The sequence below is a fragment of the Alistipes sp. cv1 genome (genome assembly GCF_900240235.1).
GTDB lineage: Bacteria > Bacteroidota > Bacteroidia > Bacteroidales > Rikenellaceae > Alistipes_A > Alistipes_A hominis.
In genome coordinates, this window is sequence record NZ_OEPW01000007.1 from 173,014 (window position 1) to 215,913 (window position 42,900).

At 51.1% G+C, this 42,900-nt stretch carries 33 protein-coding genes and 1 pseudogene; 19 read left to right on the forward strand and 15 right to left on the reverse strand.

Going from position 1 to position 42,900, the window contains the following annotated elements; translation table 11 throughout:
• Positions 1-49: 49 nt before the first annotated feature.
• Positions 50-394 (reverse strand): annotated as a pseudogene (locus tag C1A08_RS13450) (riboflavin kinase); the annotation flags it as partial.
• 203 nt (positions 395-597) lie between these two features.
• Here C1A08_RS13450 and C1A08_RS11585 point away from each other — a divergent pair.
• From C1A08_RS11585 to C1A08_RS13295, 5 genes are all read left to right on the forward strand, one after another.
• Entirely contained in the window at positions 598-1,266 is a 669-nt protein-coding gene (locus tag C1A08_RS11585) for a MerR family transcriptional regulator (RefSeq protein ID WP_306345983.1), read from the forward strand.
• A 21-nt stretch (positions 1,267-1,287) separates the two neighbouring features.
• Positions 1,288-2,079, forward strand: a complete 792-nt coding sequence (locus C1A08_RS11590; protein ID WP_101573621.1) for a Nif3-like dinuclear metal center hexameric protein — start codon at positions 1,288-1,290, stop codon at positions 2,077-2,079.
• A gap of 16 nt (positions 2,080-2,095) precedes the next feature.
• On the forward strand, positions 2,096-2,872 hold the full coding sequence (locus C1A08_RS11595) for a zinc ribbon domain-containing protein (protein WP_055202976.1): 777 nt from the start codon (positions 2,096-2,098) through the stop codon (positions 2,870-2,872).
• Positions 2,873-3,142: 270 nt separating this feature from the next.
• Entirely contained in the window at positions 3,143-3,727 is a 585-nt protein-coding gene (locus tag C1A08_RS11600) for an RNA polymerase sigma factor (RefSeq protein WP_055202974.1), read from the forward strand.
• Between the two features lie 62 nt (positions 3,728-3,789).
• Entirely contained in the window at positions 3,790-3,930 is a 141-nt protein-coding gene (locus tag C1A08_RS13295; protein WP_153497722.1) for a hypothetical protein, read from the forward strand.
• Between the two features lie 71 nt (positions 3,931-4,001).
• Here the strand turns inward: C1A08_RS13295 and C1A08_RS11605 are convergent, their stop codons facing one another.
• The 4 genes from C1A08_RS11605 to C1A08_RS11620 form a co-directional block, all read right to left on the reverse strand.
• Positions 4,002-5,132, reverse strand: a complete 1,131-nt coding sequence (locus tag C1A08_RS11605) for an enolase C-terminal domain-like protein (RefSeq protein ID WP_101573623.1) — start codon at positions 5,130-5,132, stop codon at positions 4,002-4,004.
• 19 nt (positions 5,133-5,151) lie between these two features.
• A complete protein-coding gene (locus tag C1A08_RS11610; protein ID WP_101573625.1) occupies positions 5,152-6,324 on the reverse strand; it encodes a C40 family peptidase in 1,173 nt (390 codons plus the stop codon).
• Position 6,325: 1 nt separating this feature from the next.
• Complete coding sequence (locus tag C1A08_RS11615; RefSeq protein ID WP_101573626.1) at positions 6,326-7,741, reverse strand: transglutaminase domain-containing protein; 1,416 nt, start codon at positions 7,739-7,741, stop codon at positions 6,326-6,328.
• A gap of 118 nt (positions 7,742-7,859) precedes the next feature.
• Complete coding sequence (locus C1A08_RS11620; RefSeq protein WP_180951577.1) at positions 7,860-8,783, reverse strand: ketopantoate reductase family protein; 924 nt, start codon at positions 8,781-8,783, stop codon at positions 7,860-7,862.
• 145 nt (positions 8,784-8,928) lie between these two features.
• On the opposite strand from C1A08_RS11620, the gene fabD reads away from it, so the two are divergent.
• The 3 genes from fabD (at position 8,929) to C1A08_RS11635 (ending at position 11,905) form a co-directional block, all read left to right on the forward strand.
• Complete coding sequence (fabD, locus tag C1A08_RS11625; RefSeq protein ID WP_101573631.1) at positions 8,929-9,813, forward strand: ACP S-malonyltransferase; 885 nt, start codon at positions 8,929-8,931, stop codon at positions 9,811-9,813.
• A gap of 310 nt (positions 9,814-10,123) precedes the next feature.
• Positions 10,124-11,353, forward strand: a complete 1,230-nt coding sequence (locus tag C1A08_RS11630; protein ID WP_055202962.1) for an ROK family transcriptional regulator — start codon at positions 10,124-10,126, stop codon at positions 11,351-11,353.
• Between the two features lie 12 nt (positions 11,354-11,365).
• A complete protein-coding gene (locus C1A08_RS11635; RefSeq protein WP_228385734.1) occupies positions 11,366-11,905 on the forward strand; it encodes a GNAT family N-acetyltransferase in 540 nt (179 codons plus the stop codon).
• Here the strand turns inward: C1A08_RS11635 and C1A08_RS11640 are convergent.
• The gene (locus tag C1A08_RS11640; protein ID WP_055202960.1) at positions 11,885-12,352 is read right to left on the reverse strand and encodes a type I restriction enzyme HsdR N-terminal domain-containing protein; all 468 of its coding nucleotides are present in this window, start codon (positions 12,350-12,352) and stop codon (positions 11,885-11,887) included. The two genes, C1A08_RS11635 and C1A08_RS11640, sit on opposite strands and share 21 nt — an antisense overlap.
• Positions 12,353-12,482: 130 nt before the next feature.
• On the opposite strand from C1A08_RS11640, the gene C1A08_RS11645 reads away from it, so the two are divergent.
• The 3 genes from C1A08_RS11645 to C1A08_RS11655 all read left to right on the forward strand — a co-directional run bounded on the left by C1A08_RS11645 (position 12,483) and on the right by C1A08_RS11655 (position 18,699).
• Positions 12,483-14,762 (forward strand): NADP-dependent malic enzyme, encoded by a 2,280-nt coding sequence (locus C1A08_RS11645; RefSeq protein WP_101573633.1) that lies wholly within the window; start codon positions 12,483-12,485, stop codon positions 14,760-14,762.
• A gap of 115 nt (positions 14,763-14,877) precedes the next feature.
• Entirely contained in the window at positions 14,878-16,734 is a 1,857-nt protein-coding gene (locus C1A08_RS11650; RefSeq protein ID WP_101573635.1) for a glycoside hydrolase family 2 protein, read from the forward strand.
• Positions 16,735-16,836: 102 nt separating this feature from the next.
• Positions 16,837-18,699 carry an SLC13 family permease gene (locus tag C1A08_RS11655; RefSeq protein ID WP_055202955.1) on the forward strand — a complete coding sequence of 621 codons (1,863 nt, stop codon included), beginning with the start codon at positions 16,837-16,839 and terminating at the stop codon, positions 18,697-18,699.
• A gap of 28 nt (positions 18,700-18,727) precedes the next feature.
• Here the strand turns inward: C1A08_RS11655 and C1A08_RS13145 are convergent, their stop codons facing one another.
• The gene (locus C1A08_RS13145; RefSeq protein ID WP_145996573.1) at positions 18,728-19,264 is read right to left on the reverse strand and encodes a hypothetical protein; all 537 of its coding nucleotides are present in this window, start codon (positions 19,262-19,264) and stop codon (positions 18,728-18,730) included.
• Positions 19,265-19,623: 359 nt separating this feature from the next.
• On the opposite strand from C1A08_RS13145, the gene C1A08_RS11665 reads away from it, so the two are divergent.
• The 6 genes from C1A08_RS11665 to C1A08_RS11690 are packed head-to-tail and all read left to right on the forward strand — an operon-like array spanning position 19,624 to position 26,580.
• On the forward strand, positions 19,624-20,298 hold the full coding sequence (locus C1A08_RS11665) for a MarC family protein (protein WP_055202951.1): 675 nt from the start codon (positions 19,624-19,626) through the stop codon (positions 20,296-20,298).
• A 38-nt stretch (positions 20,299-20,336) separates the two neighbouring features.
• Positions 20,337-21,626: a metal-dependent hydrolase family protein gene (locus tag C1A08_RS11670; RefSeq protein ID WP_101573639.1), complete on the forward strand. Its 1,290-nt coding sequence runs from the start codon at positions 20,337-20,339 to the stop codon at positions 21,624-21,626.
• Positions 21,627-21,636: 10 nt separating this feature from the next.
• Positions 21,637-23,112, forward strand: a complete 1,476-nt coding sequence (locus tag C1A08_RS11675) for a TolC family protein (protein ID WP_101573641.1) — start codon at positions 21,637-21,639, stop codon at positions 23,110-23,112.
• Between the two features lie 10 nt (positions 23,113-23,122).
• Positions 23,123-24,115 (forward strand): HlyD family secretion protein, encoded by a 993-nt coding sequence (locus C1A08_RS11680; protein WP_101573687.1) that lies wholly within the window; start codon positions 23,123-23,125, stop codon positions 24,113-24,115.
• 7 nt (positions 24,116-24,122) lie between these two features.
• Positions 24,123-25,301 (forward strand): ABC transporter permease, encoded by a 1,179-nt coding sequence (locus C1A08_RS11685; RefSeq protein ID WP_055202945.1) that lies wholly within the window; start codon positions 24,123-24,125, stop codon positions 25,299-25,301.
• Positions 25,285-26,580, forward strand: coding sequence for an ABC transporter permease (locus C1A08_RS11690; protein ID WP_101573643.1), 1,296 nt, complete (start codon positions 25,285-25,287; stop codon positions 26,578-26,580). Before C1A08_RS11685 ends, C1A08_RS11690 begins: the two co-directional genes overlap by 17 nt.
• A 12-nt stretch (positions 26,581-26,592) precedes the next feature.
• Here C1A08_RS11690 and C1A08_RS11695 read toward each other — a convergent pair whose 3' ends face one another.
• The 4 genes from C1A08_RS11695 to C1A08_RS11710 all read right to left on the reverse strand — a co-directional run bounded on the left by C1A08_RS11695 (position 26,593) and on the right by C1A08_RS11710 (position 33,688).
• The gene (locus C1A08_RS11695) at positions 26,593-27,732 is read right to left on the reverse strand and encodes an acyltransferase family protein (protein WP_101573689.1); all 1,140 of its coding nucleotides are present in this window, start codon (positions 27,730-27,732) and stop codon (positions 26,593-26,595) included.
• A 1,491-nt stretch (positions 27,733-29,223) separates the two neighbouring features.
• Complete coding sequence (locus tag C1A08_RS11700) at positions 29,224-30,015, reverse strand: DUF2290 domain-containing protein (RefSeq protein WP_101573645.1); 792 nt, start codon at positions 30,013-30,015, stop codon at positions 29,224-29,226.
• Entirely contained in the window at positions 30,008-32,242 is a 2,235-nt protein-coding gene (locus C1A08_RS11705) for a DEAD/DEAH box helicase (RefSeq protein WP_101573647.1), read from the reverse strand. Before C1A08_RS11705 ends, C1A08_RS11700 begins: the two co-directional genes overlap by 8 nt.
• 327 nt (positions 32,243-32,569) lie before the next feature.
• Positions 32,570-33,688, reverse strand: a complete 1,119-nt coding sequence (locus tag C1A08_RS11710; protein WP_101573649.1) for a Fic family protein — start codon at positions 33,686-33,688, stop codon at positions 32,570-32,572.
• 659 nt (positions 33,689-34,347) lie between these two features.
• Here C1A08_RS11710 and C1A08_RS11715 point away from each other — a divergent pair.
• Both C1A08_RS11715 and C1A08_RS11720 read left to right on the forward strand, forming a co-directional pair.
• Positions 34,348-34,653, forward strand: coding sequence for a helix-turn-helix domain-containing protein (locus C1A08_RS11715; protein ID WP_009133522.1), 306 nt, complete (start codon positions 34,348-34,350; stop codon positions 34,651-34,653).
• A gap of 3 nt (positions 34,654-34,656) precedes the next feature.
• Entirely contained in the window at positions 34,657-35,916 is a 1,260-nt protein-coding gene (locus C1A08_RS11720; protein WP_101573650.1) for a type II toxin-antitoxin system HipA family toxin, read from the forward strand.
• 192 nt (positions 35,917-36,108) lie between these two features.
• Here C1A08_RS11720 and C1A08_RS11725 read toward each other — a convergent pair whose 3' ends face one another.
• The 4 genes from C1A08_RS11725 to C1A08_RS11740 all read right to left on the reverse strand — a co-directional run.
• Complete coding sequence (locus C1A08_RS11725; RefSeq protein WP_101573652.1) at positions 36,109-37,761, reverse strand: type I restriction-modification system subunit M; 1,653 nt, start codon at positions 37,759-37,761, stop codon at positions 36,109-36,111.
• Complete coding sequence (locus C1A08_RS11730) at positions 37,758-38,921, reverse strand: AAA family ATPase (protein WP_101573654.1); 1,164 nt, start codon at positions 38,919-38,921, stop codon at positions 37,758-37,760. Before C1A08_RS11730 ends, C1A08_RS11725 begins: the two co-directional genes overlap by 4 nt.
• Entirely contained in the window at positions 38,918-40,120 is a 1,203-nt protein-coding gene (locus C1A08_RS11735) for a restriction endonuclease subunit S (protein WP_101573656.1), read from the reverse strand. Before C1A08_RS11735 ends, C1A08_RS11730 begins: the two co-directional genes overlap by 4 nt.
• Positions 40,110-42,900: type I restriction endonuclease subunit R (locus tag C1A08_RS11740; protein ID WP_101573691.1), on the reverse strand; the 2,791-nt coding region annotated here is incomplete at its 5' end. The genes C1A08_RS11735 and C1A08_RS11740, both read right to left, overlap by 11 nt.

Consider the following 42,900-nt stretch of genomic DNA (forward strand, 5'->3'; position numbering starts at 1 on the left):
TATGATTATCGTTCTTCTTCCCGTTCTTTTCGAAAAACCGGACGATCTGCGCCCGGTCGGCTTCGATCTGCCGCCGAAGCTCTTCGACAGACCCGAATTTCCGTTCGCTGCGAACAAATTCCAACAGGTCGACCGTAACGGTGCGACCGTACAGATCGCCGTCGAACCCGAGCACATGCGCTTCGAGCACCCGATCCAAACCGCTGCCCACCGTCGGCTTACGCCCGAGATTCACCATCGCGGGCCACACCTTCCCGTCCACCGTGAAATGCGCGGCATACACGCCGTTACGCGCCGGCACCGACTCGCCTACGGCAAGATTGGCCGTCGGGAAACCGAGCCGGCGGCCGAGCCGGTTTCCGCCGACCACTTCGCCCGTAATCTGAAAATCCATCCTGAAAAATAAACTCCGCACGCCGCGCACCCCGGACGAAAGCTCCGCCGGAAACGGCAAACAGGCTGCGGATTCTGTTTTATTGCTTACATTTGTGCCTGCAAATGTAAAAAGAATAATCAAGATTTGCGAACGGAATGTCACGCATCCGCTTTCCGCCGGACGGGAAATTCGGAAAAGGCATTGACAAAAAGGTTTGTTTTTTGTACCTTGCTTGGGCTACGAAAGGGTACGCATATTTTGACACGATGGAGCGCAAAAACCGCAAAATATACTACACGATGGGGGAGGTGTCGGAGATGTTCGACGTCAATCCGTCGCTGATCCGTTTCTGGGAACAGAAATTCGACATCCTCAAACCCGACAAGAACAAAAAGGGCAACCGATTGTTCACGCCGAAAGACGTCGAAAACCTGAAACTGATCTATCACCTGGTCAAAGAGAACGGGATGACGCTCGCCGGAGCGGCCAAACGGTTGCGGGACAACCGCGAAGGCGTGGAGCGCAACCTTGAGATCATCGAAAAACTACAGGGTATGCGCGCCTTGCTGCTGGAAGTCCGCGAAGAGTTGAAATCGGGCGGCGACGAAATCTTCATCGACACCTCGGTACCGGAAACCGCGACGGCTGCGCCGTCGCTGCAAACCGATGCCGCAGCCGTGCCGGACGCGCCGCCCGCCGCCGAGGAATCCGTCGAAGGACCGGCCGTACCGCGGTTTTTGCAGCGCGAGATCCCGATCCCGCCGCAGCCGGCGACCGCCGCGCCGCGTTTCGGCCTGCCGGAAGAGGCCGCACGCACGGAAGAACCGACCGCAACGCCCGAACCGGAACAGCCCCGGCGTCCGGTAATCGTCGAACAATCGCTGTTTTAACCATCCGATAAAACGAACGACATGAAAATACGCGACGTAGCAACCGTCATCGAAGAGTTCGCTCCGCTGCAACTGCAGGAAACCTACGACAACAGCGGGCTGAACATCGGATTCCCGGATGCCGAACTGACGGGCGTTCTGATCTGCGTGGACGTCACCGAAGCGGTCGTCGACGAAGCGATCGGGCACAGGGCCAACCTGATCGTGTCGCATCACCCGCTGCTATTCCACCCGTTACGCCGGATCGTCGGGGCCGACGCTTCGCAACGGATCGCCGCGCGCTGCCTGATCGCCGGCATCTCGCTCTATGCCGCGCACACCAATCTGGACAGCGCCGACGGGGGTATGAGTTTCCGGCTCGGGCAATTGCTCGGACTGCAAAATATGCGGACGCTGAAACCGAATCCGGAAACAGTTCCCGAATCGGGGTTCGGCATCGTCGGGGAACTGCCCGGCAGAGCGCGCCCGACGCTGGAGTTTCTGCGAGAGACCAAACGACTGTTGAACTGCGACGCGATCCGTTACAGCGCCCTGTGCCGCGAAACCGTCTCACGCATAGCGCTGTGCACCGGAGCCGGAGCTTCGATGATCGAAGACGCCGTCGCTGCGGGCGCGGATCTCTACCTGTCGTCGGACTTCAAATACAACGATTTCTACACTCCGGACGGACGGATCGTCGCGGCAGACGTAGGACATTTCGAAAGCGAATATTGCGCAATAGCACTTTTGCATGATATTATTACAAAAAAAATAGCTACTTTTGCAGTTCGCAAGAGTGAACATTCGATAAACCCGGTAAATTATTTAGTTTAAGAAATTTCTTACAGATATGGCGACATCCAGCAGAAAAAACAACGAATCGAACGACTATTCCGTAGAGGAAAAGATCATCGCGTTGTACGAGCTCCAGAAAATCGACTCGAAAATCGACGAAATCAACAAGATCAAGGGTGAGTTGCCGCTTGAAGTGCAGGATCTCGAAGACGAAATAGCCGGTCTCGAAACCCGCATTGCCAACATCACGTCCGAGATCGACGGACTGACGGCTTCGACCAAACAGCGCAAGGAAGAGATCGAGCAGGCCAAAACGCTGATCGCCAAATACGAACACCAGCAGGACAACGTCCGCAACAATAGGGAGTTCGATTCCCTGTCCAAGGAGATCGAATACCAGAAGCTGGAGATCGAACTGTGTGAGAAAAAAATCAAGGAATACAGTGCGGACAGCAAGGTCAAGAAAAAAATGATCGAAGACGCTCAGGCGATCGTAGCAGACCGCAAAATCGACCTCGCCGCCAAGAAAGCGGAGCTGGAAAGCATCGACCAGGAGACGGCCAAAGAGATCGAAAGCCTCGCCGTGCAGTCGGAAACCGCCGCCGTGAAAATCGACAGCCGGCTGCTGGCCGCTTACAAACGCATCCGCGAAAACGTGCACAACGGACTGGCAGTCGTTACCGTGAAACGCGACGCTTGCGGCGGCTGTTACAACCGCATCCCGCCCCAGCGCCAGTTGGACATCCGGATGAATAAGAAAATCATCGTTTGCGAATATTGCGGCCGGATTCTGGTATCCAACTTGTTGGACGAAAACAACGCCGAAGAATAGGCCAAAACGCTCCGGGATTTTCCCGATCCGTCTTATCCCGAATCTGCAAATTCCGTATTTCCGGAAATTTTGCAGATTTTTTGATTCCCGCAAATTTCCAGCAGGCTGTTTATCAAATTATGGCACAGCTTTTGTAAAAAGGATCGAAATCATGTTGAGTAGAAAAATTTGCGAATTCAAAAAATTTATGTATATTGCGACGCTAAAGTCTAATTCTTTAAAAGAATTGCCTATCGAGAATATCTACTCTAAACTAATAACGAGTAGTATATGAATCTGAAGAAGTTAAGTGACAACGATTTGCTTAATGTCTATCTGTCAGGCAATGAGAATGCTGTAACTGTACTTGTCAACCGGCACCGGCGACGGGTCTTCGATTACATCAACATGATGGTCAAGGACCGGGACCTGGCCGACGATATTTTCCAGGAAACTCTTATCAAAGTAATCCGTTTCGTGAACGACGGACGATACACCGAAAACGGAAAATTTCTTTCGTGGGTACTGCGTATCGCGCACAATCAGGTGATCGACCATTTCCGACAGAAAAAACAGCAAAACCACATCTCCGAAGGCGAAGCCGGATACGACCTGCTGAACAACCGGAAACTCTCCGATTCGACGGTCGAAGACCGGATGATCTCCGATCAGATCGCCGAGGACGTTCGCAAACTGGTGGATTTCCTGCCGGCCGAACAAAAGGAAGTCGTCCTGATGCGCTACTACATGGGACTTAGTTTCAAGGAGATAGCCGACGAAACCAACGTCAGCATCAACACGGCGCTCGGACGGATGCGTTATGCGCTGATCAACATGCGCAAAATGATCGACGAAAAGCAGTTAATCTTGAGTTAAAGGCAATAATCGCCGGAGTCGGGCGTTATATAGGTACAAACGATCAAAATCAAATTGTGCCTATGGACGAAAGTTACAATGAGTACGGTTTTAATGCCGAAAGGCTGGCTGATGAAGAACTTTTCTCCAAAGAAGTAGTGGGGGAAGACAATGATCTGATTTTAGTCGACTGCCTGCTGAGAGAGGCGTTAAACAAAAAGTAAAAACCAAGGGCGCTCAATTCGGCGCCCTTTATTTTATTTATTATATTCCTTACTCGTACTCTTCAAAAAATCTAAACCGGAACGACCCCGATTCCAGGACGGTCGGGCAGCGTCACCTGCCCATCGACGATCCGGGCCCCGTCGAATCGATCGTTCGAAATCAGCAGATTGCCGTCCAGGTCGGCCCAGTCCATCATCGGCGCCAGTTGGGCCGCCGCCGTTATAGCGCAGGAAGTCTCGGTCATACATCCGATCATCAGTTTCATTCCCAACGCCTTGGCCAACACCGCCATTTTATAGGCTTCACGCAGGCCGGTACTCTTCATCAGCTTGATGTTGATCCCGTCGTACACCCCCTCGGCACGCCGGACGTCCGGCAGCCGTTGTAAAAACTCGTCGGCCATAATCGGCAGCGGGCTTCGCTCCCGAATCCATGCCGTCTCGTCGATCATCTCTTTCGGCAGCGGCTGTTCGACGAACAGCGTATTGCGTTCGCTGAGCCACTCGATCATCTCCAACGCCTTCTCCTTATCCTTCCAACCCTGGTTGGCATCGACGCACAGCGGCTTATCGGTCACCGAACGGATGATTTCGACCAGCTCCTTGTCGTTGTCGAGCCCCATCTTCACCTTAATGACGTTATAGGGCGACGTCTCCTCCACTTTCTTGCGTACGACGTCCGCCGTATCGATCCCGATCGTGAACGACGTGTCGGGAGCTTTCTCCGGCGAGAGTCCCCATATCTTATACCACGGCTGACCGAGCAGCTTTCCGGTCAGATCGTGCAGCGCGATATCGACCGACGCTTTCGCCGCCCGGTTGTCGGGAGCCGCCGAATCGACGTATTCGAGAATTTCGTCCATTCGGAACGGATCGGCGAACTGGCCGAGATCGAGCGATCCGAGGAATTTGCAGACCGATTCCTGCGTCTCGCCGAGGTAAGGCGGCATCGACGCTTCGCCGTAGCCGATCACGCCGTCGTACTCGAGCTGCACCTGTACGTCGGGCGTATGCGTACGCGTATTGACCGCCACGGTAAACGGGTGGATCAACTTCAGATCGTACGGCTCGAACGTCAAATTCAGCTTCCCGCTACGCCCTTTTTTCGGTTTCCCCGCACAAGCGCCCAGCAGCGGCGAAGCGGCCACCCCGGCCGTAACGAGCCCCATCGCCGTGGTCTTCAAAAAGTCTCTTCTGTTCATGGTTATCGGATTGATAGGATTATCGGTTGAAATACCACGGATGGCCGGCCACCCGCGCGATACCGGGCGTTCCGATCCGGCCGACGATCCGGCTGATCGACAGGCACGGATACCCGACGAAGTCCTCCGCTTGCGGGTCGATGCTGTTGACCTTGACGCGCCCCGAAGCATGGATGAATTTTCCGTCGCCGAGATACATCGCCACATGCGTCACGCGGCCGGTCTGCGCGTTGCCGAAAAACAGCAAGTCGCCCTTGCGGCAATCCCGCCACGCTTCGGGCGCGATCTTCTCCCCGGTCAGGGCTTGCTGCGAAGCGTCCCGCGCCAGGATTACGCCATTGGCGAAATAGGCCGTCTTGACCATTCCGGAACAGTCGACCCCTTTGACCGAAGTTCCTCCCCACAGATAAGGCACTCCCATCATGCTGCGCGCCGTGCGTTCCAGGCCGTCCGGCCGCAACTCCCGGGCCGCCCATTCGGTAAAATCCTGCGTTTCGCTGCGTTTCACATAACCGGAGCGTCCGTCCGGCAGCCGGACGGCAATGAACTTCCGGTTCGTCTTACCCGCCGGATCGACCTCCAGCACCGTTCCGAGCACGAGATCGGAAACCCGGGAACCCTCCTCGTCCGGCCCAGCGTAGACGAATCCGATGTATCCGGTGTAGATAAACCGCTGTGACATCCGCCAGGACTCCATCTCACCGGGTGTTTTCAGTGCGATCGCATCGTCGTCCACCCACGAAATATAACCGTCCGGAGTCTGCACCCGATACCAGCCGCCCTGCACGTCGAGCACCCGCAACGGCGTTCCGAGGATCGCCTGGGTCGCAAACTCGGCGGCATGAGCCGGAGCGGTGCGCAGGTTGACCGACGACAGCGTGACGAGCGCCTGCGTCCGGTCGCCGAGCGCACGGGACGGCAGCAGCGTCGTATAATCCTCAAAGGCGACCCCGCCCCGCCTCAACCGCTCGCGGAGCGCACGAACGGCTTCCGGATCGTCGCACTTGCCCTTTAATATATACAGCGTATCGTTGACCTGTTCGGCCTCGATCTCGAAGACCGCCACCCGTTTGTCCGGAGCGTACCGCGCGCGCACCTGTTCCACCAGATCGCCGGCGGATTGCGCTTTCGCGCCCCAAACGGCCAGTGTCAGCGCCGCCGTCCATAAAACCTTTTTCGTTATCCTCTTCATTCTATTCGTATGTAACGTCCATGTGATAATCCCACTCGTCGAAATAGAGATTGCGCTCCGAAGTTTCCGCTTCGCCGCGTTGAAAATCCACCGGCTCGCTACGCATATGCCGTTTCGGAGGATCGAACGGATACCCGTAATCGCTGTTCACGACCAGCCGGTAGCTGTCCATGCCCGTTTTATAGAAATCGCGGACGGCCGGATCGGCGCTCGCAGCCAGTTTGCCGAACGATATATCGAGGGGCACCCACCCGACGCCTTCGTAATAAACCGATCCCCAGTCGTGCAGACCGACATGTCCCGGATGCAGCATCCAACCGCTTTCCCACCGCGCCGGAATCCCGACGCTGCGCAACATCGCGATCAGAAGCAGGCTCACCTGTCCGCAGTCGCCGTGTCCGGCATCGAGCACGTACTCGGGAATATTCGGGATCACGCCGTACTCGATCGCCCCCGCCCACGGAATGTCGTCGATCCAATCGTAAATCCGCGAAACGATCCGCACCGGATCGGTCTCGCCGCCGGCCAACTCGCGGGCCTTCCGTTCGATCCGTTCGCTGAAAACGAGGTGCGGCGGACGCTGGGCCGTATATTTGCGATAAACTTCCGAAAGGGTATCGTACGGTTCGACCCGCTTCGACAGCTCCTCCGGATCGAAATACTGCGCACGCGTCGTCACCCGGAACGCGAGCCTGAAAACGGTCGCGCTGTCGCGACGGGCCGGCTGTTCGAAACAAATGCTACGCTGCGGAGTTCCCTTCGGAGCCACGACATACCGCTCAGGCCATGCCGAAATCAGTTCGACACCGGTCTGGCGCGGCAAACCTTCCTGCGGATAGGGCAGCCAGCAACGGATCGTATCGCCCTCCGGCACGGCATCCGGTTCCACGACAAGCGTATAGCGAATCGTCATCGTCACCGGATTCGTACACATTCCCAGCGAATCGGTCGCCGCAATCACCCGCGCGGCGTGCCTTTCCCGAAAACCGATCTCCGACGAGTCGATCCGCCGCAATCCTTCCAGTTCCGGGGCCAGCAGAATCAGGTTGCCTACCGAACGGCTGAAGTAACGCTTCCGGCTGTCGATCCGCCGCATCTCCAACTTCCCGGACTTTTCCCATCGACGGATCTGCTCCGGAGATACCGTATCGGACACCCGCTGCCGGATCCGGGAGAGAATCTGTCCTTCGTTATAACAAAATTCGATACGCAAACGCCGCATGACCTCCCGCAGCGAGTCGATCGCGCGCAGCTCCTGTTCCGACGCGCCGGGTTCCGCCTCTTCCAGCAACGAGTCCAGCTGCGAAAACCGACCTTCTCCGATCAGATTCGACGCATCTTTCCGCCAATCGGATCGTCCGGCGCAGGAAACCAACGCTCCCAACAGTACCGGGCAAAAAAATTTGAACAGATTCATTCCGAAACAGTCTATATTTTCACAAAACTACGCATTTTACCGGCCAATGGCAACAAAAAACCGCCCGGAAATCGCAACCGGGCGGCCGGAGAGGTATGCGGATCACGATCAAAATACGTTAACGTTGCAGCAATCCGGCATACATCCGGTCGTAAGTCGGCGTCGGAACGCCGAGCCGTTTCCCTTCGCGCACGATGTAGCCGGTCAACGACTCCAGTTCGGTGCTGCGGTGCGCCCGGAAATCGCGCTGCATCGAGGTCGTCGTATCGGCCGGAATCCGTTCCATCTGATCGACCACCTGGGCGGCGATCCCGTCGGACAGGACGATTCCTTTGGCCTTCGCCACCGCCTGAAATTCATCGAGCAGCGCCGTGAACTGCGCCCGGTAGTCCGGGTTGCCAAGCACGCCGCCGTAAGGCTCGTCGGTATAGGAAGTCGCCGTGGCCACGGTCGAGATGAACGCAAACTTGTCCCAGACTCGCCGGGTAATATCCGGAACCAACCGGGCGCGGACTTCCGCGCCGGTAAAAATCCGCTCCAGTTCTTCGAGTCGTTCGTCCGGCCCCTGCGCGGAACCGAACAGGTAACGGTAACCGTTGGTATGTTCGGCGATACGGCCCGGCTCGACGATAAACGCAACCACATACACGCACCCGTCCCACACGGCATGTCCGGGCAGCATTCGTTTGATCTTCTCGGCGCTATCCACGCCGTTCAGAAACGGCAGGATCACCGTCCGCGGCCCGATGGCCGGGCGGATCTGCCCGACGGCCCCTTCGATATCATAGGCCTTCGTGCACAGCAGGATGTAATCCATTTCGCCAATCTCGGCGGCCGAATCGGTCGCCGCTTTCGGGCGGGCCGTAAAATTTCCCTGCTGCGACTCGACGATCAATCCCCTGCTTCGGATATTTTCGAGGGCTTGTCCGCGCGAAATAAAATAGATGTCCACTTCCGGGTCGTCCCGGTAACGGCGGGCGAGCAGACCGCCGAGAAATCCGCCGACGCCGCCCGTCCCTACGATGGCTATTTTCGTTTTCATAATCAGTCCGAACGATTTGATTTTCCGCAAAGGTAGCAAAAACCGGAGCATTTCGTTGCGAAATACGCCCCCCGTCGAGAACAGTTGCCGGGTTTCGGCAAAATTACTTATCTTTGTTCTCTGTTAACCAACTAAACGAAAAAATATGCACGCATACGTATTCCCGGGTCAAGGCGCCCAATTCGTCGGAATGGGCAAAGACCTGTACGACAACGTTCCCCTTGCAAAAGAACTGTTCGAAAAAGCCAACGAAATTCTCGGCTTCCCGATCACCGATATCATGTTCGCCGGAACCGACGAACAGCTCAAGCAGACGAAAGTAACCCAGCCGGCGATCTTCCTGCACTCGGTCATCCTGGCCAAATCGCTCGGCGCGGACTTCAAACCCGAAATGACGGCCGGACACTCGCTGGGCGAATTCAGCGCGCTGGTAGCCGCCGGAGCCCTGAGTTTCGAAGACGGCCTGAGCCTGGTTTCGAAACGTGCGATGGCGATGCAGAAAGCCTGCGAACAGAATCCGTCGACGATGGCCGCCATCATCGGCCTGCCCGACGCCACGGTCGAAGAGATATGCAGCGCGATCGACGGCGTAGTCGTTCCGGCCAACTACAACTGTCCGGGACAGTTGGTAATATCGGGCAGCAACGAAGCGATCGACGCCGCCTGCGCCAAACTGACCGAGGCGGGCGCCAAACGCGCGCTGAAGCTGAACGTCGGCGGAGCATTCCACTCGCCGCTGATGGAACCGGCCCGCGTGGAGCTCGAAGCCGCCATCAAAGCCGCTCCATTCGCCGAACCGGTCTGCCCGGTCTACCAGAACGTCGACGCCAAACCGTACACCGATCCGGCTAAAATCCAAGCCAACCTGATCGCCCAACTGACCTCTCCGGTGCGCTGGACGCAGATCGTGCAAAACATGATCGCCGACGGAGCCACGCAGTTCACCGAACTCGGCCCCGGCAGCGTATTGCAGGGCCTGATCAAGAAAGTGGACCGCGCCGCCGTTTGCGAATCGAAGCAAACATTGTAATATCGACCGAAAAAAACGGCTGATACTCATACGATTTTCCCGAACCGCACGTTTTACTAGTGCGGTTTTTTTATGAAATAAGAGGGCGTAAGATTTTAATATTTCGGCTAATTCGGTCGGATATATGAAAAATTTTGCGTTATTTTGCACTCAAAGAAAACCAACGCCACCATTCTAAATTTAGGAAACCGCCGTTTCCCAATTAGATAAGAATGAGTGGCTATCAGCGGACTTCGAGGCCGGCGGACCGGAACTTTCGGAATCCCGACAAAGAAAAACCTAACATCAAACCATAACAGAATTTAACCCCATGAGTTCATTACAGGAATTTTTCAATCAGCCGGAAAACGGCAAGGCCAAAGGAATCGTTCAAAAAAACAACATTCTCAAACGCAATATCATCGCCCGCATGGCGATCGAAGGAGAATGTACGCTGGCGGATCTGGCCAGGGAGCTGCATGTCAGCATCCCGACAGTCACCAAACTGGTCGAGGAACTCCTTTCCGAAAACATCATCGCCGACCGCGGCAAGATCGAAACCAGCGGCGGACGCCGGCCGAACATTTTCGGTCTGACTCATTCGGCCATCTATTTCGCCGGCATCGAAGTGAGTCGCGATCAGATCGTCATGGTGATTACCGACCTGCACAACAACATCATCCAACTGGAACACGAGCAAGATTTTATCCTCGACGACACGGAAGAATGCCTCGACAAAATCGGATCTTCGATCGACCGGTTCATAAACGACAGCAAAATAGACCGTTCGAAGTTGCTCGGCATCGGAATCTGCATTGCCGGGCGCGTGAATCCGAAAACCGGACGCAGCTACAAATATTTCACCTCGCGCGAAGAGTCGCTGAGCGAGATCATGGAAAAACGGCTCGGACACCGGGTGCTGATCGAAAACGACACCCGCGCCCGCTGCTACGGCGAATATACGAAAGGATGCACGGGTTCCGAAAAGAACATCGTTTACCTGAACCTCGCCCGTGGCGTCGCCATCGGAGTCATCATCGACGGCAACCTGTACTACGGGAAATCGGGCTTTGCCGGCGAATTCGGCCATACGCCCTATTTCGATAACGAGATCATCTGCGACTGCGGTAAAAAAGGGTGTTTGGAGACGGAAGTTTCCGGAATCGCCATCGAAAACAAGATGATCCAGCAGATCAAGAACGGACGCACCACGATCCTGATGGATAAATACCAGAAACAACATAAGATCCACATCAACGACATCATTCAGGCAGCCAAAAACGACGACACGCTGTCAATCGAACTGATCGAGGAAGCCGGCGAAAAAATCGGCAAAAGCATCGCTTTTCTGATCAATATTTTCAACCCGGAACAGGTGATCATCGGAGGCAACCTGGCCAACGCCGGCGACTACCTGATGCTGCCGCTGAAATCGGCCGTCAACAAATATTCGCTGCGGCTGGTTTACAACGACACGCTGTTCCGCACGACCAACCTCGACGACAATATCGGTTCGCTCGGCGCGGCAATGCTGATCCGCAACAAGGTGATTTCACTGTAAACGCGGCGTGCCATGACCAATCCGATGGAGAGCGAACTGATCCGCCTGCGGGCGCTCGAGCCGGAAGATGTCAACATCCTGTACAAATGGGAGAACGACACCGAAATCTGGAAAGTGAGCAACACGGTCGCCCCGTTTTCGAAACACATGCTGCGACAGTTTATCGAAAACCAGCAACGCGATATCTACGAAACCCGCCAGTTGCGGCTGATCATCGAATCGAAAGCCGACGGGAAACCCGTCGGCGCCATCGACCTGTTCGACCTCGACCCGTACAACTGCCGGGCGGGGGTCGGCATTCTGATCTACGACCAGCGCGACCAGAGGCAGGGTTACGCCTCTCATGCGGTGTCGATCGTGATCCGATACGGCTTTCAAGTGCTGAACCTCAACCAACTGTACTGCGACATTCCGTCGCAGAACATCCAAAGCCTCGCGCTATTCAAAAGCAAGGGATTTTCGGTGATCGGACTTAAAAAAGAGTGGACGAAAACCACGTCGGACTGGCAGGACGAGTACATGCTACAACTGCTAAACCCGAAAAAATGGTGACAAGTCGGGGAATTCGGCAGTAGGGCAGTAGCGCCCCGATTCCGCATCGCGCCGGCAGCAAACATGCCGCAGCCCGTTCGTAACCAATATGAAAGGAGCCTCCAGCACGCTGTTGTAACGTACCGCCTGGGCGAGCACCCGCTCGTCGAGCGGGACGTGCGGAGCTTTGCATTCCGCGACCAGACAGATCCGGCCGTCCCGACCGGTCACCGTCACATCGGCCCGTTGCCGCGTACCCGCGAGTTCCACCGGACGTTCCTGAGATACGCACGCCGCAAACGCCCCCTTCTCCTCCACCAAAAAACGAATCAAGTGCTGCCGCACCCACTCCTCGGGAGTCAGCACGAGCCACCGTTTGCGGACGCCGTCCCATATCTGCGGCGGCGCGGCATCCATCCGGAGCCTGAAAACGTAACGAGGAAAATTAAGTTGAAAAAGTCGCTCCATCTATCGATAAAAATTCGTACCTTGTACTCGATTTTTTCGAAAAAAAGTCGTCCGGCTCATATTTTCCGGCTTACAAATATAAACAAAGATTTTTCAGAGCACCGAAATCATCTGAATAAACACTTGCGATATGGGAAACAATGCTAAAAGTAAAAAGGAAGAGGCGCTTCTCTACCACTCGGAGGGGCGTCCGGGGAAGATCGAGGTAATCCCAACGAAACCTTACAGCACACAGAAAGACTTGTCGCTGGCCTACTCCCCGGGAGTGGCGGAGCCTTGCCTGGCGATCGAGGACAATCCGGACGACGCGTACAAATATACAGCGAAAGGCAACTTGGTAGCGGTAATCTCGAACGGCACCGCCGTGCTCGGGCTGGGCGATATCGGGGCGATGGCCGGCAAACCGGTCATGGAAGGCAAAGGGCTGCTCTTTAAAACCTTTGCGGATATCGACGTATTCGACATCGAAGTCGATACGAAAGACACCGACCAGTTCATCGAAACCGTCAAAAACATTTCGGTCACGTTCGGCGGGATCAACCTGGAAGACATCAAGGCGCCCGAATGTTTCGAGATCGAAGAACGCCTGAAAGAGGAGCTGTCGATCCCGGTGATGCACGACGACCAGCACGGCACCGCGATCATTTCGTCGGCGGCGCTGCTCAACGCGCTCGAAATCGCAGGCAAGAAGATCGAAAAAGTACAGGTAGTGGTCAACGGGGCCGGCGCGGCCGCCGTATCCTGCGCGAAACTCTACATCGCGCTGGGCGTAAAGCCCGAGAATGTGATCATGTGCGACAGCAAAGGGGTCATTTCGGTACGCCGCCAGAACCTGAACGCGGCGAAAGCCAAATTCGCCACTACGCGCGAGGTCGATACGCTCGAAGAAGCCCTTGTCGGAGCCGACGTATTCCTCGGCTTATCGGTAGCCGACGTGCTGACGCAAGAAATGGTACGCAGCATGGCCGACAACCCGATCGTATTCGCGCTGGCCAATCCGAATCCGGAAATCTCATATGACAACGCGATGGCCGCCCGCGAAGACATCATCTTCGCAACCGGACGCTCGGACTATCCGAACCAGGTCAATAACGTACTCGGATTCCCGTACATTTTCCGCGGAGCGCTCGACGTGCGCGCCACCAAGATCAACGAGGAGATGAAGATCGCCGCCGTGCGGGCGCTGGCCGCATTGACCAAGGAGCCGGTGCCCGACATCGTAGCGGCCGCCTACAACGACAACAATATTTCGTTCGGACGCGAATACCTGATCCCCAAGGCCCTCGACCCGCGGCTGATCTCCACCATCTCGGTCGCCGTGGCCAAAGCGGCTATCGAATCGGGCGTCGCGCGCAAAACGATCACCGACTGGAAAGCGTACGCTACCGAACTGGACAGCCGTATGGGGCGCGACGACAAGCTGATGCGCGCCATCCGCTCGAAAGTAGGCACCGCCGCGCCGCGCCGGATCGTCTTCAGCGAAGGCGACCGCCTGACTACGATCAAGGCCGCCGTTCACCTGGCCAACGAAAACCTCGCTATCCCGCTGCTGGTCGGCGACCGTGCGAAGATCAATACGCTGCTGAAGGACAACCACCTGACGCTCGACCCGAAATGCATCGTCGACTTCCGCAGCGACCGCGAAGAAGCGCGCCGCAGCCGCTACGCAGCGCTGCTGTATAACAAGGTAAGCCGCAAGGGCGTCCGGATGCACGAGGCGATCGAATACATGATGCGCCGCGACTGGTTCACGCTGATGATGGTCGCTTCGGGCGACGCCGATACGTCGATCCTCGGCTATACGCACCGCTACACCGAAGCGCTGAACCCGGTACGCCAGATCTTTACGACGAACAGCAACACGACGCTCGCGGCGATGGAGATCGTTACGACCAAGCGCGGACCGATGTTCTTCGCCGACACGGCCGTCAACCCGAGTCCGACCGTCGAAGACCTGGTCAACATCGTACTGATGGCTGCCCAGACCGTCCGCAATTTCGGTATCGAACCGGTGATGGCAATGCTGTCGCACTCGAATTTCGGAACCGACACCGAACCGCTCGCGGCCAAAATCTCGAAAGCCGTGGAAATCCTGCACTTCCAGTATCCGGAATTGCTGGTCGACGGCGAGATGAAAGCCGACATCGCGTTGAACAAGAAAGCCCGCAACGAAATCTACCCGTTCAACAAGCTGGGCGACCGCGAGATCAACGTGTTGATCTTCCCGAACCTGTCGTCCGCGAACATTTCGTACAAGATGATGGAGATCCTCGGCGGCGCCGAAATCAACGGTCCGATCCTGATGGGACTGAACCAGTCGTGCGTACACCTGATCCCGGAAGTGGCCAGCACCCGATCAATCCGCAACCTGAGCGTCATCGCCGCTGCGGAAACGATCCAGCCGAAATAGCCGGAAAACGCTCGTTTTTAAAAATAGCCGCCGATCATTTTTACCCGGCGGCTATTTTTGTATATTTGCATGTCGGGGTGGCTGCATCTCGATCTTGATTTTATCCGGAAATATTATGAAATACAGCCTCATTATCTCCTTCTCGCTGCTGTGCCTGCTTCGCGCCGGCGGACTGCAGGCGCAAACCGAACTGCAGGACCCGACCCGCACCTCTTCCCGCAGCGAAATGCCGGGCATTCAAATCGGCAGTTACAACAGCCGCGAACTGGCGCTGACCGAAAACGATAAGGAATCGCTCTACATGCAGCGGCTGAACGGAAAATGGCAGGTAAAAACCTATCGTTCGGAAACGGAAATAGACACGACGCTCACCGCGCCGGCGGCGGACGTTTCGGCATGGGAAAGCGTCACGATTCCCGAAAAAGAGGGCAACGGAGCATGGGCGGCCGTCTACCGTACCGAGTTCACGATGCCTTTCAAATGGATCGACCGTGAAATATTCGCCCGGCTCGACGCCGTCAGCCGCGCTTATTACGTCTATGCGAACGGGCATCTGGCCGGTTATCACGCGGATTCGAAAACGCCGGCCTATTTCGATATTACGCCTTACGTCGCGGACGGGAAAAACACGCTGGCCGTGATCGCCTACGCCCATCCGGTTTCGACGACGCTTGAGAATCAGATCAAAACGCCGGGCACCTGCATCGAAGGCGACGTCTCGGTCATCGCGCAGCCCAAAGTCCGCATCCGCGACTTCGTGGCCGACACCCGTTTCGCAACGGACGGCAACGGACTGTTCAGTTTCGGGGCGATCGTAAAATCGCACCTGCTGAATCCCAAAGAGGTGATCGTTTATTACGAACTGATCGCGCCGGACGACAGCACGGTGATCGCGCACGGCAAGCGGGACGCCCGTTTCCACCTGCGGGCCGAAGACACCGTCCGCTTTTTCGCCAACCTACCGGACATCCAGTCGTGGAGCCACGAAAGTCCGAAGCTCTATACCGTCGCACTGAAATTGCAGCACGAAGGCCGCTTTACCGAATATACGAAGGTAAAACTCGGATTCCGCGACGTTTCGTTCGACGAAAAAGGGCTGAAGATCAACGGACGTCCGGTCGAGCTCCGCGCCGTCGATTACGATTGTCCCCCCGATGCGAATGCCTGGCGCAGGGACTTCGCCGCATTCAAAAAGAGGGGCATCAACTGCGTCCGGGTCAAAAATTACCCGCAAAACGACCGGTTTTACGAACTGGCCGACAGCTACGGCCTGTATATCTGCAACCGGGCGAACATCGACGCCCGTCTGAGCGGCAGCTCGCTCGAAACGGGCGGCACGCCGGCCAACGATCCGCTGTGGGAAAACGCCTATGCCGACCGCGTAATGAATATGTACTACACATCGCAGAACCATCCGTCGGTGCTGCTGTTCTCGCTCGGCGAACAGGGAGGGCGCGGTTACAACATGTACGAAGCCTACCGCCGGCTGAAAGCGGTCGAAAAGAAACGCCCGGTGATTTACGAAGGAGCCGGCGCGGAGTGGAACAGCGACCTGGTGGTCGGCAAACCCGGCGGACGCAACGCGTCGGACGACCGTTACACGGTCTTTTTCGCTTCGCCCGAGTCTTTCAACGAAAAACAGTCGCCGCTGGGCGCGACCGCGATCGCGGCCGGAACGGCTCCGGGCAAAGTGGAGATCCGCAACGGCTGTACGATCGCCGACCTGAAAAACTTCCGGGTCGGCTATACGATCGTCGCCGGCACGAAACGAATCGTCAAAGAAGGCGTCTGCAAAGCCGACATCCCGGCCGGGGAAACCGCCCTGGTGGATATTCCGCTCGACGGCGTCAAACCGGGCAAATATACGCTGACCGTCTACGTCGCACATAAAGACAATACGCCACTGGCGCCGGACGGAGAGCGCATCCTCGAACAAACCCTGCCGTTGGAAATTCCGAAAACGGCAAAATGACAAGCAATTCCATCCTGCGGTAAAACGGCAGCGGCATGGTAGTTGAACGGTGGATTCCGTTCCTTCACGTCGGGAGTCATCCTGCATGAAACAACTGAAATTATGTATATCACGCTCGCAATCCTGGTACTGTCGGCCGTCTTTTTTATGAACGGCCGGGTACGTTCCGACCTGGTGGCGCTGTGCGCGCTGCTGGGCCTGCTCGTTTTCCAAATACTGACCCCCGAAGAGGCGCTGGCCGGATTCGCCAACCCGATCGTCATCATGATGATCGGGCTGTTCGTCGTAGGCGGCGCGATTTTCCAGACCGGACTGGCCAAAATGGTCAGCAGCCGCATCCTGGGATTGGCCGGCAACAGCGAACTGAAACTGTTCATCCTTGTCATGCTGGTCACTGCGGCCATCGGCGCCTTTATAAGCAATACGGGAACCGTCGCGCTGATGCTCCCGATCGTGGTGAGTCTCGCAGCCAATGCGAACATGAACGTCAGCCGCGTACTGATGCCGCTGGCATTCGCAAGCAGCATGGGCGGTATGCTGACGCTGATCGGGACCGCCCCGAACCTCGTTATCCAGAACGTACTGACCGACGCGGGCTACCAGCCGCTGACCTTCTTTTCGTTCACTCCGGTCGGCCTGGTATGTATCCTGACCGGAATCATCGTGCTGATCCCGCTGAGCAGGTGGTTCCTCGGCCCGAAAAAAGAGAAAAAACAGCAACGGCAGACCGGAAAATCGCTCGGCGAACTGGTCCGCGAATACCAACTCGCCGACAGCTTGTTCCGGGTCAGGGTATCCGCCGGCTCTCCGGCCGGAGGACAAACGGTGCGGGAACTGGGCATCCAACAGCAATACGACCTCAACCTGGTCGAAATCCGCCGAATCCAATCGCCCCAATCGCATTTCCTGAAATCGGTCAGCCAGCAGTTGGCCGACCCCGATACGACGCTCCGCGACGGGGATATCCTCTACTTGATGGGGCTTTTTGAAAACGTGCAACGATTCGCCGCCGACTGCCGGCTCGAACTGATGGACACCCATACGACCGAACAACGCACCGAAGGCAAACCAGGCACGCTCGATTTCTACGACATCGGGATCGCCGAGATCCTGCTGCCGCCGACCTCCCGGCTGGTCAATACGCCGGTCGGCGAATCCGGATTGCGCGAACAGTACGACGTCAACGTACTGGGCATCCGCCGCAAGAACGAATACCTGCTCTCCGGCCTGAAAGACACGAAAATGCACTCCGGGGATATCCTGCTCGTACAGGGCGCATGGCACGACATTTCGCGTCTGGACGGCGAACCGTCGGAATGGGTCGTCCTGGGGCAGCCGCTGGCCGAAGCGTCCCGGGTAACGCTGGATTACAAAGCGCCGCTGGCCGCGGCGATCATGGTGCTGATGATCGCCTGCATGATGTTCGACTTCATCCCGATCGCCCCGGTCACGGCCGTGATGATCGCCGCCGTGCTGATGGTGCTGACCGGCTGCCTGCGCAACGTGGAAGCCGCTTACAAAACGATCAACTGGGAAAGCATCGTACTGATCGCGGCGATGCTGCCGATGTCCGTCGCGCTGGAAAAAACGGGAGCGTCGGAGCTGCTCTCGCGACAGCTCGCCCAGGGATTAGGCAGCTACGGGCCGGTCGTTCTGCTCGCAGGCGTCTATTTCACCACCTCGTTGATGACGATGTTCATCAGCAACACGGCCACGGCCGTGCTGCTCGCGCCGGTCGCTCTCCACGCCGCCGTAGAGATCGGGGCGAGCCCCTATCCGTTCCTGTTCGCGGTCGCGGTGGGAGCGAGCATGTGTTTCGCCTCGCCGTTCTCTACGCCGCCCAATGCGCTGGTCATGCAGGCCGGACAATATGCGTTCAAAGATTACATCAAAGTCGGCCTGCCGTTGCAGGTCATTATGGGGATCATAATGATCCTAATACTCCCGCTGCTGTTCCCGTTCTGACCGAAATCATAAAAAGCGACCGTCCCTTTTACCGGGACGGTCGCTCGATTTTCCACTCTGACAAAAAAGCACGATTCCGCATAAATCCGGTCGGCCCGTTTCGCGCTGCCGGGCGGCAGTCCGTTAGATCGGTCCCATAGCGATCGTTTCGCCGCTTTCGTGCCATTTGTCGACTTCGAATCCGTTGCCGCCGGAAGGCGGCGACAGGATCCCGCCGATATTCACGTGCAGCGTCAACATATTGCCGGCAGTCAGCGGCCCGGACAGTCGCGACGTATAAAGTCTTTTCCTCCCCGTTGTCGAGAATCATGCGGATCACGATTTGAGGCGCATCGCCAGACGGAAACACCTCTACGGAATTATAAGCGCTCATGCGGTCCGGCGCAAAGCGCAGCGGAATCAGCACCGTCTTCGTCGAATTGGAAGGTTCGACGGTATACAGGTCGAGGCTTTCGGCGATGGAACCCATCAGCGCGCTCATCGTATCGATAGCGGCGGCAAACGGAACATTATCCTTCGGACGCAGCATAATGCCGATTCCGGCAACCTCGCGCTCCTGCTCCACATCGATGCTGCCGGTTCCGATCTCCTCCTCGGTTGCAAAAACGAAATTGTTAACGCGGTGGTAAACCGTATCGCCGGAGTATTGCCTGAGCGAAAAAAACTGCCGCGACAGATCGGCGCTCAGCGACAGCCGGGAAACACGGACGACCGGACAACCGACCGCCGTATCGACCGGATTTTGGAATAGTTATTGATAACGGATAACAAACGAAATAGCAGGCGCTCCGGGCCGCGCCGTTCCGAACGCGGCCCGGAACCGCCTGCCGGCATCGGAATGTAAAATGGCTCGACGCCCGGAAAAACTTTGCAGCCAACCGGGCGGACACGATCGTCAAACACAATAAAACACGGCATATCAAGATGTTAAAAGAAAGCTTCGTCTTCATGTTCATCTCCTCGTTCATGGCGTTGTTTCCGGTGGCGAATCCCGTGGGCACCGGATTCATCATCAACGGGTTCTTGTCGGGACTGGACCGTTCGGAGAGAAGATCCATCGTCCGGAGGATTGCCGTCAACTACCTGCTGATCGGGATCGGCAGCCTGGCGATCGGGCACTTCGTACTGTCCCTGTTCGGACTGTCGCTGCCTATCGTTCAACTGGGAGGAGGTCTTTTGATCTGTAAAACGGCCCTGCAATGGCTCGGCGATTCGGATGCTTCGACAGGCAGCGCACCGGACAAGCCCGTCGACCCGATCAGCGTACGCAACCTGGAATCCCGGGTATTTTACCCGATCACCTTTCCGATCAGCATCGGACCCGGCAGCATATCCGTCATTTTCACCCTGATGGCGTCGGTCAATATCAAGGACGGCCTGGGAAAGATCATCATAAACTATGCGGTCATCGCGTTCGTCATCTTCCTGATGTGTCTGATCCTGTACGTCATCCTGTCGCAGGGACAGAAAATCACGAAGAAAGTAGGGGTCACGGGCACGATGATAATCAATAAAATGGTCGCATTCTTCACGTTCTGCGTCGGCATCCAGATCATCGCGGAAGGCGTCGAGAAAATATTCCACCTCAGCCTGTCGTAAACCAACCGGAAAACAACAAACGCTTAAACATAAAAACCATGAATTCGAGCATCCTGATAAACAACGTCGAGATCTTCGACGGAACGAACGAGGCCACCGTCCGAGGAAATGTTCTGGTCAAGAACGGCCTGATCGAAAAAATAACGCAGGAGTCCGTCCCGGTCGACCCGGGCGGCGACACCATCGTGCTGGACGGAAAAGGACGGTTTCTGATGCCCGGGCTGATCGACGCGCACTGGCACGCCTACCTGTGCTGCAACACGATGATGGGACTGCTGACCGAAGACGTCTCCTTTTCGCACCTGACGGCAGGACAGGAGGCCGGGGCGACCCTGCTACGGGGTTTCACGACCATCCGGGATGCGGGAGGCCCCGTTTTCGGACTCAAACGGGCCATCGACACCGGCGTCCTGCAGGGCCCGAGAATCTATCCCAGCGGCGCCATGATCTCCCAGACGTCGGGACACGGCGACTTCCGGATGATCTACGAACACGGTCATACGGGCTGCGGCTGCGAAATGGCCCACGTCGAGGAGATCGGGGCCTCGCGCATTGTCGACGGTCCCGATGCCGTCACGGCGGCGACGCGCGAAAACCTGAGGCAAGGAGCCTCTCAGATCAAACTGATGACCGGCGGCGGCGCGGCATCGCTCTACGATCCGCTGGACGTAACCGAATTTTTCGAAGAGGAGATCCGCGCGGCGGTGAGGGCGGCCGAAGACTGGGGCACGTACGTAATGGTGCACGTTTACAATCCCCGGGGCATAGCGAGGGCCATCAAAGCCGGGGTCAGAAGCATCGAGCACGGCCACCTGATCGACGAACCTACGATGAAACTGCTGGCCGACAGCGGCGCTTGGCTCAGTATGCAGGCCTTCACCGTCGAAGACAATACGTATCCTTCGCCCGTTCAACAAGCCAAACACCTGCAGATCTGCAACGGGACGGACCGCGCATACGAACTCGCCAAAAAGTACAATGTGAAACTGGCCTGGGGAACGGATCTGCTGTTCAATCCGGCCCATACGAAAAACCAGAATCACGGGATCGTAAAATTACAAAAATGGTTTTCCAACTTCGAAATCCTGAAAATGGTCACTTCCGACAACGCCCGCCTGCTGGCGATGTCCGGAGCCCGAAACCCGTATCCGGGCAAACTCGGCGTCGTCGAAGAGGGCGCGCTGGCCGACCTGCTGCTGGTCGAAGGAAATCCTCTACAGAACGTCGACCTGCTCGGAGATCCCGGGAACAACTTCAGCGTCATCATCAAAAACGGCGTCGTCTATAAAAACAAACTACAAGACGGCCCGGCATCCGGCAACCGTTAAAACTCGATATATGATCAGACAACCTGTACTATACGCCATCCTACTCGTTTTTCCCCTTTTCGGCGCATCCGCTCAGGAACCGGGTCTTCCGGTCAGCTTCGAGCAGGCCGTCGAAATGGTGAACCGGGACAACAAGAGCATCCGGATCGCCGAGCAGGGACTGGACTGGGCCAAAAGCGAACGCCAGCGGCTGAACTCTTTCTGGTATCCGAGAATTTCGGCCAGCGGAGCCTACGTGCACATGGCGAACGACATCGAAGTCAAGGAATCGCTGTCGGCGTTCACCGATCCGGTCAAGGATTTCATCCACTCGATCGACCCCGGCGAACAGATCATCACTTCGCTGCTGAACAACCTCGGCAGCCACTCGTTCAGCGTCCCGCTGGCCCCCCGGAACGTCTCTACGATCGACGCGACAGTCGCGCTTCCGATCTTTACGGGCGGCAAGCGCATCTACGCCGGCAGAATCGGGAAATCCATGGTCGGCGCAGCCGAGGTGAACCGGAAGCAAGTAAGCGCCGATCAACAAGTACTGCTGGTCGAAACTTATTTCGGCGTGCGGCTGGGACAAAAAATCGTCGAAGTCCGCCAGCAGACCTACGACGCCCTCGAACAGCATTTCCAAAATGCCCTGAAGCTCGAGGCCACCGGTATGCTGACCAAAACCGAACGCCTGCTTTTCCAGGTAAACAGGGATGAAGCCAAACGCGAACTGGAAACGGCGGTAAAGGATCTGAGCGTAGCGCAGAACGCGTTCAAAACGCTCGTCCAGATCGAAACGGACGAAAACATCCTGCCGGTTTCGCCGCTGTTCATCAACGAATCCCTGCCTGCGCTCGACTATTTCAAAAGCCTGGTAGGTCGGGACAACTACATCGTCCAGGGCCTGGGCATCCAGCAGGATATCCAGCAAAACCAGATAAAAATAGCGAACTCGGCCTACATGCCCGCGATCGAACTGTTCGGAAAACAGACCCTCTATTCGTCCGGCATCCGGAAAAACCTGGTGCCCCGGTCGCTGATCGGGGTGGGGTTTACCTGGAACCTTTTCGACGGCCTGGGTCGCGAAAAGCAGATCCGCCAGGCGAAGATCAACCACCGCATTCTGACCGTCGAGAAAGAGAAAGCCGCCGACGACCTGACACTGGCGGTCGATAAATTCTACAACCAGACGCAAACCGCACTGGACAACGTTACCGCCCTGCAAACTACCGTCGAGATGAGCCGGGAGATCGTCCGGGCCCGGCACAAGTCTTTCCAAGAAGGCATGGCCACCCCCACCGAAGTCATCGACGCGGAACTGCTGCTGTCGAAAGTGAGGGTCGCGATCCTGATGGCCTACTACCAGTTCGACACGGGGCTCATCAACCTGCTGGCCGTCTGCGGGATGCCGGAGTCGTTCGATCAGTACAGCAGGAACGGAAAAGACGAAACGTCCCTGACGGACCGGCGAACCGACGCTGTAAACGGAACGATAAACAATTAACCATATCATGATGAACAAGAGTAAAAAATACATAGCGATCGCCTTCGTCGTCGTTTTAATCGTCGTCGTGATCGTATCCACGGTCGGCATTCTGTCGCTGAAGAACAAACCCGAGATCCTGCAAGGGCAGGCGGAAGCTACGGAGATCCGGATCTCCGGCAAACTCCCCGGACGCATCGACAAGTTCCTGGTCGAAGAGGGACAGGACGTCCTCAAAGGGGATACCCTGGTGGTAATCAACAGTCCGGAAATCGTGGCGAAATACGACCAGGTCGATGCGATCAAGAACGCGGCGGTCTACGAAAATCAGAAAATCGAAGAAGGCACCCGCAAGCAGATCGTCGAATCGGCCTACCAGCTCTGGATGAAGAGCAAATCCGACCTCGAACTGGCGACGACCACCTACAACCGCATTTCGTCCCTCTACCGGGACAGCGTGGTCACTTCCCAGCGGAAAGACGAAACGGAAGCGATCTACAAAGCGGCCTTGGCCGGCGAACGCGCCGCCTTCCAGCAATACCAGATGGCTCTGGACGGCGCCCGCAAGCAGGATCGGGAGAGTTCCCAGTCCATGGTCGACGCCGCCCGGAGCACGGTGCAGGAAGTGGCCGCGCTGCTACAGGACGCCCGGCTCACGGCCCCCGAATCCGGCCAGATCGCCGTGATCTACCCCAAGCGGGGCGAACTCGTCGGCCCCGGCACGCCCATCATGTCGCTGGTCGTCCTCGAAGACGCCCACGTGGTGCTGAACGTACGGGAAGACCTGATGCCGCATTTCCGGATGAAAGGAAAATTCAAGGGAGACGTGCCCGCGCTGGCCCGGAAAGGGATCGAATTCGAGATATACTACATCAGCCCGCTGGGCAGCTATTCGACCTGGAAATCGACCAAACAGGTCGGCAGCTACGACATGAGGACGTTCGAGATCAAAGCCCGGCCGACCGCGCCGCTGACGGATCTCCGGCCCGGAATGTCGGTTCTGGTAAACCTCAACGCACAGTAAACGTACAATGAACCGCACTCAGGGAGCATTTTACCGGGTCGTCCGACGCGAGTTGGACCGGATGGTATCCCGAAGGCTTTACTTCGGGGTCTGCATCGCGCTGCCCCTGTTCTGCATCTTGTTTATGACCACGATCTTCGGCAGCGGACAAATGGAAAACATCCCGATCGGTATCGTCGACCTCGACCAGACAGCCACCTCGCGGCAAATTTCGCGTACCATCGCGACAGTTCCGACTTCCCGCGTAACGGCCCGCTACGCAGACGCCAAGGCGGCGCGCGACGCCGTGCAAAAAAAGGAGATATACGCCTACGTAGTGATCCCGCACAACTTCGAATCGGATCTGCTGGGAGGTCGAAACGTCGCGCTGCCCTATTACTACCATTTCGCCTTGCTGAGCGTGGGGATCGAACTCCACAGCGCCTTCGAAACGGTACTGGCGAACCTATCCGTCGCGCCGGTCGCCGCGGCGGGAATCGGGCAGGGCGCGTCGGAACGCCGGATCGAAAGCTTTATCCTGCCCGTCAACCTGCAGGCCCATCCGCTTTTCAATCCGTCGCTGGACTACTCGATCTACCTGACGAACCCTTTTTTCTTCGTTTTGTTCCAGATCGTCATCCTACTGGTGACCATGTACGTTCTGGGCAGCGAAATAAAATTCAAAACGGCCGCCGACTGGCTCGAAACGGCGGATGCGAATATCTTCACCGCCGTCACGGGCAAACTGCTGCCCTACACGGCGATCTTTATCGCGATGGGCATACTGGGCAACTTCGTCATGTTCGGCATCGCGGGCCTCCCGTTGGGCACGGGTTTTCTGCCCGTCAATCTGGCGACCGCCCTGTTCATCGTGGCGACGCAGGCGTTCGGCGTCTTCATATTCTCGCTTTTCCCGGCGCTGAGCATCATCATCAGCATAGCCTCGATGGTCGGATCGCTCGGCGCGACGCTGTCCGGAGTAACGTTCCCGGTACCGTACATGTACGCCCCCATCTACTACCTGTCGTTCCTGTTTCCCGTCAGGCATTTCGTCGAAATCAACCAGAACATCCTGTACGGGGATTACGGTTTCGCCTATACCTGGCAGAACGCGAGCTGCCTGTTCGTCTTCATGTTGGCGGCGCTGCTGATGCTGCCGCACCTGAAAAGAGCCATACTGAGTCGTAAATATGAAAACATCGAATAAAATAAAAGGGGGCCTGACGACCGTCGCGACCTACGTGACCAGGGAGTTCAAAACCATCGCGACAAGCTATTCGATCCTGCTGGTCATGATCGGGGGGATATTCATTTACGGCCTGCTTTACAACTACATGTACGCGCCCAACCTGATCCGCGACGCGCCGGTCGCCGTCGTCGACCGTTCGGGAACCCCGTTGAGCCGGGAGTACGCGCGCCTGCTGAACGCCTCTCCGCAAGTCGAAATATACAGCTACGCGCCGGACATGCCGAGCGCGAAAATCATGATGGAGACGAACCGGGTCGTCGGGATCATCTTCATTCCGGAAGACTTCGAAAGCAGGGTAGGCCGCGGCGAGCAGGCCGTTTTCCTGGCCTACGGCAACACCAGCGCATTCCTGAACTTCGCCTCCGTCGAAGAAGCGGCCGCAGGCGCGATGGAAGAACTGGACTCCAGGCACCGTCCCGACATGGTCGTATTCGTGCCGCCCGCAGCCCTCTACGCGATGTCGCAGACCCAGTCGATCGACATCGTCGGAACGCCGCTCTACAACCCGACCGAAGGTTACGGCAGCTACCTGATCCCGGCCGTACTGATCGTCATCCTCTTCCAGACCCTGATGATGGTCATCGGAATGATCTCGGGTAAGGAGCGCTACACCGGTTCCATCCTGTACTATTCGCGGCACGGACTCGGCTTCGGCCGGATGGCCGGCGTCGTGCTGAGCAAGACCTTTACATACTGCATCCTCTACGCCGTATTCGCCTACTTTTTAATCGGCCTGCTGCCGGAGATATACAGCATTCCCGATATCGGGAACCGCCGGGATATCGTCATGCTGCTGATCCCGTTCTTGCTGGCGACCTGTTTTTTCGGGCTGACCGGATCGCTTTTCTTTGCAGACTCCGAGAGTCCGATCCTGATGATTACCTTCTTCTCGGTCGGCCTGATCTTTCTGTCCGGCATGTCGTACCCGCTGGAACTGATGCCGTGGTACTGGCAGGCCGCCCATTTCGTGATTCCGGCCTCCCCCGGCGTTCTGGCGTTCATCAAACTGAACTCCATGGGAGCGGGTATGGCCGATATCGAACGCGAATACGTGACGCTGTGGATTCAGTGCATCGTGTATTTCATTTCGGCCTGCCTGGCGTTCCGGTACAACATCCGCAAAGCGATACGCAACCGGCCGGCCGGCGCGCGCGCTGCTTCTCGGAACGACGTCCCTACGCCGGCTCCGGCAAAAGGCATCGCGGAACCGGCGTCCGTCGAAAATACGGTCGAATAAAATTCGGACGGTTTACCGTTTCTTCGACTTCAAAAAACGGTTGGCCAAATACCTACGGACAGGCTCATCGTACAATTTCAAACAAATATATGCCAGCAGGATGCTTCCGACGACTACGGCCAGGGCTCCGGGCAGCGACTCGCCGAACGTAAGCTCTTCGTTCTTGACCCATCCGTAATAAAGGTAAATAAACGGATAATGCACCATATACAAAGGATAGGATATATCTCCCAGGAACTTACAAACCCGGTTCGTATATCGGTCGGTAATTTTGCCGGAGGCTCCCCAGTAAACGATCAGCGGGAAAAACAGGGCGAAACAAACCGTATCGTACAAACCGTTCATCCACAGGCGATCGGCTCCGCCCAGGCGCGGAACGGCCAGCAGAATAATCACGAGCAGGCTGCACTTCCAAAAGGCCCCCCTGACACGGGCCGGCCTGAAAACGCGGGACAGAAGCAACCCGGCGGAAAAAGCGTACAGCAAACGAAAAAATCCTCCCGTAAACTCCGTCCCGGTCAACGAAAACCCGGCGCAAATATCGCCGTAAGGCCCGAAGATGCTAAAAGCGGCCAGGCCGCATCCGGCCGCGACGACCAATACCGCAAGGGCCTTCGTAGAAAATTTACGGATAATCAAAGCATACAAAATATTGCCGATATATTCGAAAAACAGCGACCAGCTCGGCCCGTTCAGCGGATACATCTCCCCCAGGCCCCGGATTTCGGTGCCGGGCGTAGCCGGGATCAACAGCGCATTGACGAACGTGGCCAGCAACAGGGCCGCGACCGTCACCTTCGTAACGTCCCACACCGGACATCCCTGGAAATAAAACATGACCGCCCCAATCACAGCCCCCATGACGACCATCGGGTGAAGGCGTATGACCCTGCGTTTGATGAAATCCTTCACGGTCATCGTTTTCCAGCGGTCGTCGTAAGCATAGCCAATGACAAAACCGGACAGAATAAAGAAGAAATCGACAGCCAGATAACCGTGGTTGATCTTTTGATCCAGATGACTCGTCGCATAGGCTTCGAATATATGAAACCATACGACCATAATGGCGGCCACGCCGCGCAATCCGTCGAGGATCATGTAATGCGGTTTCGTGTCTCCGAAAGCCGCGGAAGATATCGGTGTTTTCGACATGAATGAATTGTATTCGGATTTCGTATTTATTTCTTTTGTAAATCTCGATGCTTTCCGGTTTTCGCGTCCGTTTACCTTCCGGCCGCACGGGGCTTTCTTTTTCCCGGGCACTCCCCATGTATGCTTCAAATATACAACAAAATAGCCTTACACATAGCTCCGACCGTCTTTTTTTGTTAAAATAGCTTTGGCCGGTCCAATCCGGCTCTTTTCCCGAAAGAAAACTTCGCATCGGCCCGGCAGTCGTTTTAACGGCGTTCTTTCCCTTCCTCCGGATGTTCCCGGCGACAAGCTTACGGGCAATAAAAAACCTACGAATCAATGACTCGTAGGTTTACTTTCATACAACAAATTCAGCGGAGAGGACGGGAAATGAACCTAACTCTCCGAAATGTCCTGTAATCAGATACTTGCTATATCCTTTCTCGTGTCAGGTAACGATTTGGATACTAATCTTATGATCTACTGTCCGGAATCGTCTTTTAAGAACCTGCTAACAGTACAAATATACGTATTTTGCTGTGGATATGCAAGTTCAGAAAACTTCTCTTCTCAAAGGTTGTGCTTTCTTGTCGTGTAATCGGTTGTATTTGGCCTGTAAAACCTTTTTATTCGTTAAGTAAAGAGAGTAACTAAGAATATGATATCAGATATATTTATATACTTATATGACCCTTGTTACAACTTAAAATTTTATTGTATTGATCTATAAACAAAGGAAATAGATGCTCTGGTACTCAATAAAGACTATGCGGATATCAAGAATTTTTTCGATGTATTTCATTGTCGGCACAGAGCCTGCCAGAAATAGCCAAGACAAGATATATGGACTGCGCCTGACCTACGACGGCCATTCCTTCAAAGCGTCGGAGATCAGATGTGAGTTTGTTTCCCATTAGCTGTTGGTCCAGTTCAGATTGATAGTACCGAGCCAGCAAGGGTGCACCGACGGTATTGTTATATCCGGTTCAGTAACAAATATATAGCCATGAACTGCAAATAATGAACCCTAGCACAACATGGATCGGTAATACAACAGAGACAATAATCACGATAATGACGCTCTCAGGCAACGACTACGACCTCGACTTGTAAGCCGAATAAATACTTACGTCGTAAAAGAAGAAATGGAATTTGGTCGCAACATGTCCCGTAAATCCTGCTCCAAAGAGCGAGTAATGCAGATATCTATGTCCAGATGCTTGCTGATCGCCGAAATCGACCAACTTGGACACGCTAAGCAGGTGTAAAGTGGAACGAATTTTATGACAAACTGTATGAAAAGATCAAGTGTACAGTTATCGCGGTCAACAGCCTAGCTTAAACCTTAGGATCCCAGGTAGAAAAAGCGATCGTCGATTGTATCTGCCTGATCTCTAAAAAATACATCACCATAATATTTGCTTTTAGCGTTATATCGAGACATCAACATATGACAATGAAAAGCAAGTATCTCGGAATGGATAATATTATGATTGACGCTATAAATATCTAAACATGCGTTAAATATATATTATTTTCTTTAAAAGTAGGAATGTTTCCACTATGCTGTTGGGCAACAGAGAAAGCAGACTTGTATCCTGCTTTACGGCGATTAGCCTGGTATTCTTGAGGAAATTCGTAGCGTACAATAAAATCAAAAAATAGAAACGGAGATATGACTTTATTTAATGGAAGTCTGATATTATTGATTCCACTATATTGTATTTCAGTATTATGGTGAGACAAAACAGTCGAGTCATAATCGATCCTGATATGCGAACTATTAGTCATAGTATACTTTTTATCGAAAAATGCTGCTAATATTTCAGCTTCATCCATCTCCCCCCCGATAGTTTTATATATTTTGTGTATTTGATCTACTTGATCGGCTGTTATTTTTTTTCCCAAAGAAGCTTCAATAAGCTGGTAAAGATCATAATAGTATTCGCCTATCACTTTATCGTCAGTAGTGTCAAAGTAACCTTCTAATTCCATAGAGCCATCCTGTAGAGCTACGGGATAAGGATAATATGCCAATTTTGCTTTTCTTAATACTTTTTTTTCAAAATTATAGTAACATTGAATGAATCCATTATTGGATAATAGAAAACTATACTGTCTTTTCCTTTTGAGTGACTCATATTCATATGCATATAATCTTTTGGTAATGCCAGCTTGATAATTTGGCCATGATATTGTATCTTCCGAAATATCAATCGTGGTATCTATGATAATGCGTTTAAAAAATATCTTGATTTGTTCTATGTCAGATAACATGTTTGTCATATTAATATCAGTCATTTCCCATCATTTTTTTAATTTTGTTAAATATGTCGGGATCTTCTTTTGCTTTTTCAATTAATAATGCTAAAGCAGCCTCTTCCTTTAGAATTGCGTCAACACTTTTCTCTTTTTTACTTAAGCTTTTATCTGACTCACTTATAAGCCGCATTCTACGTGAGTAATCAGATTCTGAAGGGAATACGAATTTGAATTGTGGATAATCTTTCTCGATTTGATCGATCTCAGATTTTAAACTAATACTTTCTAAACCATTACCCGACATGAAACACCATCCCCGAGCTCTTGTAATAGATACAAATAATGCATTGCGCTCTCTTAATGTTGCATCTGAAATTGCCTTTTGGCTATTTATGACAAAAACAATATTTGCTTCGTTTCCTTTGGCTCTAAATGGTGTCGTAAGGGTAACTCGTCCTTTTTCTTTAAAAAGATCCGCATTCTCAATAAATCCTGGAGTAATACACTGAATATTTGAAGCATTTAATTCACTTCTGATAAATGCAAAATGCCCTTTAGCATTATGTTTATCCAAAGAAATCACAATAATTTCTTCTGGTTCAATCTTGTCTTTAGCAATTAACTTTTTGATGCCATTAATAACATATCTTAATTCTGCATCTAATGTTTCATGATGCCTATATGAAATAATTTTTTCACTCGTAAAGCGTGAACTAGCGGCAATAAGACGTTCCAGGATATTTTTACTTGCCGTTTCTGGTCTTTCAACAATTATTTCGTCATTGTGTTTGAATGTCGTTTTTTTAGGAGGTTGAATTATTTTATAACCACGCGCTTCCCACGAATAACGATCCTGCATAGGCACTTTAGCATTCTTCGAATAAAGTCCCAAGCCTAATCCATGCGCATACATTAATACCTTTCGAGGATTCCTGTATGAGTTTGGTAGCATATAATCTTTCTCAATACCTCCTTCATATTCTCCTTCAATACAAGTATTGGCGAGATTTACTTGTCCATTGTCATCAACGCCAAACAATTTCTCAGGTTCTGCAATTTTTAATTCATTTAATGATTGAAACTCATCGTATGCCCAAATAATTCTTTTTGGGGGTTTTGTTATGTGATATATTGTTTCGAAAAATGCAGGAGGAAAGTCTTGTGCCTCATCAATCAGAACCATATCGAAAATAGGTTTAATTTGATTTTTTCTTTTATGCAAAAAATCAGAATAAATATATTGATAAGGATCTGACTGATTTTTGGTTTCGTATAAAACCTTGGGAATCTCGCTATATTCAGCACATAGATAAGAATATAATCCTTCTCTTTTTTTGCCACCCCATGCATGCATAACCTTTAATGAATCCCAATTAGGAGTTGAACTTGATTCTTCAATAGTGTATTTCTCGATATTATCGATGATTTGGTTATACATACTTTGAGTATTGAAGACAAAAAGTATTTTGAACTCCTTGTTATAAATATGAGTTAGGGCTGCTTTCATACTAAGTATGATGGTTTTTCCTGTTCCTGCTAATCCGCGAATTCTTTGTGGACCATTGGGGACTTGCAGTGCTATACTTCTTTGTGTCGAATCTAATTTAAATGTTTCTAATAACGATTTTCTTATTAAATCATTTCTCGTTTCCTCATTAGTTGAAATACGTCCTCTTTTTTTATTGAAAACAGCAGTGCCCTCAAGTCTAGAGTCGATTTCATCTATTTGGTCATTGGTTATTTTATTATCCTTACATGAGTTAAAGAAAGATTGTAATGTGTTCACATAATTACTTCCAATATACTTGTTTACGATAGTTTCATTTATATCTATATTCAGTATTTCTTGAGGCGTATTATTTGGAAATATCAACAATGGATGGACAAAAGCTCCTTCTATTGTGAACTTGTTATCTTTATTATTAAATAATGTTGTTGATTTACTGAGTTTGTTATTAATATCCTTACAATAATTGGATACAATAATATCTCTAGAATAAATATCATCTCCACCTGGGTTAATCCAATATTCAGACGTTTCGTCAATCTGTGATATTTTATTAGGAACAACATCTATTACTACGATACCATACCTTTTTGATCGGATAATAAACGATGGAATATCTTCCACATTTTTGGTCCCGAGAGAGGGTATTTTATATCCTAATACACCTTCTTCGTCTTTTAGTAAGGATTTAAGATGAATCCAAATGGGTTTTTCAAAAGGATTATTGCTCAATTCAATATTACCAGGGAGTAGTTGCATGATTAATTAATTTATTATTTGTTCAAAAATAATAATGATTTTTAAATCATGTAGAAAAAGATTCAAAATAAGAGAGAGGCATTTTGAGCAATAGGTAAATTATGTTGCTCAAGTGATTTTCAGAAGTGATTTTTCGTTTTGCAGATCAATCTATGTCTTAATGTATATATATTTAAGTATCATCGGTAGACCTATGTTATATAAAGAATTCGTATAACTTGTATGCAATATGGAGTCAATTATACTATCTGCATTTGAGCAGAGGTGCATTCTCCATGGTTTGTCGTCTCGCATATTGTACCAGTCGGCAGGCAATATATTTTCCTGCTAATTACGTCTTATTTCATTATACAATGCTAATCCCTTGGTCGTAAGCAAATATTTTTGCCTCGGATGATTGGGCTTATCTGGGTAGAGTACTCTGATATAGCCTCTTTGAAAAGCTGGATTGATATAATTCTCTATGAATGTCGGACGGTGCTTCAGACCGACTTTCTCCATCAATACTTTTAACGATAATTGTTCGTTTGACAAAGCTAATAACAAAGCGCGAACTTGTTCGGTTACTTGTACGGCAGGTTGTTTGGTACTTGTACGGTCGATTTGCCGGACTTGTTTTGCAGTCAGCTCTTCCGGAGCATTAACCACCATATACCTATTCCGCAACTCATTGTTTTCACCCAATAACAGATTGCGAAAGAACCGCTCCAAATATTCGGAATTACGCATGATGCCTTTTTGCACGTTTTGGTAGTTGGCACGTACCAGCGCATTACGGAAATACCACGAATGATTGGCGAATAGGTCGTTTGTTACGTCAAAGCCCATAGAACGTAGATAGAGAATCGTGAACACGGCAGTTGTTCTGGTATTTCCCTCGCCGAATGGATGGATTTGCCATAGTCCCGATACGAATTTGGCGATGTGTTTCACGAGCCCGTTTTGATCTACTTTAGAATAGTCGAACTGACGTTCTTGTTCCAAGTCGTATTCGATCGCTTTGCGAAGATCAGGCGCGGAAACATACAGAACCGTATCACCGCGCAGCACCCATTCCTTTTTGGTAATGTTGTAATCGCGGATTTGTCCCGCAAATTTGAATACCCCATCAAAAATCCGGCGATGAATCGACGTCAGTCCGACAAGCGTAAAAGCAAAGGTTTTCTCGGTAAGAAGTCGGCGGATGTTGGTCGATGCCATATCCGCTTCGTGTATTTCCGCATCTTCGGGCGTATGTGCTATTTTCGATTGATAATAGCTACGAATAAGTTGTTCGGCTTCGTCGATTGTAATCTCACCCTCAATATCTTTACGTGCGGTCTCAATTAAGTAGTCGGAAGGTTTCAAGCCATCGACGGCCTGCAACCCTATTGCGGTCTGCCATGCGTAACCCTTCTCCCGTTTTTGCGGCTCGCTTTGGCGGATGTATTCATCGAAATTAATCATATCGCAAATCACTTAACATCTAATTTATTATCTTGCTAAAAGGAACTTTATGCTATAAAAATAGCAAATTTCTCTATTACTTCCATACCTACAAAAATTGGAGAATATGCACAAGCCGTCAATACGGTTCGTAATTTCCAGTTCTCGGAGTAGAAGACTAACCTCAGTACGATGCTGCGGTTATTGTATAGTGTTATAATCAGGAAACTATTTCATTGTCCTTCTGATAAAAAAACAAACAAATCTTTTGATAACATCAAAAAAGGTGTGACTTTGTTTTGATGGAAAAGAACAAGGTTAGCCGTCTGGTTCAAGTCTGTGCATAAATAACTGATGAGAATTTCGACTGGAAGTATAATGGTCCAGTAGAAGTCATAAAAGTATTAGGGCTAACGGAAGGGCCGATAATAACTATGGGGCAGTGCGTTTGAGAAGACCGGAAAGGTCATCTGGATGATTCCTCCCCACGAGTATCTGTCAGAATCGCAATCTCATAGCTTACTTTATGATAACATTGGAACATCGCTATGTCGGCCTTCGTTGTTGTTGGAACCCGTACGAGAAAGGTGTTCGGGAGTAGTTTGTAAAATAAATCTGTATAATGCGAATTATTTTGAGCAATAATACTTATATTTGCACAGAATCGTTAATGTTATTGTATGAAACGGGCATTATTGCCGAGCCAACGGAAGACGCTTACGGCTCTGGGCGAAAATATAAAGTTGGCACGCCTGCGCCGGGAGTTATCCTCGGAGCAGGTGGCCGAGCGTGCCGGAATTTCCCGTAACACCCTGACCAAGATCGAGCGGGGCGAGGAGGGGGTTGCGATGGGATACTATTTCCGGGTGCTGGCTATCCTCGGGCTGGAAAAAGATTTGTTGCTTGTCGCTAAAGATGACGAACTGGGTCGTGCCCTTCAGGATGCCAAACTCGTGGTCGGGGAAAGGGTTTCCAAAAAACGGTAAATTATGGTAACGCAGCGCGATATATACGTATATATGGACTGGCCCGAGGATGCGGAGCCTGTCTATATGGGTGTACTTCACAGCGAAACGATCCGGGGTAAAGAGGTCTTTTCTTATGAAAATGATCCCGCATGGTTGGCCCATCCTCGTTTCCGGGCGCTGGATCCCGACCTGTCGGCATTTGCCGGGAAGCAATACCAACCTTCGGATAAGAGCAATTTTGGATTGTTCCTCGACTCCGCACCGGACCGCTGGGGGCGTACGCTTATGCGCAGGCGGGAAGCCATCGATGCACGGTTGCAGGATCGAAAACCGCGAACGCTTACCGAGGCGGATTACCTGATGGGCGTGTATGACGGAAACCGCATGGGAGCCCTGCGCTTCAAGTTCTCGAAAGAAGGGGATTTTATGGACAACGACCGGTCGCTGGCTACGCCACCCTGGGCATCGATCCGGGAACTGGAACATGCCAGCCTGCAAATAGAGCGGGAAGATAATGCTGGAACACCGGAGCATACGCGATGGATTGATATGCTCGTCGCACCCGGTTCGTCGTTGGGCGGGGCAAGGCCCAAGGCCAATGTGGTGGATGAAAATGGACGCTTATGGATCGTCAAGTTTCCGAGTGCCGGAGATACGAAAGATTCTGGGGCATGGGAGATGGTTACGGCCGAGATGGCCCGCTCGTGCGGTATCGAGATGTCCGAATGCCGGGTGCAGCGCTTCGGAAGCCGGCATCACAGTTTTATGACCGAGCGTTTTGACCGGACCGATACGGGCCGGCGGATACATTTTGCTTCGGCCATGACGTTGCTCGGCTATACGGACGGTGCGAGCCATACGGAGGGAGCCAGCTACCTCGAACTGGCCGAATGGATCATCGCCAACTGTGACGATACGGACCGGAACCTGGAACAGCTCTGGCGCAGGATCGTGTTCAATATCGCCGTTTCGAACTGCGACGACCACCTGCGGAACCACGGTTTCCTGCTTACGCCACAGGGTTGGCACTTGTCACCGGCCTATGATATGAACCCTGACGAGTACGGCACTGGACTAAAGCTCAATATATCGGAGAACGATAATTCCTTGGATTTCGATCTGGCTATGAGCATCACGCCGTATTTCGGGCTGGAACCCGCTCGTGCAGAAACGATACTCGCAGAGGTTAAACGTGCTGTTTCCGGCTGGAGGAAACTCGCTACTAAATACAATATTTCCAAGTCCGGGCAGGATGCTATGGAGATGGCGTTCAGGTGTTGATAATCATAAAAATATCAGCCGTATTAAATATGCAATTGCACTTGAGGCCTTATGGTGATTTTCTATTAGTTGAAATTTTATATCCTAAACTATCGTATTTCTTTTGTATTTAACCAATAGTAATTGCTCGTTATTTTAATTGACGTTAAATCCATATGAATCTGAGGCATTCCCTTATTTGAAATATTACGCCTAATCAGCGATAGGTGGTAAACCCAATTCTTTAAGGAATTCATTGTGACGAGCTAACGCTTCTTTTGATCTCTTTGCAATATCTTTCAGTTCATCATTAACCTTTTGTAAATCGATTGGCTCCTCTTCTTGTGCCGTGCTGACGTAACGGGTAATATTCAGATTGAAATCCTCTTGTTCGATTCGTTCTAACGAAACCCGCTTGGAATAGCGCGGTTCTTCTTTGCGAAATTGGTAAGTTTCCACAATTTTTTGAATATCGTTAGGCTCCCCGTTTTCACCCTCACGCAATCGGTTTTGACGCTTGTCCTTCTTATATCCTTCGCAGGCATTGATAAACAACACATCTTCGGATTTTTTACATTTTTTCAGTACCAAAATACACACCGGAATTCCCGTGGAGAAAAAGAGGTTGGCTGGTAATCCGATAACAGCATCGAGATTGCCGTCTTTCAGAAGTTTGGTTCTGATCTGCTTCTCTACTCCTCCGCGAAACAATACGCCGTGAGGCAGAATAATAGCCATTGTCCCATCTTCGCGGAGGAAATGGAAACCATGCAGCAAGAATGCGAAATCGGCTGCCGATTTGGGCGCAACACCGTATTTTTGGAATCGAAAATCGGTCGTGAACTCTTCTTTGGGCTCCCAACGGTAACTAAACGGAGGATTAGCGACGATCGCATCGAATTCGATTTTTTTCGCCGGATTCATTTCGTTCAGTATATCCCAGTCATTGAGTAGCGTATCTCCGTGAAAAATCTCGAATTCAGAATCCTTCACCCCATGCAATAACATATTCATACGAGCGAGGTTGTAGGTCGTAATGTTCTTTTCCTGCCCGTAAATTTTGCCGATACCTCGTCCGCCGTTACGTTTCATCTGGTGGCGGACATTCAGAAGCAACGATCCCGAACCGCAAGCGAAATCGAGAACCTTGTCTATTCTCTGCTTCGGGCCCGTTGTCGGATCTTGACTATCCAATGTTACGATCATTGAAAGAATGGTCGAAACTTGCTGCGGAGTATAGAATTCACCGGCTTTTTTCCCCGAACCCGCTGCGAATTGGCCGATCAGATATTCGTAAGCATCACCCAATGTGTCAGAGTCACTGGAAAATTCAGAGATACCTTCTGCAATCTTCTTGATGATTTCGCATAACTTTTTGTTACGCTCGGTATAGTTTTTCCCTAATTTCTCCGAACTAAGATTGATTTCCGAAAACAGTCCTTGAAAAGTGCTTTCGAAAGATTCATTTTCAATATACTTGAAACCGTCTTGAAGGGTTTGCAACAAATCGTTGCTTTGCGTTCGGGCCAACTCGTACATATTCTTCCACAGATATTTCGGCTCGATCACATAGTGGATCTTTCGTCGCATCTGCTTCTCGAATTCCACAATATCGTCAGGATTTCGATCGTACCAAATCTGCAATGGGGTCAAAACTCGATTTTCGTCCGAATCGACATCGGACACTACGGGATAATCCGAACCAAGCTCTTTTTTTACGGCATCTTCATAATTGTCAGAAAGATAGCGCAAAAACAGAAATGAGAGCATATAATCACGGAAGTCGTCCGCGTTCATCGCTCCTCGCAGTTTATCTGCAATTCCCCAAAGGGCTTTACCTAATTTTTGTTGTTCTATTGCGGTCATTCTGATTCAGTCTTAGTTTCTTCTGTGATAATTTCAGGTAAATCGAATTCGTATTTCGCCAGAAAGGCTTTCAATATATCGACAAATAGATCTTTCGTATCGTGCCCCATTTCGACGGGCTCGTAAATTGAATATTTACCGTGGCTCAACAGGTTCAGGGCTCTGGCATACAATACTTCGTCTTCTACACCGTGTATGCACATAGAAAAATCGTTGTAACCGAAGAAGGTTGCGGTCTTTTCCAAAATGCTCCTTAACATGTTGAAATGATAGGTTTTTATGCTGACGTCATCCACCGTTTGCCCTTCTTTCGGTATAAGTTTTTTTAATTCGCTCAACAACGCGACATGATGAAAAAATGGGGTGTCATTCGTTGCTTGTAACGAATATCCATTGTCTCCGTTTTTGTGAAGAAAATAGCGTTTGCATTTTTTCTTTTTCAATTCATTGCACATCACGTTGAAGAAGAGATGATGATGCGACGAAATAACAACATTGAGTTTACCAGTTCCTTTTTGCAAAAGACTTGACAAATCGCTTGCCACAGCAATTGCATTGTTGTCATCGAGCGACGATATAGGATCGTCGATATAGATGTATTTTACCCAGTCGTATGACTCGGCTCCGTCGATCGTTAATTCGCAGATTGCGAGAAATATACACCAGATAAAGATGTTTTCTTCTCCGCGCGAGACTTTGATATTGGTCTGTACGACGGTTTCAGGCTCATCGTTATCGGGTTGATATGCGGGATTGGGAACATCTTTGCTGAACGATATTTCCCATTTTTCATAGTCTATTTTAAAATTGAATGTCGCATAGCGTTGCAGATACTCGAATATTTTCTCTTCGAGTGCCAATTCCCTGAATCCATTGAAAAAATTCGAATTGGCATTGATCTTCAATACGCGATCCGAATCGGACTCGAGATCGTTGTCCCAGTGGAATAGATCTTCGGTGAAGGCGTTGAAATAAAGGGTGTCTCGTTTGTTTCCCCGACCTTTCTTTCCCCGATCTTTGAATTCCATCGAGAGCCGGGTTTTCCCGGTTCCGTTATAAGCATACAACAACACGAAATCCAAATCTTTCAGATCGGAACGAAGCCGGATGGCAATGTCGGATAACGACTTGAATGGTATGATTTTAGGCGAGTTATTCATGCCTCGATGTCATTTATATTCGGGAATAGTTGTTGCATCAAGCCTTTTTTGTGGATTTTCAGGGCTTCGAGGTGATTTGCTTGAGCGGTAATTAAATCGTCAATAGAGGAAAGGCAATCGGCGATTTTTTGTTGCTCTTGTATATTATTGGGTAATAACAGTGGGAATGCTTCTAAAATGGGCATGCGTAATGACAAAACCGTAGATTTAACGGCTTTTTGTGTTAATATAAACGAGAATGCTGTAATATAATGATACACAAATAAGGCATGGCAAGTGAAATCTTTTAATGCATATGCTCGTTGATGTAAATCAAATTTTCCAATATAATGTTTAGGGATAAATCGTCCTTCTCCCGGGATAATTATCGCCTCACAATCAAATAAGAATTTATTAGAGGTTTTTATTATCTCAGACCTATCGAATAAAGGATATTTGCCATTCTGGACATTATCTTGGACATTTGACTTGCCATTAGAAATTGTACAAATTGCGCCTATCGTAGTTTGTTCCCATTCTCCTGCATCTTGGAACTCAGGGAAGCGGTATTCCGGAACCGTTTTTCCTTCGGCAGGAAACAGATGTTGCATCAAGCCTTTTTTATGGGCTTTCAGCTCGTCTATCTTATTCTCCGCAGCCTTTATCAACGCATCGATTGAAGACAAACAATCAGCGATTTTTTGCTGTTCCCGTTTGTCTGAAATAGATGGTATTGGCAATAATATTTCTGAAAATTGTTTGTAGCTAACCATTTTTCCATCACGTATACCTTCCAGATTCTTATTCAAATCTTGAATAAATACATGCGACTTAAAATAGTACTTAAAGAATTGGTTCTCGATATCCAATCTTTTTCTCAAAATCACATAAGCTGGGCTGCAAATACCTTTGTAATCAGAATATTCTATACCTCCTTGAAATGATCGAAGACTGATTATAAAGTCTCCGACCTCTACAACTTTATAATTTTCAAGCCCCGATTCGGAGACGATAACTTTATAGTCGATTAAATCTCGCGGAACAGCTCCGTGTTCTTGTGAAATTGCAAGTATCGGAAGATCTGAATTGTGGTTTTTATTAGAAATTTGTTTAAAAACCTTATTTCCTCGCAGATAGATCCAACTTCCACATTCTTTAAATTTCGGAAACCGTAAAGCAGGAACAGCTCCTTGTTTCGTATTTTTTTTGTTAGTTTTCATAAGCCGAAAGTCCTGATATTTCGTGGCCGTCGGCCAATCGTTTCAATAGGGGGACAAGGTCGTCCATCAATGCCAGTTCCTTTTGTGTACGCGCTTTCCAACCCAATCCGAGCGGGGCGAGCAGATCGCTGAGTCGTTCACCGTCGAAGATTTCGCGTTCGACAATCTCTTTGACAAATGCATCCAATGCCGGAAACTCCAATCCATATTTGGTCGCTATGGAGGTTATCTCATTTTTATATTTTTCCTCCTTGAAAAACTCGTACCCATCTTTGATCTCTTGCTCGGTTTTACCATTGATCTCATCAAGACTGTTGATATAGGCGACGATATCTTCTTTCTCTTCCATCAGATTCGCGCTCGATGCAACAAGTGTGATAAGCTGCTCTTTGGTAATCCGCTTTTTGGCAGTACCCCGATTCGTATATCGGGCAATAAGCCCCATGATATAGTCGTAATCGATAATCGCCGATGCGAACAATATGAATTCGAAATCGAGGTCTTCGATTTGTTGGCTGACCTGTTCTCCTCCTCTCTTTTCGCGCTTCTTTTTCAACCGACGAGCAGTATCGATATATATGCCCTTGAATGCCCGAAGCGTATCTTCCTGCATCAAGGAGTCGATCTTTGCTTTATCATCCGACTGTATATCCGTATATTGTTCCAGTCGCATTCTGAAGCGTTGTACTTCCTTGAAGCAGTTGATAAAACCGGCACGGGCTTCATCTCCGCGGAGTTTGTTGACTTCTTCGGGTTTACACTCCAGGCCATGTGACTGCATGAACTTCTCCAATTGAGAGATAGCCTCTTCATATTTCTCGATTACCTTCGGAGCGGGATCGACCAGCCAAATCTGTTTCGGGTTGTCGGTATGTTTCTCTGAAAACATTGCGATTGCCTCATCGACAGCATCCTCCAGTCCTCGGAAATCCAGAATATTGCCATAAGGCTTCGTATCGTTCAGGATTCGATTCGTACGTGAAAAAGCTTGGATCAAATTGTGCCATTTCAGGTCCTTGTCGGTATATAACGTATTCAGGTACTTGGAATCGAATCCGGTAAGCAGCATATCTACTACGATGGTAATATCTATCTTGTCTTTATGCGGAACGTCTTTATTGCCATATTTCTGTGACTTTATCCGCCCTTGAACATCCTGATAGTAGGTGTCGAACTCTGCAATTGTATGATTTGTTCCGTATTGTTTATTGTAATCGGCAATAATCATTTTTAGAGCCGCTTTCTTTTTGTCGGGCTCCTGCTGGTTATCGAAACGTTCTTGAGGCAGGTCTTCCTGTATTTGCTGTATGTCTTTATTCCCTTCGGCCGGCGGAGAGAAGATGCAAGCGATATTCAATGATTCGTATTCGGGGTTTTGAGTTTTCCGTTCCTGCTGGATCGTCTTGAACAAGTTGTAATATTCAATGGCATCGTCGATGCGTCCGGTAGCCATGATCGCATTGAACCGGCGGGAATCGGTTGCTGCATCGTGCCTCTGCAGGATCGAGTTCACGATGGCCGTTTTTGATATCTCATTGCTTTTTGTTTGATTTTTCTCCTTTGGCTTGAAATAGTCTACGTGAAAACGCAACACGTTATTATCTTCAATTGCATTCGTAATGGTGTAGGCGTGTAACAACTTTTCGAAGATGTCTTCAGTTGTTTTATACGTTTTTTGTTCCCCGTCCACTTGTGTCTGCACCGAATTCTTTTCAAATATTGGCGTGCCAGTAAAACCAAACAGTTGTGAGTTCGGAAAAAACTCTTTAATCGCCTTATGATTATTGCCGAATTGAGAACGGTGGCATTCGTCGAAAATAAATACGACGCGTTTATTCTTCAAAGGTTTCAATCGTGCTTGGTAATTCTTTTTGTGCTTTGGATCGAGAGCAATACCCAGCTTCTGGATGGTGGTTACAATTACTTTATCTGCATAATCGTCTGACAACATTCTCCGAACAAGCATTTCTGTGTTCGTATTCTCCTCGACGCAATTTTCCTGAAACTTATTAAATTCCTCCCGAGTTTGACGATCCAGGTCTTTTCGATCCACGACGAACAAGCATTTGTCGATATCTGGATTGTCTTTCATCAGAGTGGAAGCCTTGAATGAGGTCAGCGTTTTACCGCTACCCGTCGTGTGCCAGATATAGCCGTTCCCGCGATTCTGGTGCACGCAATTCGTAATCGCCTTGACGGCATATATTTGATAAGGACGCATGATCAACAATTTCTGCTCGCTTGCGACCAGCACCATATAGAGGCTAATCATCTTACCCAGTTCGCATTTGGTAAGTACGGTGCTCGAAAAAGCATCGAGATTACTTACCGGTGTGTTTTGTTCCGTCGCATATTGATACACCGGAAGGAACTGTTCATCTGCGTTGAAAGAAAAATGTTGGTTGTTATTATTTGTAAAATAATAAGTATTAGTTTGATTACTAACGACAAACAACTGAATAAAACAGAGCAAGGTCTTCATGTAGCCATTGCCTGGATCATTTTTGTAATCCACGATTTGCTGCATGGCTCGCCGCGGACTGACATCATAGGTTTTCAGTTCGATCTGAACAACCGGAATACCGTTGATAAGCAAAATAACATCGTAACGATGGTAGCTGTTATCGGTATTCATCCGTAATTGATTGATTATTTCATAGTCGTTCTTACACCAATCTTTTATATTGACCAGTGTGTATTGCAATGGCGTTCCGTCCTCACGGGTAAATGTATTTCGCTCGCGTAACCTTTTCGACGATACGAAAACATCGGGATTGATA

What these genes read in the sequence shown, in the direction of transcription:
- C1A08_RS11670 (WP_101573639.1), top strand. Translation starts at nt 20,337, where the DNA reads ATGAATTCGAGCATCCTGATAAACAACGTCGAGATCTTCGACGGAACG.
- C1A08_RS11655 (WP_055202955.1), top strand. Translation starts at nt 16,837, where the DNA reads ATGTATATCACGCTCGCAATCCTGGTACTGTCGGCCGTCTTTTTTATG.
- C1A08_RS11600 (WP_055202974.1), top strand. Translation starts at nt 3,143, where the DNA reads ATGAATCTGAAGAAGTTAAGTGACAACGATTTGCTTAATGTCTATCTG.
- C1A08_RS11725 (WP_101573652.1), bottom strand. Translation starts at nt 37,761, where the DNA reads ATGACCGCAATAGAACAACAAAAATTAGGTAAAGCCCTTTGGGGAATT.
- C1A08_RS11730 (WP_101573654.1), bottom strand. Translation starts at nt 38,921, where the DNA reads ATGAATAACTCGCCTAAAATCATACCATTCAAGTCGTTATCCGACATT.
- C1A08_RS11735 (WP_101573656.1), bottom strand. Translation starts at nt 40,120, where the DNA reads ATGAAAACTAACAAAAAAAATACGAAACAAGGAGCTGTTCCTGCTTTA.
- C1A08_RS11610 (WP_101573625.1), bottom strand. Translation starts at nt 6,324, where the DNA reads ATGAAGAGGATAACGAAAAAGGTTTTATGGACGGCGGCGCTGACACTG.
- C1A08_RS11685 (WP_055202945.1), top strand. Translation starts at nt 24,123, where the DNA reads ATGAACCGCACTCAGGGAGCATTTTACCGGGTCGTCCGACGCGAGTTG.
- C1A08_RS11700 (WP_101573645.1), bottom strand. Translation starts at nt 30,015, where the DNA reads ATGACTGATATTAATATGACAAACATGTTATCTGACATAGAACAAATC.
- C1A08_RS11635 (WP_228385734.1), top strand. Translation starts at nt 11,366, where the DNA reads ATGACCAATCCGATGGAGAGCGAACTGATCCGCCTGCGGGCGCTCGAG.
- C1A08_RS11710 (WP_101573649.1), bottom strand. Translation starts at nt 33,688, where the DNA reads ATGATTAATTTCGATGAATACATCCGCCAAAGCGAGCCGCAAAAACGG.
- fabD (WP_101573631.1), top strand. Translation starts at nt 8,929, where the DNA reads ATGCACGCATACGTATTCCCGGGTCAAGGCGCCCAATTCGTCGGAATG.
- C1A08_RS11640 (WP_055202960.1), bottom strand. Translation starts at nt 12,352, where the DNA reads ATGGAGCGACTTTTTCAACTTAATTTTCCTCGTTACGTTTTCAGGCTC.
- C1A08_RS11645 (WP_101573633.1), top strand. Translation starts at nt 12,483, where the DNA reads ATGGGAAACAATGCTAAAAGTAAAAAGGAAGAGGCGCTTCTCTACCAC.
- C1A08_RS11690 (WP_101573643.1), top strand. Translation starts at nt 25,285, where the DNA reads ATGAAAACATCGAATAAAATAAAAGGGGGCCTGACGACCGTCGCGACC.
- C1A08_RS11705 (WP_101573647.1), bottom strand. Translation starts at nt 32,242, where the DNA reads ATGCAACTACTCCCTGGTAATATTGAATTGAGCAATAATCCTTTTGAA.
- C1A08_RS11615 (WP_101573626.1), bottom strand. Translation starts at nt 7,741, where the DNA reads ATGAATCTGTTCAAATTTTTTTGCCCGGTACTGTTGGGAGCGTTGGTT.
- C1A08_RS11720 (WP_101573650.1), top strand. Translation starts at nt 34,657, where the DNA reads ATGGTAACGCAGCGCGATATATACGTATATATGGACTGGCCCGAGGAT.
- C1A08_RS11695 (WP_101573689.1), bottom strand. Translation starts at nt 27,732, where the DNA reads ATGTCGAAAACACCGATATCTTCCGCGGCTTTCGGAGACACGAAACCG.
- C1A08_RS11630 (WP_055202962.1), top strand. Translation starts at nt 10,124, where the DNA reads ATGAGTTCATTACAGGAATTTTTCAATCAGCCGGAAAACGGCAAGGCC.
- C1A08_RS11715 (WP_009133522.1), top strand. Translation starts at nt 34,348, where the DNA reads ATGAAACGGGCATTATTGCCGAGCCAACGGAAGACGCTTACGGCTCTG.
- C1A08_RS11675 (WP_101573641.1), top strand. Translation starts at nt 21,637, where the DNA reads ATGATCAGACAACCTGTACTATACGCCATCCTACTCGTTTTTCCCCTT.
- C1A08_RS11605 (WP_101573623.1), bottom strand. Translation starts at nt 5,132, where the DNA reads ATGAACAGAAGAGACTTTTTGAAGACCACGGCGATGGGGCTCGTTACG.
- C1A08_RS11595 (WP_055202976.1), top strand. Translation starts at nt 2,096, where the DNA reads ATGGCGACATCCAGCAGAAAAAACAACGAATCGAACGACTATTCCGTA.
- C1A08_RS11620 (WP_180951577.1), bottom strand. Translation starts at nt 8,783, where the DNA reads ATGAAAACGAAAATAGCCATCGTAGGGACGGGCGGCGTCGGCGGATTT.
- C1A08_RS11590 (WP_101573621.1), top strand. Translation starts at nt 1,288, where the DNA reads ATGAAAATACGCGACGTAGCAACCGTCATCGAAGAGTTCGCTCCGCTG.
- C1A08_RS11650 (WP_101573635.1), top strand. Translation starts at nt 14,878, where the DNA reads ATGAAATACAGCCTCATTATCTCCTTCTCGCTGCTGTGCCTGCTTCGC.
- C1A08_RS11665 (WP_055202951.1), top strand. Translation starts at nt 19,624, where the DNA reads ATGTTAAAAGAAAGCTTCGTCTTCATGTTCATCTCCTCGTTCATGGCG.
- C1A08_RS11680 (WP_101573687.1), top strand. Translation starts at nt 23,123, where the DNA reads ATGAACAAGAGTAAAAAATACATAGCGATCGCCTTCGTCGTCGTTTTA.
- C1A08_RS13295 (WP_153497722.1), top strand. Translation starts at nt 3,790, where the DNA reads ATGGACGAAAGTTACAATGAGTACGGTTTTAATGCCGAAAGGCTGGCT.